The sequence below is a fragment of the Aeromicrobium sp. PE09-221 genome (genome assembly GCF_002174305.1).
Classification (GTDB): domain Bacteria; phylum Actinomycetota; class Actinomycetes; order Propionibacteriales; family Nocardioidaceae; genus Aeromicrobium.
The window spans coordinates 1-57,671 of the sequence record NZ_MIJB01000007.1; the positions used below are offsets into that span (position 1 = coordinate 1).

Annotated in this window: 46 protein-coding genes (1 of these 46 running past the window's edge); 36 read left to right on the forward strand and 10 right to left on the reverse strand. The window is 68.2% G+C overall.

The window, feature by feature from the left end; translation table 11 throughout:
- Positions 1–184: 184 nt before the first annotated feature.
- Entirely contained in the window at positions 185–1,327 is a 1,143-nt protein-coding gene (locus BHE97_RS03740; RefSeq protein WP_087622688.1) for an acyltransferase family protein, read from the reverse strand.
- Positions 1,328–1,344: 17 nt separating this feature from the next.
- Here BHE97_RS03740 and BHE97_RS03745 point away from each other — a divergent pair, with 17 nt between their 5' ends.
- Positions 1,345–1,830: an NUDIX domain-containing protein gene (locus BHE97_RS03745; protein ID WP_170931242.1), complete on the forward strand. Its 486-nt coding sequence runs from the start codon at positions 1,345–1,347 to the stop codon at positions 1,828–1,830.
- Between the two features lie 161 nt (positions 1,831–1,991).
- Here the strand turns inward: BHE97_RS03745 and BHE97_RS03750 are convergent, their stop codons facing one another.
- Positions 1,992–3,143, reverse strand: a complete 1,152-nt coding sequence (locus BHE97_RS03750; RefSeq protein WP_140399951.1) for a hypothetical protein — start codon at positions 3,141–3,143, stop codon at positions 1,992–1,994.
- 147 nt (positions 3,144–3,290) lie between these two features.
- Here BHE97_RS03750 and BHE97_RS03755 point away from each other — a divergent pair, with 147 nt between their 5' ends.
- The 7 genes from BHE97_RS03755 (at position 3,291) to tuf (ending at position 12,794) form a co-directional block, all read left to right on the forward strand.
- Positions 3,291–4,580 carry a hydroxyacid-oxoacid transhydrogenase gene (locus tag BHE97_RS03755; protein WP_087622690.1) on the forward strand — a complete coding sequence of 430 codons (1,290 nt, stop codon included), beginning with the start codon at positions 3,291–3,293 and terminating at the stop codon, positions 4,578–4,580.
- Positions 4,581–4,614: 34 nt separating this feature from the next.
- On the forward strand, positions 4,615–5,313 hold the full coding sequence (locus BHE97_RS03760) for a GntR family transcriptional regulator (protein WP_170931243.1): 699 nt from the start codon (positions 4,615–4,617) through the stop codon (positions 5,311–5,313).
- Between the two features lie 10 nt (positions 5,314–5,323).
- Positions 5,324–8,152, forward strand: coding sequence for an FAD-binding and (Fe-S)-binding domain-containing protein (locus BHE97_RS03765; protein WP_343286112.1), 2,829 nt, complete (start codon positions 5,324–5,326; stop codon positions 8,150–8,152).
- Positions 8,153–8,480: 328 nt separating this feature from the next.
- Positions 8,481–8,855, forward strand: a complete 375-nt coding sequence (rpsL, locus tag BHE97_RS03770) for a 30S ribosomal protein S12 (protein WP_087622693.1) — start codon at positions 8,481–8,483, stop codon at positions 8,853–8,855.
- The gene (gene rpsG / locus BHE97_RS03775; protein ID WP_087622694.1) at positions 8,855–9,325 is read left to right on the forward strand and encodes a 30S ribosomal protein S7; all 471 of its coding nucleotides are present in this window, start codon (positions 8,855–8,857) and stop codon (positions 9,323–9,325) included. The genes rpsL and rpsG overlap by 1 nt, the downstream gene beginning before the upstream one ends.
- Before the next feature lie 71 nt (positions 9,326–9,396).
- Complete coding sequence (gene fusA, locus BHE97_RS03780) at positions 9,397–11,508, forward strand: elongation factor G (RefSeq protein ID WP_087622695.1); 2,112 nt, start codon at positions 9,397–9,399, stop codon at positions 11,506–11,508.
- Positions 11,509–11,600: 92 nt separating this feature from the next.
- Positions 11,601–12,794, forward strand: a complete 1,194-nt coding sequence (gene tuf / locus BHE97_RS03785) for an elongation factor Tu (RefSeq protein ID WP_087622696.1) — start codon at positions 11,601–11,603, stop codon at positions 12,792–12,794.
- A gap of 216 nt (positions 12,795–13,010) precedes the next feature.
- Here the strand turns inward: tuf and BHE97_RS03790 are convergent, their stop codons facing one another.
- Positions 13,011–13,454, reverse strand: a complete 444-nt coding sequence (locus BHE97_RS03790; protein WP_087622697.1) for a metallopeptidase family protein — start codon at positions 13,452–13,454, stop codon at positions 13,011–13,013.
- Between the two features lie 48 nt (positions 13,455–13,502).
- Between BHE97_RS03790 and BHE97_RS03795 the strand changes: the two genes are divergently transcribed.
- The 6 genes from BHE97_RS03795 to ettA all read left to right on the forward strand — a co-directional run bounded on the left by BHE97_RS03795 (position 13,503) and on the right by ettA (position 20,479).
- Positions 13,503–13,844: a DUF3499 domain-containing protein gene (locus BHE97_RS03795; RefSeq protein WP_087622698.1), complete on the forward strand. Its 342-nt coding sequence runs from the start codon at positions 13,503–13,505 to the stop codon at positions 13,842–13,844.
- Positions 13,845–13,864: 20 nt separating this feature from the next.
- Complete coding sequence (locus BHE97_RS03800; RefSeq protein WP_236757514.1) at positions 13,865–15,199, forward strand: phosphomannomutase/phosphoglucomutase; 1,335 nt, start codon at positions 13,865–13,867, stop codon at positions 15,197–15,199.
- Positions 15,200–15,257: 58 nt separating this feature from the next.
- The gene (locus tag BHE97_RS03805; RefSeq protein ID WP_087622699.1) at positions 15,258–15,452 is read left to right on the forward strand and encodes a Trm112 family protein; all 195 of its coding nucleotides are present in this window, start codon (positions 15,258–15,260) and stop codon (positions 15,450–15,452) included.
- 58 nt (positions 15,453–15,510) lie between these two features.
- Entirely contained in the window at positions 15,511–17,175 is a 1,665-nt protein-coding gene (locus tag BHE97_RS03810) for a dynamin family protein (RefSeq protein ID WP_087622700.1), read from the forward strand.
- Positions 17,172–18,722: a GTPase gene (locus BHE97_RS03815; protein WP_087622701.1), complete on the forward strand. Its 1,551-nt coding sequence runs from the start codon at positions 17,172–17,174 to the stop codon at positions 18,720–18,722. The genes BHE97_RS03810 and BHE97_RS03815 overlap by 4 nt, the downstream gene beginning before the upstream one ends.
- A 74-nt stretch (positions 18,723–18,796) precedes the next feature.
- Positions 18,797–20,479, forward strand: a complete 1,683-nt coding sequence (gene ettA / locus BHE97_RS03820) for an energy-dependent translational throttle protein EttA (protein ID WP_087622702.1) — start codon at positions 18,797–18,799, stop codon at positions 20,477–20,479.
- A 254-nt stretch (positions 20,480–20,733) separates the two neighbouring features.
- On the opposite strand, the gene BHE97_RS03825 is transcribed toward ettA, so the two are convergent.
- A complete protein-coding gene (locus BHE97_RS03825; RefSeq protein WP_087622703.1) occupies positions 20,734–21,237 on the reverse strand; it encodes a MarR family transcriptional regulator in 504 nt (167 codons plus the stop codon).
- A gap of 186 nt (positions 21,238–21,423) precedes the next feature.
- Here BHE97_RS03825 and BHE97_RS03830 point away from each other — a divergent pair, with 186 nt between their 5' ends.
- Positions 21,424–21,969, forward strand: a complete 546-nt coding sequence (locus BHE97_RS03830) for a YceI family protein (protein WP_087622704.1) — start codon at positions 21,424–21,426, stop codon at positions 21,967–21,969.
- Between the two features lie 41 nt (positions 21,970–22,010).
- Here the strand turns inward: BHE97_RS03830 and BHE97_RS03835 are convergent, their stop codons facing one another.
- The gene (locus tag BHE97_RS03835; RefSeq protein ID WP_170931244.1) at positions 22,011–22,544 is read right to left on the reverse strand and encodes a thioesterase family protein; all 534 of its coding nucleotides are present in this window, start codon (positions 22,542–22,544) and stop codon (positions 22,011–22,013) included.
- 75 nt (positions 22,545–22,619) lie between these two features.
- A complete protein-coding gene (locus BHE97_RS03840; protein ID WP_170931245.1) occupies positions 22,620–23,285 on the reverse strand; it encodes a TetR/AcrR family transcriptional regulator in 666 nt (221 codons plus the stop codon).
- 122 nt (positions 23,286–23,407) lie between these two features.
- On the opposite strand from BHE97_RS03840, the gene BHE97_RS03845 reads away from it, so the two are divergent.
- The 9 genes from BHE97_RS03845 to BHE97_RS03885 all read left to right on the forward strand — a co-directional run bounded on the left by BHE97_RS03845 (position 23,408) and on the right by BHE97_RS03885 (position 33,740).
- A complete protein-coding gene (locus tag BHE97_RS03845) occupies positions 23,408–23,650 on the forward strand; it encodes a biotin/lipoyl-binding carrier protein (protein ID WP_236757509.1) in 243 nt (80 codons plus the stop codon).
- 149 nt (positions 23,651–23,799) lie between these two features.
- Positions 23,800–25,341, forward strand: coding sequence for a carboxyl transferase domain-containing protein (locus BHE97_RS03850; protein ID WP_236757510.1), 1,542 nt, complete (start codon positions 23,800–23,802; stop codon positions 25,339–25,341).
- Entirely contained in the window at positions 25,341–27,011 is a 1,671-nt protein-coding gene (locus BHE97_RS03855; protein ID WP_087622708.1) for an AMP-binding protein, read from the forward strand. The genes BHE97_RS03850 and BHE97_RS03855 overlap by 1 nt, the downstream gene beginning before the upstream one ends.
- Positions 27,008–28,522 (forward strand): ABC transporter substrate-binding protein, encoded by a 1,515-nt coding sequence (locus BHE97_RS03860; RefSeq protein WP_087622709.1) that lies wholly within the window; start codon positions 27,008–27,010, stop codon positions 28,520–28,522. Before BHE97_RS03855 ends, BHE97_RS03860 begins: the two co-directional genes overlap by 4 nt.
- Positions 28,523–28,545: 23 nt before the next feature.
- Positions 28,546–29,526 carry an ABC transporter ATP-binding protein gene (locus tag BHE97_RS03865; RefSeq protein WP_140399953.1) on the forward strand — a complete coding sequence of 327 codons (981 nt, stop codon included), beginning with the start codon at positions 28,546–28,548 and terminating at the stop codon, positions 29,524–29,526.
- Positions 29,523–30,518 carry an ABC transporter ATP-binding protein gene (locus tag BHE97_RS03870; protein WP_087622711.1) on the forward strand — a complete coding sequence of 332 codons (996 nt, stop codon included), beginning with the start codon at positions 29,523–29,525 and terminating at the stop codon, positions 30,516–30,518. Before BHE97_RS03865 ends, BHE97_RS03870 begins: the two co-directional genes overlap by 4 nt.
- Positions 30,515–31,459 carry an ABC transporter permease gene (locus tag BHE97_RS03875; protein WP_087622712.1) on the forward strand — a complete coding sequence of 315 codons (945 nt, stop codon included), beginning with the start codon at positions 30,515–30,517 and terminating at the stop codon, positions 31,457–31,459. Before BHE97_RS03870 ends, BHE97_RS03875 begins: the two co-directional genes overlap by 4 nt.
- Positions 31,459–32,313: an ABC transporter permease gene (locus BHE97_RS03880; RefSeq protein WP_087622713.1), complete on the forward strand. Its 855-nt coding sequence runs from the start codon at positions 31,459–31,461 to the stop codon at positions 32,311–32,313. Before BHE97_RS03875 ends, BHE97_RS03880 begins: the two co-directional genes overlap by 1 nt.
- Positions 32,314–32,414: 101 nt before the next feature.
- Positions 32,415–33,740: a biotin carboxylase N-terminal domain-containing protein gene (locus tag BHE97_RS03885; RefSeq protein WP_087622714.1), complete on the forward strand. Its 1,326-nt coding sequence runs from the start codon at positions 32,415–32,417 to the stop codon at positions 33,738–33,740.
- 142 nt (positions 33,741–33,882) lie between these two features.
- Here BHE97_RS03885 and BHE97_RS03890 read toward each other — a convergent pair whose 3' ends face one another.
- Positions 33,883–34,485: a TetR/AcrR family transcriptional regulator gene (locus BHE97_RS03890; RefSeq protein WP_170931246.1), complete on the reverse strand. Its 603-nt coding sequence runs from the start codon at positions 34,483–34,485 to the stop codon at positions 33,883–33,885.
- A 68-nt stretch (positions 34,486–34,553) separates the two neighbouring features.
- Here BHE97_RS03890 and BHE97_RS03895 point away from each other — a divergent pair, with 68 nt between their 5' ends.
- The 6 genes from BHE97_RS03895 to BHE97_RS03920 all read left to right on the forward strand — a co-directional run bounded on the left by BHE97_RS03895 (position 34,554) and on the right by BHE97_RS03920 (position 48,293).
- Positions 34,554–35,699, forward strand: coding sequence for an acyl-CoA dehydrogenase family protein (locus tag BHE97_RS03895; RefSeq protein WP_087622716.1), 1,146 nt, complete (start codon positions 34,554–34,556; stop codon positions 35,697–35,699).
- A 30-nt stretch (positions 35,700–35,729) separates the two neighbouring features.
- Positions 35,730–36,947, forward strand: coding sequence for an acetyl-CoA C-acetyltransferase (locus BHE97_RS03900; RefSeq protein ID WP_087622717.1), 1,218 nt, complete (start codon positions 35,730–35,732; stop codon positions 36,945–36,947).
- The gene (locus tag BHE97_RS03905; protein ID WP_087622718.1) at positions 36,947–37,699 is read left to right on the forward strand and encodes an SDR family oxidoreductase; all 753 of its coding nucleotides are present in this window, start codon (positions 36,947–36,949) and stop codon (positions 37,697–37,699) included. The genes BHE97_RS03900 and BHE97_RS03905 overlap by 1 nt, the downstream gene beginning before the upstream one ends.
- A 377-nt stretch (positions 37,700–38,076) precedes the next feature.
- On the forward strand, positions 38,077–47,127 hold the full coding sequence (locus BHE97_RS03910; protein WP_087622719.1) for a type I polyketide synthase: 9,051 nt from the start codon (positions 38,077–38,079) through the stop codon (positions 47,125–47,127).
- 6 nt (positions 47,128–47,133) lie between these two features.
- Positions 47,134–47,556, forward strand: coding sequence for a holo-ACP synthase (locus tag BHE97_RS03915; RefSeq protein ID WP_087622720.1), 423 nt, complete (start codon positions 47,134–47,136; stop codon positions 47,554–47,556).
- Positions 47,557–47,810: 254 nt separating this feature from the next.
- Positions 47,811–48,293, forward strand: coding sequence for a hypothetical protein (locus tag BHE97_RS03920; protein WP_140399954.1), 483 nt, complete (start codon positions 47,811–47,813; stop codon positions 48,291–48,293).
- A gap of 247 nt (positions 48,294–48,540) precedes the next feature.
- Here BHE97_RS03920 and BHE97_RS03925 read toward each other — a convergent pair whose 3' ends face one another.
- The 3 genes from BHE97_RS03925 to fabG all read right to left on the reverse strand — a co-directional run bounded on the left by BHE97_RS03925 (position 48,541) and on the right by fabG (position 51,048).
- Positions 48,541–49,161 carry a TetR/AcrR family transcriptional regulator gene (locus tag BHE97_RS03925; RefSeq protein WP_201791303.1) on the reverse strand — a complete coding sequence of 207 codons (621 nt, stop codon included), beginning with the start codon at positions 49,159–49,161 and terminating at the stop codon, positions 48,541–48,543.
- Positions 49,162–49,268: 107 nt separating this feature from the next.
- Entirely contained in the window at positions 49,269–50,291 is a 1,023-nt protein-coding gene (locus tag BHE97_RS03930; RefSeq protein WP_087622722.1) for a phosphotransferase family protein, read from the reverse strand.
- Between the two features lies 1 nt (position 50,292).
- The gene (gene fabG / locus BHE97_RS03935) at positions 50,293–51,048 is read right to left on the reverse strand and encodes a 3-oxoacyl-ACP reductase FabG (protein WP_087622723.1); all 756 of its coding nucleotides are present in this window, start codon (positions 51,046–51,048) and stop codon (positions 50,293–50,295) included.
- A 272-nt stretch (positions 51,049–51,320) separates the two neighbouring features.
- Here fabG and BHE97_RS03940 point away from each other — a divergent pair, with 272 nt between their 5' ends.
- From BHE97_RS03940 to BHE97_RS03965, 6 genes are all read left to right on the forward strand, one after another.
- Entirely contained in the window at positions 51,321–52,805 is a 1,485-nt protein-coding gene (locus tag BHE97_RS03940) for an acyl-CoA carboxylase subunit beta (protein WP_087622724.1), read from the forward strand.
- Complete coding sequence (locus BHE97_RS03945) at positions 52,802–53,032, forward strand: biotin/lipoyl-binding carrier protein (RefSeq protein ID WP_087622725.1); 231 nt, start codon at positions 52,802–52,804, stop codon at positions 53,030–53,032. Before BHE97_RS03940 ends, BHE97_RS03945 begins: the two co-directional genes overlap by 4 nt.
- 24 nt (positions 53,033–53,056) lie before the next feature.
- Positions 53,057–53,764 carry a hotdog domain-containing protein gene (locus BHE97_RS03950; RefSeq protein WP_087622726.1) on the forward strand — a complete coding sequence of 236 codons (708 nt, stop codon included), beginning with the start codon at positions 53,057–53,059 and terminating at the stop codon, positions 53,762–53,764.
- Positions 53,765–54,029: 265 nt separating this feature from the next.
- Positions 54,030–54,704, forward strand: a complete 675-nt coding sequence (locus BHE97_RS03955; protein WP_087622727.1) for a GntR family transcriptional regulator — start codon at positions 54,030–54,032, stop codon at positions 54,702–54,704.
- A 317-nt stretch (positions 54,705–55,021) separates the two neighbouring features.
- A complete protein-coding gene (locus tag BHE97_RS03960) occupies positions 55,022–56,701 on the forward strand; it encodes an ABC transporter substrate-binding protein (RefSeq protein WP_087622728.1) in 1,680 nt (559 codons plus the stop codon).
- A gap of 51 nt (positions 56,702–56,752) precedes the next feature.
- Positions 56,753–57,671, forward strand: the 5' portion of a protein-coding gene (locus tag BHE97_RS03965; RefSeq protein ID WP_087622729.1) for an ABC transporter permease. It continues 20 nt past the right edge of the window; the window shows 919 of its 939 coding nt (coding positions 1–919); its start codon is at positions 56,753–56,755; the stop codon falls past the right edge of the window.

The window sequence follows — 57,671 nt, forward strand, 5'->3', positions numbered from 1 at the left end:
ACACTCGACAGGCCCCCGTCAGCATCGCTGGCGGGGGCCTGTCGCATCGTCGGTCCGGTTCACTCACTGGGGTGTGCGGTGATCCACGCAGATCTCGGGGCCGGTGGCGACGCAGGATGTGCTTCCGTGGTTGCCATAGCAACCACGGAAGCACATCCTGCGTCGATCGTGGAGCGAGCCCGGCTCAGCGGATGACGCGCATGAGCGGGGGCTGCGGGGGCTCGTCCCGGGGATCGCGCGGTCGTTTCCACACCGGCACGTCGGACTGCGGATGGTGCACGTCCTGGGACGGATCGCGGAACATCCAGGTGAGCTTCGGCTCGAAGATTGGCCGGAACAGGGAGCCCACCGGCTTGGTCATCAACACGATGGCGAGGACCGCGCCGACCGCGACGCAACCGAGCACCGCGACCGCCCCATAGGGCTCGATGGTGGCCCACAGGCCGAACTGGCGGTCCAGCCAGATGATGACGAAGCCGTGCAGCAAGTACGCATAGAGCGTGCGCGAGCCGAGATCGGTCGTCCAGGACTTCGCCCGTGGGACCAGTGCCAGTGCCGACAGCGCCAGCACGAGCCCGACGGCGATCAGCAGGCCGCGGAGCAGCGCCCCCTCGAGCATCGAGACGCCGAGCTCGTCGTACCGCACACGGTAGAGCAGCCAGCGGCTCAAGACCGTCAAGTGGCTGGCGAAGGACAGGCAGAAGACCAGCGAGCTCACCAGAAGCACCACACCGATCACGCGGTACTTCAGCGTGGTCAACCGCAGGAAGAGCTCGCGGTTGAAGTGCAGGCCGATGACATAGAAGGGCAGGAAGCCCAGCACCTTGTGCAGGGCGAGGGTATTGGGGATCTCGATCATCCCCGCCGCGAGCGAGATGATGATCGAGGTCGTGATCGGGTACTTCAGGGCCCGCCAGATCGGCGTCGTGAGCCGCCAGACGAAGAGCGCGGCCAGGAACCACCCCACCCACTGCGGCGACAGGATCATCAGCCGCTCGGGGTCGCGATCGTAGTGCCAGGTCATCAGCTGCAGTGCCGTCTCGACGATCAGATAGGGCACGATCAGCGTCGAGACGATCCGGCGCACCTGGCGGAAGTCACCCACATAGTGGCGCGCCGTGTAGCCGGAGATGAGCACGAAGAAGGGCATGTGGAAGAGATAGATCCACGTGTAGAGCCCTCGCGCGGAGTCCATGACGACGAGATCGGTGAGGAAGTGTCCGATGACGACGAGCAGCATGACCCAGAACCGCGCGTTGTCCAGATAGGCGATCCGTTCGCGGGGCCCGGAACGCTCGGCATGCGGGAGAGGACTCAGTGGGGACATCGTGGTTGACTCTAGCGGTGACTTCCGAAGACGGCTCCACGACCGGAACGGGCGTCGGAGACGCGCACCGCACGCAGCGGCTCGGCGCCTATGCGGTGGTCCTGCGCGACCCCGGCGAGCTGTTGCTCACCCAGATCTCGGCCCGCGGCTATCCGGCGACGGCGTGGGCCCTCCCCGGCGGGGGAGTCGACCACGGGGAGCCGCCGGACGATGCCGTACGACGCGAGCTCTACGAGGAGACGGCTCAGCAGGCGCGCACGGTCCGTCTCGTCGATATCCACTCGCTGCACATCGTCGACCATGGCCGTGACGACCGCTACGAGGACTACCACGGTGTTCATGTGCTGTACGCCGTCGAGATCGAGCCCGGTGTCGAGCCGCGGGTCATGGAGATCGACGGCACGACCGAGGCGGCCCGCTGGGTGCCGATCGACGACATCGCCGGGCTGTGGACCCTGCCGGTCGTCGACTACGTCCTGGAGCGCCTCGACGACTACCGCTGACCTCGGGTGATCGCGCTGCCGGGGACCGATGACGATGCATCGAGGTCGTCGGGGCGACTCCAACGCATCGTCATCGGTCCGCTCCGCGACGAAAGTCGATGCGTTACGGTCGCGATAGCAACCTCAATGCATCGTCATCGGTCCGCTCCGCGAGCGTGACCTCACTGCGCCGGGGGCTCGGCGAAGAGGAAGACGTAGTTGCCGCGGGCGGAGACCACGTGCACGGCTCGCGCCGTGGTGCCATCGGGGGCCTGCGCCGTGTAGACGGCGATGACCTCGTTGAGATCGGCCACGACATCGCGTGCGGGCTCCTCGACACCGGTCGTATCGGTGATGAAGCCCTGGGCCACCGCGGCACCCTCGGTGGAACGCAGCGAGAAGGTCAATGCGAAGGCCGGGTCGCTGCCGGTCAGCAGGACGGTGTCGTCCTCGGGCGCAGACCACTCGCCGATGAGAGGACCGTCGCCTGGGGCGTCCACATCCATCTTGGGCCAGATCAGTCCCGACTCCTCGGGAGTGTCGATCGAGGGGAGATCGCCGAGTTGCTCGGACTCGGTGTTCTCCTGGCCCTCGCGAGGATCCCCGACGTAGGAGACCTCGAGCACCATCACCGGACGCTCCCGGGAGAACGCGTTTCCTGTGCGGGTCTGCACATCGCCGGGGTCGATATCGAGTTGCACGCGGACCTCGCGGTCGCCCGGCGTCGTGCCGGTGACGTCGACGGCACAGTGATCGATGCGATCGTGCTGAACGGTGCAGTACTCGCTGAGGTCGTCGGTGACGATCTCCTCATCGGGCAGCAGCGCGGCGATCTGCGCGAGCATCGCACGGGTCACGGTAGTCGGGTCCTCATCGATGCGCATCACCGAGATCACGCTGTCGGGTCGCGGCGGATCCTCCAAATCGGCGAAGGTATCGCGCTCGGGACGGACATCGGTGGGAGTCGGGGTCGGAGTGGGGCTGGCCTCCTGCTCGGGAGCCTCCTCGTCCTGAGGATCGGTCTCGTCCTCGGCTGCCTCCTCCGCCGCCTTCTCGGCCAGCACGGCTTCCAGATCAGGGCGGTAGGTGTTGATCAGATCCTCACTGCGGACCCGGGCCAGCGGACCGAGCTGCACCGCGCCGCGCGGCACGACCATGCCGTAGACGATCGGGCTCTCGGGTCCGGACTCGTGACTCTCGACGCGGTCCTCGTTCGCATCGTCCTTCGAGGACGCGGAGGCCGTCGGGTTCGGGGAGGGGGACCCCGGATCGCAGGCGGTCACCGCCACCAGTGCAGCGAAAACGCCTGCGGCGACGGTCAGCCTGCGGTACATATCCACCTCGCGCTCGTGCTTGTTCGACTCCGCACAAGCCTAGGGGGTGTCGCATAACCGTCGACGCGCGCCGGGCGAGGTGCGCATCGCGACCTCCTGCCGCGGACGTATCCTGCAGGCACACCGGCAGTCGTCGAAGGAGCACCTGTGTCGAGCTTCGCCCCCGATCATCCCGAGTCCGTCTTCACCTACGGAGCGCCTCAGCTGAAGTTCGGGCGGGGGGCGCGACACGAGATCGCCCATGACCTCGCCCAGCTCGGGGCGCGTCGAGCGCTCGTGGTGACCGATCCGCATGTCGCCGCGACCGGTACGCCGGCCGAGCTGGTGAGCAGCATCGAGCAGTCCGGTGGCGAGGCCGTCCTCTATGACCGTTCGCGGATCGAGCCCACGGACGGGAGCCTCATCGACGCGGTGGAGTTCGCCCGCGCCGCGGCGCCCTTCGATGCCGTGATCGCCTTCGGCGGGGGCAGCAGCATCGACACGGCCAAGGCCGTCAACCTCCTGCTGACCAATGACGGCGAGCTGATGGACTACGTCAACGCCCCGGTCGGCGGTGGTCGTGCCCCGGAGCATCCGCTGCTCCCGCTCATCGCGGTCCCGACCACCACGGGCACCGGCAGCGAGAGCACCACCATCTGCGTCCTCGATGTCGTCAGCCAGCACGTCAAGAGCGGCATCTCGCATGCTCGGCTGCGTCCGGCCTTCGCGGTCGTCGACCCCGAGCTGACGATGACCCAGCCGTCCGGCGTCACCGCCGCCGCGGGACTCGACATCCTCTGCCACGCCCTCGAGAGCTACACGGCCCGTCCGTACACCTCCTATGAGCGCAAGCAAGCCCATGAGCGCGTGCCCTACTGCGGCGCCAATCCGATCGCCGATCTGTGGGCCGAGAAGTCGCTGACGCTGATGGCCGACTCCTTCCGCGCCGCGGTGCGCCATGGGGACGACGAGCGCGCACGTGAGCAGATGGCGCTCGCAGCGACCTTCGCCGGACTGGGGTTCGGCAATGCCGGGGTGCACATCCCGCATGCCAATGCCTATCCGATCGCCGGGCAGGTGCCCGAGGGATTCCGACCCCGGGGTTACGAGGCCGATCACGCGATGGTGCCGCACGGCATGGCTGTCTCGCTCACCGCACCGGCGGCGTTCGCCTTCACCTTCGATGCCGACCCGGCCCGGCACCTGCGAGCAGCTCATCTCCTCGACCCCGGCGTCCGCACCGATGACCCCGCCGAACTCCTGCCCACGGTGCTGCGCTCGATCATGCGCGATGTCGGCATCCCCAACGGACTGTCCGAAATCGGCTTCGGGGCGGACGATGTCCCGGCGCTCGTCGAGGGCACTCTCAAGCAGCAGCGCCTGCTGGCCACCGCCCCCAAGTCCGTGACCGAGGATGCCGCCGCTGCGATCCTCTCCTCGTCACTCGAGCTCTGGTAGCCGCCGCGCCTCGGTCAGCGCCGGCGGTGGGAAGATGAGCAGCGTGCGGCAGACGACGACGGAGTGGGTCTTCGCGACGCTGCGTGCCTCGATCCTGTCCGGGGAGCTGGCCGCCGGGACCCGGCACTCGGTCTACCAGCTCGCCGGAGAGCTCGGCGTCTCCCGCACCCCGGTACGCGAGGCCGTGCTGCGGTTGACCGATGCCGGCCTCGTCACCGTGGAGCGGAACCGCGGAATCCGGATCCGCGGAGTGACCGCTGAGGACGTCCGCGATGTCTTCGAGCTGCGGTTGCTCATCGAGGTCCCTGCGGCGGCCTATGCGGCCGGTGCCGCCGCCGACGGCCTGCTCATCGAGGTGAAGGAGGCGTCTCTCCGCCTGCACGCGCTCGCGGACACCGGCGATACCGAGGCCTTCGGGGTAGCCGACCGGCACCTGCACGCGGTGATCGCGTCGGCGGTCGGTAATCGACACGTGGTCGCCGAGATCGAGCGCCTACGTGATCTGATCGCCGTCCGTGGCGCTTCCACGATCGGTCGCTCGCGTACCACGCGGGACATCGCCGGCGAGCACGATGCGATCGTGGAAGCGGTCTGCGAGGGGGAGCCGGTCGCGGCGGCGCGAGCGATGCGGGAGCACCTGGTGCGCACCGGCACGCTGCTCATGCGCCAGCTGTCCGATGGCGAGGTCGACGAGAGCTGGGCCGAACGGCTCCGGAGCCCGTCCAGCGAGTAGCATGCTACTCATGACGACTGGGCTCGCTCTCGATGTGGCCGCCGAGTTGCGGCGTGCAGGACTGAGGGATGTCGACGACTCCTCGCTCACCCGCGCGCTCTACAGCACGGACGCCTCGCTCTATCGGGTCGTGCCCAGCGTGGTGGTCAGACCTCACGGCACCGACGAGGTGATGGCGGTCGCCTCGGTCGCGGCTGCCACCGGCACGCCCATCACCGCACGTGGAGCGGGTACGTCCATCGCCGGCAATGCGGTGGGCACCGGCATCGTCCTCGACTTCAGCCGGCACATGAACCGGGTCCTGGCGGTCGATCCAGCCACCGGCACCGCAGAGGTGCAGCCGGGGGTCGTGCACGCGGTCCTCCAGAAGGCGGCGGCCCCCCATGGGCTGCGCTACGGCCCCGACCCCTCGACGCATACGCGCTGCACCGTCGGGGGGATGATCGCCAACAACGCCTGCGGCAATCGGGCCCTCGGCTACGGCCGGAGCGCGGACAACATCGCGGCGCTCGATCTGCTGACGATCGGCGGTGAGCGTTTCCAAGCGGGCCGGGACGTGCCGGTCGACTCTCCGACGCTCAGCCGGCTACGTGATCTGGTCGCCACCGATCTCGCGACGATCCGTACCGAGTTCGGCCGCTTCGGCCGTCAGGTCTCCGGCTACAGCCTCGAGCACCTCCTGCCAGAGCGGCAGTTCGACGCCGGTTCCTTCATGGCCGGCACGGAAGGGACGCTGACGCTCACGCTCGGTGCCACCGTCGACCTCGTGCGGACGCCGCGGCATCGGCATCTCGTGGTCCTGGCCTATCCCTCGATGGCGGAGGCCGCGGATGACACGCCGGCCGTGCTGCCCTTCTCGCCGACAGCTTGCGAGGGGCTGGGCGCTCGGATCGTCGAGGTGTTCCGCGCCGCCAAGGGACCCTCGTCGGTGCCGGAGCTGCCGGCCGGCGGTGGTTATCTCTATGTGGAGCTGTCCGGAGACGATCCGACCGAGCTGGCGGATCGGGGGGCGAAGGTCGTGCGCGCCGCCAGCGCTCTCGGACATCGGCACGTCACGTCCCCGGCCGAGCAGGGCGTGCTCTGGCGCATCCGCGAGGAGGGCGCGGGGCTCGCAGGACGCGCGCTGGACCGTCCGGCGCTCTCGGGCTGGGAGGACGCCGCGGTCCCGCCGGAGCATCTCGGCGCGTATCTGCGCGAGTTCGAGGCGTTGATGCGCGAGTACGACGTCCAGGGCGTGCCATTCGGGCATTTCGGCGACGGATGCGTCCACGTGCGCATCGACTTCGATCTCGATGCCGGCGGCGGGCACGCGGTCTTCCGTGACTTCCTCTTCGATGCGGCCCGCCTCGCCGCCTCGCACGGCGGCTCCTTCTCCGGGGAGCACGGCGATGGTCGGGCCCGATCCGAACTGCTCCCGCTCATGTACTCGCCCGAGGCGATGGCGTTGCTCGGCCAGGTCAAGCATCTCTTCGACCCGGACTCGTTGCTCAATCCCGGTGTCCTCGTCGACCCGCGGCCACTCGACGCCGATCTACGCGGCCAGCACCGGACGTGGGACCTCGGGATGCCCTCCGCGCGACCGGGCGGCCTGCGCCTCGTGCACGATGAGGGCAGCTTCGGTGCGGCGGTGCATCGCTGCACGGGCGTCGGCAAGTGCCTCGCCGCCAATCAGGCGAGCGGCGGTGTCATGTGCCCGTCCTTCCAGGCGACCCGCGACGAGAAGGACTCCACCCGTGGGCGTGCTCGGGTGCTCCAGGAGATGGTTGACGGTCGTCAGGTGACCGGTGGCTGGAGCAGCCCGGAGGTCCATGAGGCCCTCGACCTCTGCCTGTCCTGCAAGGGGTGCCTGAGCGACTGTCCTACTGGCATCGACATGGCCACCTACAAGGCCGAGGTGCTGCATCAGACGTATCGAGGTCGCCGCCGCCCCCGCAGCCACTATCTGCTCGGCCGGCTGCCGTTCTGGGCGAGGATCGGTGCTCCGTTCGCCCGTCTCACGAATCTTGCGCTGCGCGTGCCGGGGATCGTGCACCTCGCGCGCTGGCTGGCCGGGGTCGACCAGCGGCGGAGTCTGCCGCGGTTCGCGACCCGGACGCTCACCCGCGAGCTCGGTGATCGCACCGGCGGTCCCGGTGGCAAGCGGGTACTGCTGTGGGCCGACTCGTTCACCGAGTACTTCTCCACCGCCTCGGGCCGCGCCGCGGTCGACGTGCTGGAGCGGGCGGGCTACACGGTCGAGCTGCTCGAACGACCGCAGTGCTGCGGTCTCACCTGGATCAGCACGGGGCAGCTCGACACCGCCCGCGAGCTGGTGGGCCGCGCCGTGGAGCAGCTGCACGGCTACGTGGCGGGCGGCGTGCCGGTCGTGGGCCTGGAGCCGTCGTGTCTGGCGGTGTTGAGATCGGATGCCGTGGAGCTGCTGGACGATCCGCGGGCGGCCGAGGTGGCCGGGGGAGTGTTCACCCTCGCCGAGCTGCTCTCGCGCGATGAGGAGTGGGAGACGCCCGATCTCACCGGTCGCACCGTCGTGGTCCAGCCGCACTGCCACCACGCCTCGGTCCTCGGCTTCGATCCCGATCTCGCTCTGCTGGAACGCATGGGCGCGACGGTCACCCGGCTCGGGGGATGCTGCGGGCTGGCGGGCAATTTCGGTGTCGAGAAGGGGCACTACGAGGTGTCGGTCGCAGTGGCCGAGACCGAGCTGTTGCCGGCGCTGCGCGAGGCCCCGGCCGGGGCGATCGTGCTCGCCGACGGGTTCAGCTGCCGCACGCAGATCGACGACCTCACCGACGTCCGCACCATGCACCTGGCCGAGCTGCTGGCTGGAGAAGCGATGTGAGTCGAGCACGAGACGTGCGTGGCAGTGCCGAGGCCGGACCGCTGAGGTAGCTGGCCCACCGTCGTCGAATACGAGTCAACGGCGACCGGACCATATCGTCTGCTCACGGGAATGGCCCCCGCGCGCTGGGGTCATTGGGGTGACCACGTAGACTGGCATCCGGTGACGGGTACCGCGATTTTGACCCGTCTCATCGCCTCCGGTAGGCTATTGCGCTGTGCCTGATTCCTATCAGGCCGACGCGTGTGCCCGGCGATGAAGAAGTGTGTCACCAACGCCCGCGTCACCCTTTCAGGCAACAACATCGGTCAGCAGAAAGAAGCATGTAGTGCCCACGATCAACCAGTTGGTCCGCAAGGGTCGTGAGACCAAGGTGGCCAAGAACAGCACGCCAGCTCTCAAGGGTTCGCCCCAGCGGCGAGGCGTGTGCACCCGCGTGTACACCACCACGCCCAAGAAGCCCAACTCGGCGCTGCGCAAGGTTGCTCGTGTGCGTCTCTCCAGCGGAACCGAGGTCACTGCCTACATCCCCGGTGAGGGCCACAACCTCCAGGAGCACTCCATCGTGCTCGTGCGCGGTGGTCGTGTGAAGGACCTGCCGGGTGTTCGTTACAAGATCATCCGCGGCTCGCTCGACACCCAGGGCGTCAAGGGCCGCAAGCAGGCTCGCAGCCGCTACGGCGCGAAGAAGGAGAAGAGCTGATGCCTCGTAAGGGCCCCGCTCCCAAGCGTGCCATCGAGACCGATCCGGTCTACGGCAGCCAGCTGGTCACCCAGCTGATCAATAAGGTCCTCCTGGACGGCAAGAAGCAGGTCGCTCAGCGCATCGTCTACGGAGCGCTCGAGGGCACCCGCGAGAAGACCGGCACCGATCCGGTCATCACCCTCAAGCGCGCGCTCGACAACGTCAAGCCGAGCCTCGAGGTCAAGAGCCGTCGCGTCGGTGGCGCGACCTACCAGGTCCCCGTCGACGTCCGTCCGGCCCGTCAGACCACGCTCGCGCTGCGCTGGATCATCAAGTACTCCGGCGAGCGTCGCGAGAAGACGATGTCCGAGCGTCTGATGAACGAGCTCCTGGACGCCAGCAACGGCCTCGGCGCCAGTGTCAAGAAGCGCGAGGACACCCACAAGATGGCCGACGCCAACAAGGCCTTCGCCCACTACCGCTGGTAATCGCCATTCCGGTGCGGTTCCACCGCGCCGCACCGGCCACCTGCTCCGCAACCAAGGAAAGCACCCAACCCGTGGCAACAGATATCACCACTGATCTCAAGCGCGTCCGCAATATCGGCATCATGGCGCACATCGATGCCGGTAAGACGACCACGACCGAGCGCATCCTCTTCTACACCGGCATCACCTACAAGATCGGTGAGGTGCACGACGGTGGCGCCACCATGGACTGGATGGAGCAGGAGCAGGAGCGCGGCATCACCATCACGTCGGCCGCGACGACCTGCTGGTGGAAGAACAACCAGATCAACATCATCGACACCCCCGGGCACGTCGACTTCACCGTCGAGGTCGAGCGCTCGCTGCGCGTCCTCGACGGCGCGGTCGCGGTGTTCGACGGTGTCGCCGGTGTCGAGCCGCAGTCCGAGACCGTCTGGCGTCAGGCCGACAAGTACGGCGTTCCGCGCATGTGCTTCGTCAACAAGCTCGACCGCACCGGTGCCTCCTTCGATTTCTGCGTGAAGACCATCCGCGAGCGCCTCGGCGCGACGCCGCTGGTCCTGCAGCTGCCGATCGGCGCGGAGGCGGACTTCATCGGCGTCGTCGACCTCGTCGGCATGCGCGCCCTCACCTGGCGCGGCGAGACGACCATCGGCGAGGACTACGAGATCGAGGAGATCCCGGCCGATCTCGCCGATCGTGCCGCCGAGGCCCGTGAGGCGCTCCTGGAGACCCTCGCGGATGTCGACGACGAGATCGCCGAGCTGTACCTCGAGGGCGAGGACATCAGCGTCGATCAGCTGAAGGCCGCGATCCGTCGCGCCACGCTGTCGACCGCCCTCAACCCCGTGCTGTGCGGCACCGCCTTCAAGAACAAGGGCGTCCAGCCCCTGCTCGACGCGGTCGTCGACTTCCTGCCCTCGCCGATCGATGTCGGCGATGTCAAGGGTCACGACGCCAAGGACGAGTCGATCGAGGACTCGCGTCCCCCGTCGGAGGACGCCCCCTTCGCCGGCCTGGCCTTCAAGATCGCCACCGACCCGCACCTGGGCAAGCTGACCTTCGTGCGCGTCTACTCCGGTCGTCTCGAGTCGGGCACGCAGGTGCTCAATGTCACCAAGGGCCGCAAGGAGCGCATCGGCAAGATCTACCAGATGCACGCCAACAAGCGCGAGGAGATCGCGTCGGTCGGCGCCGGGCAGATCGTGGCCGTCATGGGCCTCAAGGACACCACCACCGGTGAGACGCTCGCCGACTCCGCGCACCCGATCGTGCTCGAGTCGATGACCTTCCCCGATCCCGTCATCCAGGTCGCCATCGAGCCCAAGACCAAGAGCGACCAGGAGAAGCTCGGCGTCGCGATCCAGAAGCTCGCGGAGGAGGACCCGACCTTCCAGGTCCACACCGACGAGGAGACCGGGCAGACCATCATCGCCGGCATGGGCGAGCTGCACCTCGACATCCTCGTGGACCGCATGAAGCGCGAGTTCCGCGTCGAGGCGAATGTCGGCAAGCCGCAGGTCGCGTACCGCGAGACCATCAAGAAGACCATCACCGGTCACAGCTACACGCACAAGAAGCAGACCGGTGGCTCGGGTCAGTTCGCCAAGGTCGTCATCGGCGTCGCGCCCAATGGGCCCGATGCGGGCGGCGAGGGCGGCTACGAGTTCGTCAACGAGGTCACCGGCGGCCGCGTGCCGAAGGAGTACATCCCCTCGGTCGACCAGGGCGCCCAGGGCGCCATGGAGTTCGGTGTGCTCGCCGGCTACCCGATGGTGGACGTCAAGGTCACCCTCGAAGACGGCGCCTACCACGATGTCGACTCCAGCGAGCTCGCGTTCAAGCTGGCCGGCAATATGGCCTTCAAGGAGGCCGCCCGCAAGGCTGACCCGGTCCTCCTCGAGCCCATGTTCGCGGTCGAGGTCACCACGCCCGAGGACTACATGGGCGATGTGATCGGCGATATCAACTCTCGTCGTGGACAGGTTCAGTCCATGGAAGAGGGATACGGCGGAGCCAAGCTGGTCAAGGCCCTGGTTCCGTTGTCCGAGATGTTCGGCTACGTCGGCGACCTGCGGTCCAAGACCTCGGGCCGCGCCTCGTACTCGATGCAGTTTGACTCTTATGCCGAGGTTCCGAAGGCCGTGGCGGAGGAGATCATCAAGAAGGCCCGCGGCGAGTAACAGCGGACCATCCATTAAGGTGGCCTGAGGTACTCGTCCGCGGGTGACCACACGGCGTTCAATAGCAATAATCAATCCAGGAGGAGCCCCAAGTGGCTAAGGCGAAGTTCGAGCGGACCAAGCCGCACATGAACATCGGCACCATCGGTCACATCGACCACGGCAAGACCACCTTGACCGCGGCGATCACCAAGGTGCTGCACGACAAGTACCCGGAGCTGAACGAGGCATCCGCGTTCGACATGATCGACAAGGCGCCCGAAGAGCGTCAGCGCGGCATCACGATCTCGATCGCGCACGTGGAGTACCAGACGGAGAGCCGTCACTACGCGCACGTCGACTGCCCCGGTCACGCCGACTACGTCAAGAACATGATCACCGGTGCGGCGCAGATGGACGGTGCGATCCTCGTGGTCGCGGCCACCGACGGCCCGATGCCCCAGACCCGCGAGCACGTCCTCCTGGCCCGCCAGGTCGGCGTCCCCGCCATGGTCGTCGCGCTCAACAAGTGCGACATGGTCGACGACGAGGAGATCCTCGAGCTCGTCGAGATGGAGGTCCGCGAGCTGCTCAGCGAGCAGGACTTCGACGGTGACAATGTGCCGGTCGTGCGCGTGGCCGCTCACCCTGCGCTGCAGGGTGACGAGAAGTGGGCCGAGTCTGTCCTCGAGCTCATGAACGCGGTCGACGAGTACATCCCGACCCCCGAGCGTGAGACGGACAAGCCCTTCCTCATGCCCGTCGAGGACGTCTTCACCATCACCGGTCGCGGCACGGTCATCACGGGCCGTATCGAGCGCGGTGTGGTCAAGGTCAACGACACGGTCGACATCGTCGGCATCCGTGAGGACAAGCAGACCACGACCGTCACCGGCATCGAGATGTTCCGCAAGCTCCTCGATGAGGGCCAGGCGGGCGAGAACGTCGGTCTGCTCCTTCGCGGCACCAAGCGCGAGGATGTCGAGCGTGGCATGGTCGTGATCGCTCCGGGCACCACGACTCCGCACACGGAGTTCGAGGGCCAGGTGTACATCCTGTCCAAGGACGAGGGTGGCCGTCACACGCCGTTCTTCAACAATTACCGGCCGCAGTTCTACTTCCGGACCACGGATGTCACGGGTGTCGTCACGCTGCCCGAGGGCACCGAGATGGTCATGCCGGGTGACAACACCGAGATGACGGTGCAGCTCATCCAGCCGATCGCCATGGAGGACGGCCTGCGCTTCGCCATCCGCGAGGGCGGCCGCACCGTCGGCGCCGGTCGTGTCACCAAGATCCTGAAGTGATCTCGGCACGCTGATCTGCTGAACGAAGCCCCCGGGTCGATGGGCCCGGGGGTTTCGTCATGTCCAGCTCCGGGCGGTGCGTGAGCGTCGAGTAGGCGTCCATCTGAAGGACGGGGTTTGCGTGGAGGGGCCGGCAGCCCGCTGGGTGGTCAACTGTCGGCGGCTCGCAGGGTGCGCGGGGGCTTGAGCGAGTCGGGGGGCTCGGGCGGCGGACGGTCAGCTGGGCGGGTCGAGATCATCGGGGGAGATGTCCCACGCATCGGCGAGTCGGTGCAGCAGCACCTCGACCACGTGGAGCGTCAGCTCCTCGGGTGTGCGGGCGCGGGTGGTGATCGGCAGCCGGTAGATGACGATCCGATGGCCTGCACCACGCGGGTTGATGGTGCTCGTCGGGACGGCATCGGTCCAGTCGCTGGGAAGCAGCGGGGCCTCCTCGACGACGACCTCGACCGGAGGCGCGGCTGGAGGCTCTTGGTGCTGCAGACTGGCGAGGACATCGGTCACGATGAGGTCGAAGGACTGTCGGGGCGTGCGATCGGCAGGCACGCCACGCGGGGAGAGAGGTCCCGCCAACGACAGCGGCCCCCGCGGGCCGCGGCCTCGACGGTCGCGCGGACGACCAGGACGAGGACCGTGGACGGGACGGCTGGAGCCGGGCATGCGGTGAGCCTATCGCCCGCTGTCTGAGCCGCCGGATATCCTCGGGACGTGGGACCGAGACGATGCACGCGCACAGGCTGCGCACAGGCCGCCGTCGCGACGCTCACCTACGACTACGGCGACTCGGTCGTCATCCTCGGCCCGCTGGCTACCTACGCGGAGCCGCACTCCTATGACCTGTGCGCCGAGCATGCGAGCCGTCTCTCCGCCCCCCAAGGCTGGCAGGTGGTGCGACTGGCGTCGGCCAGCGCCGAGCCGCCCGAGCCCTCGGTCGACGATCTCGTCGCCCTCGCTGAGGCCGTGCGAGAGGTGGGCTCCCGTCCGGTCGCCCAGGAGCCGGCCGAGTCATCCCGACCATCCCTGCGTCTCGTGAGGCCCGACCACCCGTGATCGATCCCGTACTGTCCCCCATCGTGAAGGCCTACGATGTGCGCGGACTGGCACCCGAACAGCTCTCCGAGTCCGTCGCGCGCGCCCTCGGCAGCGCCTTCGCCGACGAGGTCGGTATCAGTGACGGCCGCGGCGCGGCTGTGATTGCCCACGACATGCGCTCCTCCTCCCCGGGGCTGGCGCAGGCCGTGGGCGACGGGATCCGCTCCCGCGGGGGAGACGTCGTCGACATCGGCCTGGCCTCCACCGATGAGCTCTACGCGGCCTCCGGGCGGCTCGACCTCGCCGGCGTGATGGTGACGGCCAGCCACAACCCGGCCGAGTACAACGGCCTGAAACTGTGTCGGGCGGGGGCCCGCCCAATCGGCTTCGACACCGGGCTGCGCGCGATCGCCGAGCTCGCGAGCGAGCGCATGGACGGTGAGCCCGCTGAGCTGCTCGGAGCGCGCACCGAACGCGATTTCCTTACCGAGTACGTCGCGCTGCTGCACCGGCTCGTGCCGGTCGGGGACCGGCCCCTGGCCGTGGTGGCCGATGCCGGCAACGGCATGGCCGGTCACACCGTGCCCGCGGTCTTCGCCGGGCTTCCCGCGATCCAGCTGAGCCCCTTGTACTTCGAACTCGACGGCAGCTTCCCGAATCACGATGCCAACCCGCTGGATCCCTCCACGCTCGTCGACCTGCAGGCCGCCGTGCGCGAGCAGGGCGCCGATCTCGGGCTCGCCTTCGACGGCGATGCCGACCGGTGCTTCGTGATCGACGAATGCGGCGAGCCCGTCTCGCCCTCGGCGATCACGGCGCTCATCGCCGCGCGGCATCTCGTCGATCACCCGGGGGCCACGATCCTGCACAATGTGATCTGCTCGCGGGCCGTGCCGGAGATCGTGCGCGAGTCCGGGGGCACCCCCGTCCGCACTCCTGTCGGTCATTCGCTGATCAAGGCGGAGATGGCGCGCACAGGTGCGGTCTTCGGTGGGGAGCACTCGGGACACTTCTACTTCCGTGACTTCTACCTGGCAGATTCGGGCATGGTGGCAGCGCTCCACGTGCTGGCGGCGCTCGCCGAGACCGACCAGCCGTTGTCGGCGCTGATGGCGTCCTATGAGCGGTACACGGCGTCAGGGGAGATCAACAGCACCGTGGCGGACCAGGAGGCCGTGCTGGCGATGCTGCGCGAGCGCTACGACGGTTATGCCCTCGATGAGCTCGACGGCCTCACGGTGACCGCTGACACCTGGTGGTTCAACGTCCGAGCCTCCAATACCGAGCCGCTGCTGCGTCTCAATGTCGAGGCCGATGACGCGCCCACGATGGAGCGTGTACGCGACGAGGTGCTCGGGCTGATCCGTTCCTGACCACGAGGGGGTGGTGCGCCTCCCCGAGCCCGGGAGGCTACGCCCTAGGCTTGGACCCATGAACCTCGACCCCGCGCTCCTGGAGATCCTCGTGTGTCCCCAGTGTCGTTCCACGCTCTTCGTGGACGCCGACGCGGATGAGCTGGTGTGCAATGCGTGTGCACTGGCCTACCCGGTCCGAGACGACATCGCGATCATGCTGGTCGACGAGGCGCGTTCGCTGCCCGATTCCGCCGCGAATGCGCCCGGCTGAGCGCGGTGTCGCATAGTCTTGACACGATGACACCACGTCCAGGCGCTAGGAGTTGAGGGTGGCCAGCGAACCCGGCATCGACGAGCTGCTGACTGCCACCGAGGACCTTCTCGGCGCCGTGCGCACCGTCCCGCTGCGATTGTCGACACCCCGTGTCGACCACGCAAGGAAACTGCGCCGCGAGATCGCCGATCAGCTCTCGGATTTCGTGATCCCGCGGCTCGAGCGCCTCGACGCCCCGATGCTGGTCGTCGTCGGGGGCTCGACAGGTGCGGGCAAGTCCACGTTGGTGAACTCGATCGTCGGACGTCACGTCAGCGACTCGGGCGTGCTGCGGCCCACCACCCGCACACCGGTGCTCGTGCACCATCCCGATGATGCGGACTGGTTCGGTTCCGACCGGGTGCTCCCCGATCTCAAGCGCACCGACGAGCACGTGCAGGAGGTCTACGCGCTGCGGCAGATCAGCAGCCCGACGGTTCCGGCCGGTATCGCGCTGCTCGACGCCCCCGATATCGACTCGGTGGATACCGGCAACCGAGAGCTCGCGGAGCAGCTGTTGGCCGCCGCCGATCTGTGGTTATTCGTCACGTCGGCGGCTCGCTATGCCGATCAGGTGCCGTGGGACTACCTGCGCCGTGCCGCGGAGCGCAGCGCCTCGGTCGCGGTCGTCCTGGACCGGGCACCGGCCGAGGGAGTCGACGATGTCCGTCGCCATCTCGCACGCATGATGACCGCTCGTGGCCTCTCGGACTCGCCGCTGTTCACCGTCCGCGAGTCCCGTGTCGACGGCCGGGGGATGCTCCCCTTCGACGAGGTGGGCCAGATCGTGCTGTGGCTCCAGGATCTGGCCGCCGATCTGGTGGGACGACGCACGATCATCGCCGCCACCTTGCACGGGGCCATCCGCCACGATGTCTTCACCGCTCGCGATCTCGCCGACGAGCTCGACGAACAGATCGAGGCCGCCGATGCGTTGACCGCCGATATCGAGTCGGTCTACCGGCGTGCCTGCGGTGAGGCCGTCTCGTCGGCGACCGATGGCACGGTGCTGCGCGGTGAGGTGCTCGCCCGCTGGCAGGAGATGGCGGTCCGCGGCGAGTCGGCTGGGAATGTCGAGGCCGTCGATTCCGTGTTGGGCAGTGGCCTCGCATTCCTGCTCGTCGAGCGTGCTGAGCGTGCCGCGGAGGAGGCCGTGCGGGCGTGGGCCTCGCATCGCGCCGGCAGGGCACTCCTGGACGAGCATCAGGACCTGGGCCGTGCGGGCGCGGGCTTCGCGAGCGAGGCCGAACGGCTGAGCCGCGAGTGGCAGCAGCATGTGCGCGATCTCCTCGTCGAATGCGCTACCGAGGCGACGTCGGGGGTCATGACCTCCGCGCGCGGTGTCAGCACCGAGGGTGTGGCGCTGATGGTCGCGGTCTTCGCCGGATTCGGCGCGGTGGCCGGAGCCGAGCCGAGCATCGGGACCGCCTTCGCCGCGCAGCGGGCTCTGCAGGAGCACGTCGGCGAGGACACCGCGCGTAAGCTGGCCGACCGAGCCGCCGCGGATCTCGCCGCGCGGGTCGAGACATTGTTCGACGCGGAAGCCGAACGCTTCACACGGCTCGTGCCCGAGCCACGCTCCGTGCGATCGGCACAGCGTGACCTGCGCCGGCTGGCCAACCGGACCGATGCCGTCCGGCTGGCCGCTGATATCCGCCGAGGCACCGAGGAGGGCCTGTGAGAACGCCGTTGAAGGACCGGCTCGCGGCCCTGGAGACCGCCGTCGCGGCCGCTGAGGGACGACTGCGCGATGACCAGCTCGAGACGGCTCGAGATGCGTTGTCGCGGGCATCGGTGCGCCTCCGCAACTCCGCCGAGTACACGATCGTCGCGTTGGGCGGGGCGACCGGCTCGGGAAAGTCGTCGCTGTTCAACGCGCTCAGCGGCATCGATCTGGCCGGAGTCGGCGTCAAGCGTCCCACCACCTCGTGGACCCTCGCGTGCACCTGGGGCCCGAATGACGCCTCAGAGCTCCTCGACTGGATCGGTGTGCCGCCACGTCATCAGCTCACTCGCCAGGGTCCGCTCGGCGATGACACGGACTCGGTCTTCGACGGTCTGGTCCTGCTGGACATGCCCGATCACGACTCGGTCGTAGACGCGCATCAGCTGGAAGTCGACCGGGTGGTGGAGTTCGCCGACCTGTTCGTGTGGGTGCTGGATCCGCAGAAGTACGCCGATGCGGCGATCCACGAGCGCTACCTGCATCCGCTCTCGCGCCACCGGGAGACCACGGTCGTGGTGATGAACCAGATCGACCGGTTGAGCGAGGCCGATCGCGAGATCGCCCTGACCGATCTGCGGCGGCTCCTCGACCGCGAGGGGCTCACCGGGGTGCCGGTTATCGCGACCTCCGCCCGTTCGGGCCTCGGACTCGACCAGCTGCGGACCGAGATCGCGCGGCGCACGGCGGCCAAGGATGCCGCCTCCACACGCCTCGCGGCCGAGGCTCGCGCCGCAGCTGAGAGCCTGGAGAGGGCCGGGGGCGCGGCATCGCCGCGGGGCCTGCAGAGTGGTGACCGCGAACGCCTCGTCGACGCCCTGCACGGGAGCACCGGCGCCCATCAGCTCGCCGAGGCTGCGGGTGCGGCGCATCTGCGAGAGGGGACCGCCGCGACACAGTGGCCGCCGCTGAGACTCCTATCGCGGGGATCGCGGACCTCCTCGGAGGACGCCGATGAGAACGAGCTGCGTCCCGCTCCGGTCGAGGAGGCCCGTGCGGAGCTCGCCATCCGCGAGGCCGCGGAGTCGGCCATGCAGGGTGCCGCGGAGCCGTGGCGGGTGTCCATGGTCCGGGCGGCATCGGGCAGCGGCGGTACGGTCAACCGCATCGATGCCGCCGTCCGCGCGGTCGACCTGCGTCCGTCCCTGACGTCCGGCTGGTGGCGGATCGTCGCCGTGGCGCAGTGGGTGCTGCTGGCCGCCTTGGTCCTCGGGCTCGGCTGGCTCCTGCTGGGTGCCGTCGGTGTGGTGGGCGCGGGGCCACGGCTGATCGGGCTGCCGCCCGGCGTGTGGATCGCCGTGCTCGGGGCCGTCGGGGGCTTGGTGGTGACATTGGTGGCCCGCTCCTCGGTGCGAGCCTCTGCGCGGCGCCGTGAGCGGGAGGTGGAGCAGCGCCTGCGCGATGTCGTGGTCCAGGTGGTCGATGAGGAGCTCGTCGGTCGGATGGAGTCCGAACTCGCCGCCTATGAGCGCTTCCGCACCGGTCTACGGGACGCGATCGGCTGACCCGCCCCACACTTCACGGGTTGGTGACGGGCCGGGGGACGTGATCGCGGGGGGCTCGCTAGGCTGGAACGACCATGGCTGAGTACATCCTGACACTGCGCAATGTCCGCAAGGCCCACGGCGACAAGGTCGTCCTCGACAATGTCACCCTCTCGTTCCTCCACGGGGCGAAGATCGGCGTCGTCGGCCCCAATGGCATGGGCAAGTCCACCCTGCTCAAGCTCATGACCGGACTCGAGCAGCCCAATAACGGCGATCTCGTCCGCGACCCGGATGCGACCGTCGGCATGCTCCAGCAGGAGCCTCCGCTGACCGAGGGCAAGACGGTCCTGGAGAATGTCGAGGAGGCCGTCGGCGAGATCAAGGGGAAGCTCGACCGGTACAACCAGATCAGCGAGGAGCTCGCCGATCCGGATGCCGACTACGACACCCTCCTCGCCGAGATGGGTGATCTGCAGACCGATCTCGACGCGAGTAACGCGTGGGAGTTGGACTCGCGTCTCGACCAGGCGATGGATGCCTTGCGCTGCCCGCCGCCCGATACCCTGGTCGACCACCTCTCCGGTGGTGAGCGCCGTCGAGTGGCCCTGTGCAAGCTGCTGCTCCAGCAGCCCGACCTGCTGCTCCTCGACGAGCCCACGAACCACCTGGATGCCGAGTCGGTCCAGTGGCTCGAGGGTCACCTGAAGAACTACCCGGGCGCCGTCCTGGCCGTGACCCACGACCGGTACTTCCTCGACAATGTCGCCCAGTGGATCGCCGAGGTCGACCGCGGTCAGATCCACGGCTACGAGGGCAACTACTCCACCTATCTGGAGACCAAGAAGGAACGTCTCAAGATCGAGGGCCAGAAGGACGCCAAGCGCGCCAAGATGCTCGAGAAGGAACTCGAGTGGGTGCGGTCCAATGCCAAGGGGCGTCAGGCCAAGAGCAAGGCGCGTCTCGCTCGCTACGAGGAGCTCGCCGCGGAGGCCGAGAAGGCACGCAAGATCGACACCACGGATATCAACATCCCCCCGGGACCGCGTCTCGGCGATGTGGTCCTGGAAGCCGAGGGGCTCACCAAGGGCTTCGAGGGCCGCACGCTCTGGGATGGCATCTCCTTCTCGCTGCCGCGCGCCGGCATCGTCGGCATCGTCGGTCCCAATGGCGTCGGCAAGACCACGCTGTTCCGGATGATCACGGGCTCGGAAGAGCCCGATGGCGGCTCGCTCACCGTCGGGCAGACGGTCAAGATCAGCTATGCCGATCAGACCCGCGCCAATATCGACCCGAACAAGAATGTGTGGGAGGTCGTCTCGGAGGGCCTGGACTTCATCAAGGTCGCCAACTTCGAGATGAACAGCCGTGCGTATGTGGCATCCTTCGGCTTCAAGGGATCGGATCAGCAGAAGAAGGCCGGGGTGCTCTCGGGCGGCGAGCGCAATCGCCTGAACCTCGCCCTGACACTGAAGCAGGGCGGCAACATGCTGCTGCTCGATGAGCCCACCAATGACCTGGATGTCGAGACCCTGTCGGCTCTGGAAGATGCGCTGCTCGACTTCCCCGGCTGTGCCGTGGTCACCTCCCACGATCGCTGGTTCCTGGACCGCGTGGCGACCCACATCCTCGCGTGGGAGGGCACTGACGAGGAGCCGGGCAATTGGTTCTGGTTCGAGGGCAACTTCGCCTCCTATGAGGCCAACAAGATCGAGCGGCTCGGTGCCGAGGCCGCCCGCCCCCACCGCGTCACGCACCGCCGTTTGACCCGCGACTGAGAGCTGTGGTGACCCCAGCGGCGCTTGCGCCGTTTGACCCGCGACTGAGAGCTCGGGCGATCAATGGGCGGTGGGTTACGCACCTCTCGGCCGTGCTGAGGGGTGCGCAAGTCACCGCTCAGGCGCGGAGGGGAGGGGTGCGGGATCACTCACCTGCCGAACCCGTGTTCGCGACCGTGCTCGATCGGCTGTATGGCGGCGAGCGCGACGATCGCACCCTCGCGCTGCTGACCTGAACGGGCGTCTGGGCGAGATCAGAAGGTGCGGCCGCCGAGCTGGGCGCTGATGCGCTCCATGATGCGGCCGAGTGCGGCGAACTCATCGGGGGTGGAGTTGTCGAGCAGGTAGGTGTGGACGCCCCGGACATGGGTGTGCGCGGCATTGGCGAGCACGGCGAATCCGTGGTCGGTCAAGGTGGCCGTGACGCCGCGGCCGTCGGTGCTGCACTGATCTCGTCCGACGATGCCGGCCTTTTCCAGACGAGCGATCGTGTGGGTGATGCGGCTGCGCGAGTGGGCGACGAGGGCCGCGAGCTCGGCCATCCGGATGGAGCGTGCGGGAGCCTCCGAGAGCCGCACGAGGATCTCGTATTCGGACATCGAGAGACCATGTTCCCGGCGCAGATCGCGGTCGAGCTGATCCATGAGCACGGTCGAGCCGCCCAGGAAGGAACGCCACACCTCCTGCTGCTCGCGGGACAGCCACGGGGTGTCGTTGACCTCGGTCAGTTCGAGGTCGACGCTGGGAGACTCGCTCATGCCGCTCTCGCCTGGGGGAAGAGCACGATAGGCCGACGGCGGCATTCGTCGGTGCTGATGGTTCGCTCGCTGCGCTCGCTCATGTGATTCAGTTTACGGGAAACAACACTTGATTGAAAGTTCAACTAATGGGTATCGTGTCACCCATAGCCAGCTCGGCGTCCAGATTTCTTTCAAGGAGACAGCATGACCACCACCGTGACCCCCGGTACCTGGAAGCTCGACCCCGCCCACACCGAGATCGGTTTCCAGGTGCGGCACATCATGAGCAAGGTCCGGGGCAAGTTCGAGACCTTCGAGGGCACCCTCGTCACCGAGGCCGACCCGACGGCATCGCGCGTCGAGGTCTCGGTCGATCTCAGCTCGATCAACACCGGTGCCGCCGACCGTGATGCGCACCTGCGCTCCGCCGACTTTTTCGAGGTCGAGAGCTACCCGTCGATGACCTTCGTCAGCACGGGCGTGCAGCAGAAGAGCGATGACGAGTTCATCGTCACCGGCGACCTGAGCATCAAGGGCGTGACCAAGCCGCTCGAGCTCGAGGTCGAGTTCCTCGGTGAGGGTGGCGACCCGTGGGGCGGCACGCGCGTGGGCGTCGAGGCCAAGGGCGAGATCAGCCGCAAGGAGTTCGGCATCGACTTCAACATCCCGCTCGAGGGCGACAAGGTGATGATCGGCGACAAGATCACGCTGCAGATCGTCGCCGAAGCGGTCCTCCAGTCCGGCGAGTGACCTGAGGCCTCCCAATCGCGACGTAGCGAGCCCCCGCAGGGTCACCCTGCGGGGGCTCGACGCATTCCGGACAATCGGCGGCGCGCGGCCAGCGGCTCGCTGAGCGGCAGCTCCCAGGGGATCCGGCGGTGGGCATCGAGCAACTCGTCGAGGCGGCGGGCGAGGTCCTGGGGCATCGGGGTGATACGCCGGGTGGTCAGGTCGACGAAGGCCTCGATGAACTCGCTCGTGCTGGCGACCTTGCCGGTCGTCCGGTCCGCGAGGATCGTCATGCCGTGGATGATCTTGTCCGATCGGTCGAGGACCCGCCAGTGCACCGAGACGTCGTGGCCGATCAGAATCTCCGAGGAGAAGCGGATGTGCTGGGTGAGGCTGAAGGTGCCCTCGCCTCGTCCGGCGCGCGCCTCATCCAACCCCAGTTCCCCGGTGAAGGCGGCCTCGGCGCCCTCCATGTGCAGCGTGTAGTGGTGCTTGACATTGACGTGACCGTTGAGGTCCTCGAACTCGGGTGGCACGATCCGGCGGCGGATGATGCCGAGCTCGTCGAGCTGCCCAATGGTGGGGGTGTCGGTCACGGCGGCTCCTCGAAGGCGTGATGATGTGATGTCGGTCTCACGACACCGAGGGTATCGCAGGTATTGACGTCAGCGTCAAGGGGTGGTGGCGCCGACCAGGGACATCGCCAGGTCGGCATAACGGAAACCCAGCGCCAATGGGGTGTGCGGCGACTCGTGACGGTACCAGCGGGCGATGTCGATGCAGTTCGACAGCAGCAGGATCTTCATCCACTCGATATCGGCGATCCGGAAGACGCCCTCGTCTACGCCGGCCTGCAGGATGCGGCGCATGTGCTCCTCGACGCCGCGGCGTAGCCTCCAGACGTCGGCGAAGCGGCGATCGTGGTGGAGTCGCATCTCGTACTCGATCGTGCGCGAGAACGTGTTCATCTCGGCATTGAAGGTGGCGAAGGAGGCGACCCCAATCCGCAGCTTGCTGGCGGGGTCGGACACCAGGTCGGCGGGCTCGTTGAAGGCCCCGGTGGACGTCTTGTGACCCTCGAGGGCGATGTGGTGGAAGAGCTCGACCTTCGACGAGAAGTGGATGTACACCGCCGCCGGGCTCATCTCGGCTCGCGCGGCGATCGCCCGCGTGGAGGCTCCGTGGTAGCCCAGTTCGGCGAAGGCGAGCGTGGCTCCGATCAGGATCTTGCGGGAAGGTCCGCTGGCCCGCTCGGCCCAGTAGCGTTCGATCACCTCGACCGCCTGCGGCTCGAGCTCGAGGGCCGCCGGGGCGGTCGGCGTCGCGTCGCTGCTCATGGCCGTCATTCTCGCCGATCACCGGCTCCTTGCCCGTCGTGACCCGGTGTGATGCGCTCACCCGGCCCGGCACGCGGACCTTTGGGAGATCGCTGAGACTAAGCGTATGCTTAGTTTTCTCAGTGATCAATGAACGAAAGGGCAGCGAAAAGATGACTGACGTGCGAGCGGAGATGTCCGCCTCGGTGTTCCGGATCGATGCCTCGGCGGGCGATGAGGTCGCGGCGGGTGATGCCCTGATCGTCCTCGAGTCCATGAAGATGGAGATCCCGGTCCTGGCCGGGAGTGCGGGCGTTGTCAAAGAAATACTGGTAAAGCAGGGAGAAATCGTCGAAGAGGGGGCGTTGCTGGCGCGACTTGGCTAAGCGGGGGTGGAGGTGGTGCCGGCGGTCCAATGGGTCGTCGGCATCACTCTGTACGGGGGCTTGCGCTCTGTGATGCGCATCACCTAGCATGACTTCTCGCCGGCCTAAGCGATCGCTTAGGACGCATCGCAGCGAGAGGACGTGCCGCAGTGTCATCGATCTGGTCAGCGGAGATCGCCGAGCTCGAGCGTCGCCGTGCCATGGCCGACGAACTCGGGGGGCCCGAGAAGGTCCGCCGCCAGCACGCGGCCGGTCGCAGCACCGTGACCGAGCGGGTGACCGCCCTGCTCGACGAGGGCAGTTTCGAGCAGATCGGCTCCCTCGCCGGCTTCCCGGACGAGACGGGAGAGCGCATCGTCCCCACCAACTTCGTCTTCGGCCTCGGCACCGTCTCGGGTCGGCGTGTGGTCGTCGGCGCCGATGACTTCACCGTGCGAGGGGGAGCGGCCGATGCCTCGATCATGGCCAAGCAGGTCGACTCCGAGCGCTTGGCCGCTGCGTACCGGCTGCCGCTGATCCGTCTCGTCGAGGGGACCGGTGGGGGCGGAAGCGTACGGATGCTGGAGCGGTCCGGCTATACCTATGTCCCGGCCAACCCGGGCTGGGACACCGTCGTGGACAATCTCTCGCTGGTGCCCGTGATCGCCGCATGTATGGGACCTGTGGCCGGACTCGGGGCAGCGCGCGTCGTCATGAGCCACTTCAGCGTGCTCATCGAAGGCACCTCCCAGCTCTTCGTCGCGGGGCCTCCGGTCGTGCGGCATGCGACGGGTGAGGATCTGGACAAGGAACAACTCGGCGGTGCCGAGGTGCACCGCCGCAGCGGTGCGGTCGATCAGATCGTGCCGGACGAGCCGTCGGCGCTCGCCGCGATCCGCGGGTTCCTCTCCTACCTCCCGTCGAGTGTCTACGAGCTCCCGCCCGTCATCGAGGGGCGGCCCGCGGCCGGGGACGCGGAGTCCCTGGCCGATGCCGTACCCCGCAATCGGCGTCAGCCGTATCGCCTCCGCCCGATCCTCGATGCGGTGTTCGACGAGGGCTCGGTGTTCGACTACACCTGCTACTCGGGTTCGGTCTACACGGGGCTGGCGCGGCTCGACGGGTGTCCAGTCGGCGTGGTGGCGACGGACCCCTACAAAGGCGCCACGATGACGCCGAACGGTGCCGACGCGCTCACCCGGCTCGTTGACCTCTGTGAGACCTTCCATCTGCCGATCGTCAGTCTTACGGACCAGGCCGGCATGATGATCGGCTTGCAGGCCGAGAGGACCGCCTCGATCCGCCGGGGGGCGCGAGCCGTCGCGGCCGTCTATCAGGCCCGCGTGCCCATGGCGGAGATCATCGTGCGCCGGGTCTTCGGCGTCGGCGGCGCCGGCCAGGTCAACCGCCATCGCTACAACCGCCAGTGGGCCTGGCCTTCGGGGGACTGGGGTTCGCTCCCGGTCGAGGGCGGCATCGAGGCTGCGTATCGCGCCGACCTCGAGTCCTCGGACGACCCCGAGGCCATGTTGGCGGAGATCCGCGAACGACTCGAGGCCCTGCGCTCTCCCTTCCGGACGGCCGAGCGCTACGGCGTACACGACGTGGTCGACCCGCGCCGCAGCCGCGAACTGCTAACCCGCTGGGTGCACGACGCCTACCGCATCCTTCCCGAGCTCCTTGGTCCCCCCTCTTTCGGAACGAGGCCCTGATGACACGTACTCCAGCAGAGCTCGAGGAGATCCTCGAGTTCGACTTCCCGACGGCTGTGGCGGCGCTGGACCACCATGTGGCAGCCACGCCGGACCGGCTCGCGGTGCACTACGGCGAGACCGGTGAGAACCTGCGCTACGGCGAGTTCGGCGCGCTCACCGACCGTATCGCCGGCCGGCTCAGCGCGGCGGGGATCGGCCCGGGTGATCGCGTGAGCGTGCTCACCGTCCGGCCCCTCGTCTCGACCCTCACGATGTACGGACTCTGGAAGGCGAGAGCCGTCTACGCCCCGGTCAACTTCCAGTACACGGGGGACCTGCTCGCCTATCAGCTGGAGGACACAGGAGCAGCGCTGCTCATCGTCGACGCCGAGTTGCTCGACCGGGTCCGGGCCGTGGAGTCCCTGCTTGCACACCCGCCACGCGTGCTCGTGGTGGAATCTGGGCTGGGCGGCGAGTTCGGCGAGCTCCTCGGACCGGCCGAGCGCCCGCAGGCCGAGGTCGCCTACGACGATCCGGCCAATATCATCTACACCTCCGGCACGACCGGCCCCTCCAAGGGAGTCGTGCAGTCTCATCGCTGGATCAACGGGTACACGTGGATCGGCCGCGCGATGCTGACCCCCGAGGACGTCGTCTACAACGACCTGCCGATGTATCACGTGGGCGGAGCCCACTTCAATGTCGTGCGTGCACTGTGGACCGGTGCCTCGGTCAGCCTCTGGGACCGGTTCAGCCCCTCGGACTTCTGGCGGAGGATCCGCTCGACCGGATGCACGACCGCCGTGCTGCTCGATGTCATGACTCCCTGGCTCCTGAATGCCGAGCCGAGCGGTGAGGATCGGCTCAATCCCCTCAACAAGGTCCACATGCAGCCACTGCCGGCGAACCACCACGATTTCGCGGAGCGATTCGGCATCGACTTCGTGACCTCGGGCTTCGGGCAGTCGGAGACCGGCGCGGCCCTGATGACCCTGACCGAGCAGACTCGCGAGGGAGAGGGAACCCCCGTAGAGCTCTATCGAGGACGGAGCCATGCCGAACTGCGGGAGGCCTTCGCCCGGTACGGGCTACCGGTCCTGAACGGGGCGGAGCGCGTGCCCAAGGCGATCATGGGCAAGCCGGCCCCCTTCATGGAGATCGTCGTGCTCGACGACCGCGACCGCGTATGCCCCGACGGTGTCGTCGGCCAGCTCGCGATGAGACCGCGGCTCCCGGCGCTCATCCACCACGAGTACCTGAAGAAACCCGAGGCGACGGTCAAGGCGTGGCGCAATCTGTGGTTCCACACCGGGGACGCGGCATTCCGGCAGGAGGACGGCATCTTCATCTACGTCGATCGTCTCGGGGACCGGATCCGGGTACGCGGGGAGAACATCTCCAGTTTCCACATCGAGGAGATCGTCGCCAAGCACCCCTCGGTCCAGCTCGCGGCGGTCATCGCCGTGCCGAGCGAGGAGGGCGACGAGGACGACGTGATCGCCTTCGTCGAGCCGGCCGATCCCGATGCCTTCGACAGCGAGGTCCTCGTCGCATATTGCCACGAGGCCATGCCCAAGTTCATGCGCCCGCGCGCCTTCGTGCCCGTGACGCAGATCCCTCGTACTCCCACCAACAAGATCGAGAAATACAAGTTGCGTCAGCAGTGGACGGAAGGACAGCAATCATGATGAGACGATCTCGCTGGGGAGCGTTCGTGGCTGCGACGCTGCTCGCCACGCTCACCGCCTGCGGTGGCGGTGGCGGCTCCTCGGACCAGGACAAGGACCTGAAGGTCGCGGCGGCTGCCGATGCCTCGTCGCTCGACCCCATCCGCGGCAACGCCGGAACCGACCACGTGCTGCTCTATCCGATCTACGACACCCTGGTGTCCTTCGACTCCGGCCTGGAGGCCGAACCGGGTCTGGCGGAGTCGTGGGAGCAGGTCTCGCCGACCGAGCTGAGTCTGACGCTGCGTGAGGGCGTCGCCTTCCACGATGGCGAGCCGCTGGACGCCGAGGCCGTCAAGTACAACCTCGATCGGGCGATGGGGGAGGGCTCCAATATCCAGGCGGATCTCGCCGCGGTGCGCGAGGTCCGCGTCGACGACGAGCAGACCGTCACCCTGCTGCTGGACCACCCCGATGCCTCGCTCCTGCTGGTGCTGGCCGACCGGGCCGGCATGATGGTCTCGCCGAAGGCCGCCGAGGAGGCGGGCGGAGACTTGAGCACTCACCCGGTCGGCGCTGGTGGATGGTCCTTCGTGGAGTGGCGTCGCGGGGACTCGCTCAAGGTCGAGCGCTTCGACGACTACTGGGACACCGATGTCGACCGGGTCGCGGGGATCACGTTCAACATCATCCCGGATCCGAAGACGCGGGTGACCTCGCTGCGATCGGGACAGCAGGATGTCTCGATGGAGATCGCCCCCTCGGATGCGGACTCGCTGGAGAGCGCGAGCGGTGTGAGCCTGGATCAGTCCCCGCGCGTCAACCTGCACCAGGTCTATCTGAACCGCGCCTCCGAGGAGCTGGGCGATCCGCAGGTCCGCCGGGCGCTGTCCTTGGCGGTCGACCGCGAGGTCGTGCTCAAGAGCGGCTACTTCGATCGTGGCAGCGTCGCCCACGGAGCGCTTCCCGACGGCTACTGGGCGGCGCCTCCGGAGTCGGTGGTCTACGAGCACGATCCGCAGGAGGCCGAGCGACTGCTGGCCGAGGCTGGGATCTCGGGGCTGTCTTTCGACATGATCGTCAACGCCGACTCCCAGACGACTCGCGTGGCCGAGATCCTCAAGGAGCAGTGGGCCGAGATCGGCGTCACCGTCAACATCATCCCGCGCGAGATCGTGCAGGCGACGAACGATTACTTCAACGATCGCAAGGCCCCGGCCCTGCTGTCGCAGTGGACCGGTCGACCTGACCCGGCGATGACCTATCGCCTGATGTTCTCCGCCGAGGGGTACTTCAACACCTCCGACGAGGCCGTCCCCGGCATCGACGAGGCGCTCGCCCAGGCGGACCAGTCGGTGGAGCCGTCCGAGCGCAAACCGGGCTTCGACGCCGCCGCTGAGGCCGTCTACGCGGACACCCCGTTCTTCCCGCTGGCCTTCCAGGACTCGCTGATCGGCCTGCGCGATGACGTCCGGGGATTCGAGTCCAATCTGCTCGGCAAGCCGAAGTTCCTCGGCGTGTCCTTCGGCTGACCGAGGTGAGGGAGGTGGTGACGATGCCGGTGCTCAACGTCCAGGGACTCGAGGTGTTCTTCGGTCACGGCGAGGAGCGCGTGCAGGCTCTGCACGATGTCAGCTTCACGATCGACCGCGGCGAGATCGTCGGGCTCGTCGGGGAGAGCGGCAGCGGCAAGACCGTCACCTCCCTCGCGCTGATGGGTCTGCTCGATCCGCGGTCCTCGCGAATCGAAGGGCAGGCCGAACTCGGCGGCACGCGGCTCTGGGACGACGCCAACCGGCGTCGGCCCCAGGTCGAGGTGCCCATGGCTATGGTCTTCCAGGAGCCCATGACGGCTCTGGACCCGGTCTTCTCGATCGGCTATCAGCTGATCGAGACCTTGCGTCTGCGCCAGGGGCTGTCGAAGGCGCGAGCGCGAGCAGCGGCTCTGGAACTCCTGGACGCGGTCGGCATCTCGGACCCCCGGGCGCGGCTGCGGGCGTATCCGCATGAGCTGTCCGGAGGGATGCGCCAGCGCGTGATGATCGCCATCGCCCTGGCGTGCGCGCCGGAGCTGCTGATCGCCGACGAACCCACCACGGCGGTCGACGTGACCATCCAGGCGCAGTTGCTCGAGCTGATCAGAGACATCGCAGCCGACCGGGGAATGTCGGTGCTGTTCGTGACCCACGATCTCGGTGTCGTCGCCGAGACCTGCGATCGGATGATCACGATGTACGCCGGCCGCATCGTCGAACGGGGACCGGTGGGTGAGGTCCTGGCCGCCCCCGCGCACCCCTACACCGGGGGGTTGCTGGCCGCACTGCCCTCCCCGGAGCACCGGGACCGCAGGCTCGCGACGATCCCCGGCCGCGTGCCACCGCCGGGGGAGCGCATCACCGGTTGTGTCTTCGCACCGCGCTGCCAGCACCGAGCCGACATCTGCGCTGAGCCGATCGAGCTCGGTCCCTTCGACGACACCCGAGAGGTCCGCTGTGCGCGAGCCCACGAGATCCACGCGACAGGAGCCGATAGATGACCAGCCCATCGCTGTTCTCCCTCGAATCGGTATCGGTCCGCTTCCCTGTCGGCCGCCGACGTCATGTGACGGCTGTCGACCGGGTCAGCCTCGACCTCATCGAAGGGGAGACCCTCGGCCTCATCGGTGAAAGCGGATCGGGCAAGTCCACGGTGGCCCGCGCAGCGGTCGGTCTGGCGCCCGTCAGCGCAGGGACGGTCCGATGGCGGGGTCGGGACGTCGCCTCGTTCAGCGGCAAGGAGCGCCGGCGCTTCACGGAGTCCGTGCAGATGGTGTTCCAGGACCCGCACAGCGCCCTCGACCCGCGGCGCACGATCTTGCAGAGCGTGCGCGAGCCCCTGGACGTCATGGGCAGGGGCGAGAAGCGCGAGCGGGAGCAGGTCGCCGTCAATGCGCTTGAGGATGTCGGTCTCTCGGCTCAGTTCCTCACCCGGTATCCCCATCAGCTCAGCGGCGGACAGAAGCAGCGCGTCAACATCGCCCGAGCGCTGGTGACCGATCCGAAGGTGCTGATCTGCGACGAGTCCGTTGCCGCTCTGGACGTGGCGCTGCAGGCGGAGATCCTCAATCTCCTGCAGGACCTCAAGGCCGAGTACGAGCTCACCGTGCTGTTCATCAGCCACGATCTCAGCGTCGTCAGCCATGTCGCGGACCGGATCTGCGTCATGTACCTCGGGCGGATCGTGGAGCAGGCCTCCACGCCCTCGCTCGTCGGGCAGAGCCTGCATCCTTACAGCGAGGCGCTGCTGTCGGCGCAGCCGCTCGTGCACCAGTCATCATCGCACCGTCGCATCGTGCTCTCGGGGGACATCCCCAGTCCACTCTCGCCGCCACCAGGCTGCCGGTTCAGCACCCGGTGCCCGCACGTGACCGAGGAGTGCCGCACCACCGTGCCCGAGCTGGTCGAGATCAGTCAGGGTCACGACTCGGCGTGCCTGCGCACCGCCGATCTCTACGGCGTTGAGCGGCCGGCAGACCGGGAGGCGTCATGAGGATCCTGCGCGTCGTCGGCACGAGTGTGCTCTCGGCGATCCCGACCCTGATCCTGGCGACCCTCATCGTCTTCCTGCTCCAAAGGCTGATCCCAGGCGACCCGGCGGTCGCGATCGCCGGAGACTACGCGACACCGGAGAATCTGGCTCGGATCCGTGAGGATCTCGGGCTGGACGGCTCGCTGGTCACCCAGTACCTCACCTGGATCTCCGGGGCGCTCACAGGCGACCTCGGCACCTCTTATCAGACGGGCGAGTCGATCTCGGCCCTGATCATGCAGAGGCTGCCGCTCACGCTGATCCTCATGGTCTTCGCGCTGATCGTCGCGATCGCGATCGGCCTGCCTCTCGGCGTGATGTCCGCGCAGAAGGTGGACACGAGCTTCGACCGCTTCCTCACCACCTCGGCGACCTTCGGGATCGCGATCCCGAACTTCTGGCTCGGGATGATGCTCATTATCGTCTTCGCCCTCAACCTCGGCTGGTTCCCGGGGCCTGGCGGTGCGAGTCTCTCCGAGGATCCGGTAGAGGCGCTGCGGGGGCTGGTGCTCCCGGCCATCGCCCTCGGACTCGTCGGCGGCGCGGAGATCTGCCGGCAGGTCCGCAGCGCGATGGTGGAGAGCCTCAGCACCGACTACGTGCGGACCCACCGGGCGAAGGGCCTGCCGACCGTCAGCATCGTCTGGAAGCACGCGCTGAAGAACTCCAGCCTGCCCTTCGCCACCATCCTCGGCATCCAGGTCTCTCGACTCATCGGCAGCGCCGTCGTGGTCGAGGCCGTCTTCGGCCTGTCGGGGATCGGCTCGCTCGCCGTCGAAGCGACCAATCAACGTGACTACGGCGTGATCCAGGCGGTGGTGTTCGTCGCCGCCATGATCATCCTGTTGACGAATCTCATCGTCGACGTGTCCTACCGGCTTCTCGACCCGAGGATCTCCTGATGTCCGTCATCGCCTCACGTGTCCAGGGCACCACGGCCCGTCGTCGTGCCGGTCGATTCTCGGTGTGGGCCAGCTACGCCATCCTGGGTGTGGTAGCCATCGTGGTGGTCTTCGCCGGCGTACTGTCACCGTCCTCGCCCACGGCGCAGAATCTCGACGACATCCTGCTGCCGATGAGTGGCGCGCACCCGCTCGGCACCGACGATCTCGGTCGCGATGTGCTCAGCCGGATGCTCCACGGCACCCGAGTCTCGGTCCTCGCCGCGATGCTGGCCGTCGCGATAGCGGTGGTCATCGGTCTGCCGATCGGCATCGCGGCCGGGTGGGGCAATCGCTGGCTGGATGCGGGCATCATGCGGGTCGTCGATGCGGTCATGTCCTTCCCCGCCATCGTGCTCGCCATCGGCATCACGGCCACGATGGGGCCGAACATCACGAATGCGATGATCGCGGTCGGTGTCGTCCTCGCGCCGGCGATCATCAGGCTGGCGCGGGCGCAGACGATGACTATCCGTTCGGAGACCTATATCGAGGCGGCGCGGTCCTTCGGCGCGTCGGGTCTGCGGCGGATGGTCCTGCCGCACGTGCTGCCGAACATCATCCAGCCGATCCTGGTGCAGGTCGCGGTGCTCATGGGCTTCGCGCTGATCGCGGAGGCCAGCCTGAGCTTCCTGCAGCTCGGTGTACAACCGCCGAATGCCTCGTGGGGTGCGGTGCTCGCCCGTTCCTACACCTTCCTCGATCAGGCCCCGATGCAGATCTTCATCCCCGGCCTGGCCATCGCGGCCACCGTCTTCGCCTTCAACATCATCGGCGATGAGATCCAGCGGCTGCTCGACCCGAAACGGAAGTGACCCATGGGCGTGCGCAGAATCGAGACTTGCTCCCAGTCTGTCGATCACAGGGGCTCTCGATTGACGAATGGAGAGCACATCTCCGTCCAGGTGGTGGCGGAATGAGCGTGCTGTTCATCGCCAACCGCGGTGAGATCGCCGCCCGCATCCAACGCACAGCTCGGTCACTTGGGTGGAAGTGCGCCGTCGCTCGCCCGGAGGTCGATGCCGGGCTGCCCTATGTCAGGGAGGCCGACATCAGCGTGCCGCTGGACTCGCCGCGGGCCTTCGGTGATGTGGAGACGATGGTCGCCGCGGCCGTGGCAGCGGGGGCGCAGCTGGTGCATCCCGGGTACGGCTTCCTCTCGGAGAATCCCGACTTCGCGCGGGCGGTGACCCAAGCGGGCATGACCTTCGTCGGTCCTTCGGCCGAGGTCATCGAGTCGATGGGCGACAAGGCCAATGCGCGCCGGATCGCGCAGGAATCCGGTGTGCCGGTGACCACGGGCTCGTCGGGGCCCGTGGAGACTCTGGAGGAGGCCGGCGAGATCGCCGAGGTCATCGGCTTCCCGTTGATGGTCAAGGCGGTGGCCGGTGGAGGGGGTATCGCGATGGCGGTGGTGACCGAGGCGGCCGGCTTGGCGGCGGCGGTCGAACAGGTCTCCGGTCGCGGTGTCTCCGTCTTCGGTGACGGGCGCATGATCGTCGAGCGCTATGTCCAGCGGTCTCGTCACATCGAGGCGCAGATCATGGGGTTGCCGGACGGCCGGGTCATCGCGGTCGGTGAGCGTGATTGCTCGGTCCAGCGGCGCCACCAGAAGGTCGTCGAGGAGAGCCCTTCGCCCGCCCTCACCCTGGAGGTGCGCGAGCAGATCGCTCGCCGGGCCGTGGCGCTCGGCGAGGCCGTGGGATACCGCAACGCCGGCACCGTGGAGTTCATCTACGACCTTGATCGACAGGAGTTCTACTTCCTGGAGATGAATACACGCCTGCAGGTCGAGCACCCGGTGACCGAGGCGGTCCACGGGGTCGACCTGGTGGCATGGCAGCTCGCGGTCGCCCGAGGAGACAGCGAGATCCCGGAGGGATTCTCCGCGGCCCCGAGCGGACACGCGATCGAGTTGCGGATCTACGCCGAGGACCCTGAGCGTTTCCTGCCCAGGCCCGGGGCGATCACCCGCTGGCAGATGCCCGATGGGGACGGGATCCGAGTCGATGCGGGCTATCGCGAGGGCACGACCGTAACCCCGTTCTTCGATCCGCTGATGGCCAAGGTGATCGGCTGGGGGTCCACGCGTGAGGAGGCGCTGGAGCGGACGCGGACGGCCTTGGCGCGTACGGCCGTCGAGGGGCCGGGCGTGAACCTGCCGTATCTGGCCCGGGTGCTGGACAGCGAGGCCTTCGCGACGGGGAGCTATGCCACCGGGCTGGTCGTCGACGAGTCGTGAGGATGCCACACCCCCCCCGACCCGTTGGCGGGGGCCGCGCACCTCTCGACCCGGCCGAGACGTGCGTAGGTCACCGTCACCGCCACCACCCCCGCGTCGACGGATCGCGCGACCGCGGGCCGCGCATGCGCCCGCTACTGGGTCAGCGGCGAGCGACCATCCGGACGGCGAGTCTCGCATGGAGCTCGGCCATCTGGTCGGGTGTGGTGGCGCCGTCGGGGGAGTACCAGCGCACGAGGTCGATGCTGATCGACAGCAGTGCCAGCGCGGTGCCTTTGAGATCCTCGGCGTCGACGACGCCGGCGGTCACTCCCTCGGCCAGGGCATTCTGCATCTCGCGTTCGATGCCGCGACGGTAGTCCGCGATCTCCCGCCGGTGCTCGGGGATCAGCGCGTGGAACTCGTACTGCACGATGCGTCCGACCCGGCTGTTGACGGCGTGCCAGCGACTGAATTCGCTCACCATGTGGCCGATCCGCTCGATCGGATCGGTGCGCGCGGCGGCCGCCTCGCGGATCCGCGCGAGCGCGGCGCGGTGGCCGCGATGGCTCACCTCGAAGAGGAGCTCTTCCTTGGTGGCGTGGTGGACGTACACTGCGGCCGGGCTCATGCCGGCGCGCGAGGCGATGTCGCGGGTGGTGGTGGCAGCGAAGCCCTTCTGGGCGAAGGCCTCGACGGCGGCCTCGATCAGCCGCTCGCGCGTCGCGGCCGAGCGGGAGCGCGACGAGGGGGCTTCAGCGGTCATGGTGGACATCATCTCCCAGGGATGGCATGCTAAGCAAGCGCTTAGTAACCCCATTGCGAAAGAGCCCCATGAAGCGAACCATCTACACCGACGACCACGAGGCGTTCCGCGAGTCGTGCGCCGCCTTCCTCGCCAAGAAGGTGCAGCCGCACGTCGAGGAGCACCTGGCCGGCAAAGGCCTCCCTCGTGACTTCTGGACCGCCGCCGGAGCCGAGGGCTTCCTCGGCCTGGAGATCCCCGAGGAATTCGGCGGCGCCGATGCCCGGGACTACCGGTTCAATGCCGTGTGGGCCGAGGAGCTCAGCAAGCTCAACGCCTCGATCTCGTCCTGTGTCGGCATCCACGCCGATATCACCGTGCCCTACATCGTCGACCTCGGCACCGAGGAGCAGAAGCAGCGCTGGCTCCCCGGCTGCGCCACCGGTGAGATCGTCACCGCGATCGGCATGACCGAGCCCTCAGGCGGCTCGGACCTGGCCGGGCTCAAGACGACCGCCGTCCGCGACGGCGACGAGTGGGTCATCAACGGCTCCAAGACCTTCATCACCAACGGCTACTCGGCCGACCTCATCGTGACCGCTGTGCGCACCGACCCCAGCAAGGGTGCCCGCGGTATCACGCTGTTCGGCATCGAGGCCGGTGACGCGGGCTTCAGCCGCGGCCGCAAGCTCGACAAGGTCGGCCAGGAGGAATCCGACACGGCCGAACTGTTCTTCGAGGACCTGCGCCTCGGTGATGATCGCGTCATCGGCGAGCTCGGAGCCGGCTTCATCTCGATGATGAAGAAGCTGCCCCAGGAACGTCTGGGCGCCGCGGTCTCCAATATCGCCCATGCCAAGCAGATCCTCGCCGAGACCATCCAGTACTGCCACGATCGCAAGGCCTTCGGGCAGTCGATCGGCTCGCTGCAGCACAACAAGTTCCTGCTCGCTGAGCTCGTCACCAAGATCGAGGTCGCCGAGGCGTACACCGATCAGGCCGTGCTCGCGCACAGCCAGGGTCAGCTCACCGCGATCGACGCCGCCAAGGCGAAGTGGTGGAGCGCCGATGTGCAGAACGATGTACTCGACCACTGCGTGCAGCTGCACGGCGGGTACGGCTTCATGAACGAATATCGCGTCGCCCGCGCCTGGCGCGACGCCCGAGTGACCAAGATCTGGGCCGGTTCCAACGAGATCATGAAGGAACTCATCGGCCGCGACCTCGGTTTCTGAGAACTCCGTCTCCACAGAAAGGGACAACTGATGCCCGAAGCAGTCATCGTTTCCACTGCGCGTTCGCCGATCGGGCGCGCCGGTAAGGGTTCGCTCAAGGACATGCGACCCGATGACCTGACCGTCCAGATGGTCGAGGCCGCGCTCGCGAAGGTGCCCGAACTCGATCGTCGCGACATCGTCGACCTCATCTGCGGTATCGGCCAGCCCGCGGGCGAGGCCGGTCACAACATCGCCCGCGCGGTCTCGGTGCTGGCCGGCATGGATCACCTGCCCGGCACCTCAGTCAACCGCTACTGCTCGTCCTCGCTGCAGAGCACGCGGATGGCCTTCCATGCGATCAAGGCCGGTGAGGGCGATGTCTTCATCTCGGCCGGTGTCGAGACCGTGAGCCGGTTCGGCAATGGGTTCGCCGACGTGCCGGGTACCGAGAACCCGCTCTTCGACGAGGCTCGCGCTCGTACCGCCGCACGCGCCGAGGGCGGCGCCGACACGTGGACCGATCCGCGCCAGAACGGCGACCTCCCGGACCTCTACATCGCCATGGGGCAGACCGCCGAGAACGTGGCCCAGCATCTGGGGATGAGCCGCGAGGAGCAGGACGAGTTCGGTGTCCGCAGCCAGAATCTGGCCGAGGAGGGCATCGCGAGCGGTTTCTGGGCCAAGGACATCACGCCTGTGACCCTGCCCGACGGCACCGTGGTCTCCGCCGATGACGGCCCGCGCGCGGGCGTCACGATGGAGGCCGTCAGCAAGCTCAAGCCCGTCTTCCGTCCCGACGGCACCGTCACCGCCGGCAACGCCTGCCCGCTCAACGACGGCGCCGCGGCTCTCGTGATCATGAGCGACACCAAGGCCAAGGAGCTCGGTCTGACACCGCTCGCGCGGATCGTCTCGACCGCCGTGACCGGTCTTTCACCCGAGATCATGGGCCTCGGTCCGGTCGAGGCGATCCCGGCGGCGCTGCGCCACGCGGACATGTCCCTGGAAGACATCGACCTGTTCGAGATCAACGAGGCCTTCGCGGTTCAGGCCTGGGGCTCGGCCAAGCAGCTCGGCATCCCGCTCGAGAAGCTCAACATCAACGGCGGTGCGATCGCCGTGGGTCACCCCTTCGGTATGACCGGTGCCCGCATCACGTCGACGCTGATCAACTCCCTGCAGTGGCATGACAAGCAGTTCGGCGTGGAGTCGATGTGCGTCGGCGGCGGGATGGGCATGGCCATGGTGTTGGAGAGGCTCAGCTGATGTCGGGACGCTTCGACGGCAAGGTCGCGATCGTCACCGGCGCCAGCCGGGGCATCGGTCTCGGTGTCGCCGAGCGGCTCGTCGCCGAGGGCGCCAAGGTGCTCATCACGGCGCGCAAGGAGGACGCCCTCAAGGAAGCCGTCGCGCACCTGGGTGAGGACAAGGCGACCTTCGTGGCGGGCGCCGCCGATGTCGCCGAGCATCAGGACGAGGCCATCGCCACAGCGATCGACCGCTTCGGCGGGCTCGACCTGCTGGTCAACAACACCGGCATCAACCCGGTGTACGGCCGGACCATCGAGATCGACCTCGCGGCGGCGCACAAGATCCTGGCGGTGAACGTCCTGGCAGCGACGGAGTGGGCCCAGAAGGCCTATGCCGCGTCGCTCGGCGAGAGCGGCGGGGCGATCGTCAACATCGCCTCGGTCGCCGGCCTGAAGCCCTCCCCGATGATCGGCATGTACGGGGTCTCCAAGGCCGCGGTCATCCGGTTGACGCAGGAGCTTGCGGTCGAGCTGGCCCCGAAGGTCCGGGTCAACGCGGTCTCTCCAGCGGTGGTCAAGACCCGGTTCGCCGGTGCTCTGTACGAGGGTCGCGAGGAGGAGGTCTCCGCCGCCTATCCGATGAAGCGCCTCGGCATCCCCGAGGACATCGCGGCCGCGGTCGCCTTCCTGCTGTCGGACGATGCGGGCTGGATCACCGGTCAGAACATCACCCTCGACGGTGGGCTCACCCTCACCGGCGGGGTCTGATCCTTCACCCGAGCGGTGGGCGGTGGGTTGCGCACCTCTCGTCCCGTGGGGCGGTGGTTTGCGCACCTCTCGACGGCTCTGAGACGTGCGTAGGCCACCGCCCACCGCGAGAGGGTGCTAGTGCCCTGCGCCGAAAAAGTTCATCACCGCTTTCCGCCTTCTGAGCGGCGCTCCGCTGCGTTGACGTCGCTCGAAAGGCGTCCGAGCCTGCCAGCGCTCCGCCGCCTTGCGGAGCATCCCCTCAAGCGACGCCTCTCGGCAACAAGCTTCCGACGCAGGACACTAGCTCCCCCCAGGGTTCGATGTGAGAAAGAACATGAGGAGAACCTCGCATAAAAGATGAGGAGTTCCTCATGTTTTATCGTACGATGGCTCCTATGACGACGCTCGACCCCACGCCTGCGCTCACGTCCGCCCGCCCCGATGCCGTCAGCGGCATCCGGCTCGTGGACCAGCTCCGCTCGACGACCCCCTACGCCCTCGCTTTCGCCGGACAGGGTGGCGAGTGGCTGCCGCCGCTGGCCGAGCTGGTGCGCGATTTCGCGCTCGAGTCCGATCTGGCCGCCGTGACGAGCGAGGTCGACCGGATCCTCGAGCCCCTCGTCGGTGAACTCGCGCGCACGGGCATCGCCTTCACGCCACTCGCCTGGGTGGACGCACTCGCCGTCGGAGAATCGGCCGAGGACGATGAGGCGGCCGCCGTACCCTCCCCCGAGGCCCTCCAGGAGCCCGCCGCCTCCGTGCCGGGCATCGCCCTGACCCAGGTGGCCGCCCTCGCCGCCCTGCGCCGCCAGGGACTGGATCCCGCTGACCACCGACCGGTCGCCGTCATCGGCCACTCGCAGGGTCAGCTCGTCACCGATCTGCTCGACGGCCTCGACGTCACCACCGCGCTCGCCGTGGCCCGCCTCGTCGGCGCGGCCACCCAGATCGTCGGTCGTCGCCGTGGCCTGCTCGGATCGACGATGCTGAGCGTGAGCAATGTCGACCCCGCTCGTATCGAGGAGATCGTCGCCGATCTGGGCAGCCGAGTCGAGTGCCGTATCCGCAACGGCCGCCGTGCGGTCGTCCTCTGCGGACCGCAGGCCGAGCTCGATCGTGCGGTCTCGCGACTCGAGTCCGTCGCCGCCCAGGAGAAGTCCGAGCGCGATCGCAAGATCACCGGCGGAACCCCCTTCGCGCCGGTCATCGAGGCCTTGCCGGCGCGCGTCGCCTTCCACCACACCGATCTCGTCGAGGTGGCCGACCTGGTCGCCGAGTGGGCCGGTCGGGTCGGCCTCGACGCCACCCTCGCCCGTGACCTCGCACAGCGCTCGGTCATCGATCCGGTCGACTGGGTCACCTCGCTCGAGCAGGCTCTCGACGCCGGTGCCCAGTGGATCCTCGACCTCGGCCCGGGCGACCTCGCCGCACGCCTCAGCGCCGCCGAGACACGCCCCCGCGGCGCGGGCATCGTCTCGACCACCACACGTCGTGGGCACCGCGAGCTGACGGCCGTGGGGGCCGTCCCCGCGCGCCCGACTCCCTGGTCGGCCTTCGCCCCCCGGCTCGTCACCCTGCGCGACGGACGCACCGTCGCCGAGACGGCCTTCACCCGGCTCACGGGCAAGTCACCGGTCCTGCTCGCGGGCATGACGCCGACCACCGTCGATGCCGCGATCGTCGCTGCCGCCGCGAATGCCGGCTTCTGGGCCGAGCTCGCCGGAGGCGGCCAGGTCACCGAGGAGATCTTCGCCGACCGCGTCGCCGAGCTCGACGAGCTGCTGACCCCCGGCAGCACGTACCAGTTCAACTCGCTCTTCCTCGATCCCTATCTGTGGAAGCTGCAGCTCGGGCAGAAGCGCCTCGTGCAGCGCGCCCGCGCCAACGGCGCCCCGATCGATGCTGTCATCGTCACCGCCGGCATCCCCGAGCTCGACGAGGCCGTCGAGCTGGTCGAGGATCTGCGCTCGGCCGGCATCGCGCACGTCGTCTTCAAGCCCGGCACCGTCGCGCAGATCCGCCAGGTCCTCGCGATCGCCCGCGAGCTCGCCCCGCTGCCGGTCATCGTGCAGATTGAGGGCGGCTGCGCCGGTGGTCACCACTCCTGGGAGGACCTCGACGATCTCGTCCTGGCCACTTACGCCGATCTGCGGGCGCAGTCCAATGTGGTCGTGTGCGTCGGCGGCGGCATCGGCACCCCCGAGGCCGCCTCGACCTATCTGACCGGTGAGTGGTCGCGCCGTCACGGCTTCCCCGCGATGCCGCTCGACGGTGTCCTCGTCGGCACCGCCGCGATGGCCACGCTCGAGGCGACGACCTCGCCGGAGGTCAAGCAGCTGCTCGTCGACACCCGCGGCACCGGTGCCTGGGTCGGCGCGGGCACCGCGACCGGCGGCATGGCCTCCGGCCGCAGCCAGCTCGGTGCCGACATCCACGAGATCGACAACACCGCCTCGCGCACGGGCCGCCTCCTCGACGAGGTCGCCGGCGATGCCGAGGCCGTCTCCGCGCGCCGCGATGAGATCATCGCGGCGATCGATCGCACTGCCAAGCCGTACTTCGGCGATGTCCGCGACATGAGCTACGCCCAGTGGCTGCGTCGCTTCGTCGAGCTCTCGGGCACCTCGGCCGATGGTGAGGCCGCATGGCTCGATGTCACGCTACGCGACCGCTTCCACGCGATGATTCAGCGCGCCGAGGCCCGTCTCGCCGACGAGGATCGCGGTCCGATCCCGACGCGCTTCCCCGCGGCCACCGATGTCGAGGACGGTTTCGCCGCCGTCGCGACGCTGCTGGATGCGTATCCCGCGGCCGAGGACATCGTGCTCCACCCCGCGGACGAGGCCTTCTTCGTCGAGCAGTGCAAGCGTCCCGGCAAGCCGGTCAACTTCGTGCCCGTCATCGATGCCGACGTGCGGCGCTGGTGGCGTTCGGACTCGCTATGGCAGGCGCACGACGCCCGGTACAGCGCCGACGAGGTCTGCATCATCCCAGGCACGCGTTCGGTCGCCGGCATCACCCGTGTCGACGAGCCCGTCGCCGATCTGCTCCGGCGTTTCGAGGACGAGGTCATCGACGCCCTGCTCGCGGCCGGCTCCGCACCCGAGCGGGTCGCGGGTCGTCGTCGCATCGAGGTTGACGGCATCGCCGAGTCGCTCGCGCTGGTGCTCGCCTCGCCGGATGTCGTCTGGGCGGGCCGCACCGTCGGCAACCCCGTGCACCGGCTCGGCACCGGCTGGGTCGTCACCGGGCCCGATACCGCCGAGCACCCCGAGACGGGGGCCGAGCTCGGTGCCTCGTCCGCCCTCGTCGAGTTGCGAGTGCCGCTGCCCGGCGGCGAGCGTCTGACCCTCCCGATCCGTGTCGGGGACGGCGTCTGCTGGGGCAGCAGCCCCGTCGTGACCCAGGCCGATGCGGCACAGGCGATGCGGGCTCTGGCCGCTCGTGCGGCCGGTGGTTCGGTCCCGGAGGCGAATGACGGCGTCGCGCGCCTCACCGCGGCCTGGACCCCCGACCTGCGCGCCGATCACGCGGCCGTCTCGGGCGCACCGGTCGAGCCCAGCGCTCATCCGGCACCCGATGTCCTGGTCGGTCTCGTCTGGCCCGCCGTGTTCGCCGTCATCGGCGACGCCACCGATGACGAGGGGACCCCGGTCGTCGAGGGCATGCTCGACCTGGTCCACCTGGACCACGCGATCGCGATCGGCGAGATCCCGAGCGAGCACGCCGAGCTCACCATCACCGCGACCCTGCGTGGCGTGGTCGACTCCTCCTACGGACGTGTGGTGACGGTCGACGTCGACATCGTGACCGACTCCGGTGAGGTCGCGGCGCTCACCGAGCGTTTCGCCATCCGCGGCCGGGCAGGGCAGGGCGACCTGGCCGACCCGGCGCGTGCCGGAGGCGTTCTGGGCGACGATGTCCGCGACACCCCGCGTCGTAAGCGTGCGGCCGCCTCCGTGTCCGCCCCCACGGACCTGCGGGCCTTCGCCGCCGTCACCGGCGACCACAACCCGATCCACACCAGCGTCGCCGCGGCCCGGTTGGCCGGCCTGGGCGCGCCGATCGTGCACGGCATGTGGACCTCCGCCGCTGCCCAGCAGCAGGTGGTGGCGCAGACCGGTCGCCGGCTCGAGGGCTGGACCACCCGGTTCATGGCGCCGGTCCGTCCCGGTGCCGAGGTCGACATCCGCGCCGATCGCGTGGGTCTGGACGCGGGCGCCGAGGTCCTCGATGTGACGGTCCGCGCCGACGGTGAGGTCGTGATGGCCGCCAGCGCCCGGCTGGCGGCACCGCGTACGGCGTACGCCTTCCCCGGCCAGGGCATCCAGAGCCAGGGCATGGGCATGGCCGGATACCAGCGCTCCAAGGCAGCCCGCGAGATCTGGGACCGTGCCGACGCGCACACCCGCGCTGCCCTCGGCTTCTCGATCCTCACAGTCGTCCGTGACAACCCGACCGAGCTGACCGCACACGGTGTCACGCATCGGCACCCCGATGGTGTGCTGTACCTGACCCAGTTCACGCAGGTCGCGATGGCCGTGCTGGGCGCGGCCCAGATGGCCGAGCTCCGCGAGTCAGGCGCCTTCGTCGAGGGCGCGATCCTGGCCGGCCACTCGGTGGGCGAGTACAACGCCCTCGCGGCCGTGTCGGGTGTCATCCCGCTCGAGGCCGTCGTCGAGGTCGTGTTCCAGCGCGGATCGGTCATGCACACGCTCGTGCCGCGCGATGCGCAGGGACGCAGCGATTACCGACTCGCGGCCATCCGTCCCTCCCAGATCGGCCTGGCCGATGACGAGGTCACGGACTATGTGGAACGAATCTCCGAGCAGACCGGCGAGTTCCTGCAGATCGTCAACTACAACCTGCGTGGCTCGCAGTACGCCATCGCGGGCACGGTGGCCGGGCTCGAGGAGCTCGAGCGCGACATCGCCCGCCGCCGCGAGGAGTTCGGTGGCAAGGCGGCCTTCATCCTGGTGCCGGGCATCGATGTGCCCTTCCACTCGCGGGTTCTGCATGGCGGCGTCCCGGACTTCCGGGACCGGCTCGACGAGCTGCTGCCCGCCGACATCGATCCGGCCATCCTCGCCGGCCGCTACATCCCGAACCTGGTTCCCCGCCCGTTCAGTCTCGATCGCGACTTCGTCGTCGAGATCGCCGAGCTGGTCGATTCCGCGCCGCTGCGCGAGGTGCTCGCCAACTTCGACGAGTGGACCGCGCGGCCCGGTGCGCTGTGCCGACGTGTGCTGATCGAGCTGCTCGCCTGGCAGTTCGCCAGCCCCGTGCGCTGGATCGAGACGCAGGACCTCATGTTCACACCGGTCGAGCGCGGTGGGCTCGGTGTCGAGCGCTTCGTCGAGATCGGCGTCGGCTCGGCTCCGACCGTCGCCAACCTGGCCTCGTCGACCCTGAAGCTCCCGGACAGTGAGTACGGGACCGTCGAGGTGTCCAATATCGAGCGTGATGCGTCCGTCGTCTTCGCGACCGACGAAGACCAGCCCGAGGTCGAGGACGACGCCCTGGAGGCGATGCCGACAGCGGAGGCAGCACCCGCGGAGGCGACCCCGGCTCCGGCGGCCGCCCCGACAGCGCCGGCCGGCGGGCCGCGTCCCGATGACATCGCCTTCGATGCCGCCGAGGCCACCCGCACGCTGGTGGCCTGGTGGACCAAGCTGCGGTTGGACCAGATCGGTGCCGCCGACTCCATCGAGTCACTGTGCGACGGGGCCTCGAGCCGCCGCAACCAGCTGCTTGTCGATCTCGGTGCGGAGCTGTCGCTCGGCGCCATCGACGGTGCGGCCGATGCCGACCTGGTGACCCTGGGCCAGCAGGTCAAGGGCCTCGCTCGCGGTTACAGCGCCTTCGGTCCGGTGCTCACCGAGACCATCTCGGAGCATCTCAAGAAGGTCCTGGGCCCGGCGGGCAAGAAGCCGGCCGCGATCACCGATCGCGTCACCGGCACCTGGCAGCTCGGACCCGGCTGGGCCTCGCACGTGCTCGCCGAGCTCGCGATGGCCACCCGCGAGGGCACGAGCGTGCGCGGTGGGGAGTTCGGCTCCTTCGGTTCGCTGAACAGCGGCGCCGATGTCGACGCGGCGGTCGATGCCAGCGTCAAGGCCGTGGCCGCACGTTATGGCGTGAGCGTGGATCTCCCGGCGACGGGCGGCAGCGGTGGCGCCACGGTCGATGCCGAGGCACTCGCGGAGTTCACCGACCAGATCACCGGTCGCGACGGAGTGCTGGCCAAGTCCGCGCGCCTCGTGCTCGAAGAGCTCGGGCTCAGTGAGGTCCCGACGGAGGTCGAGACCGATGAGCAGGCTGTTCGCGTGCTCGAACGGGTCGAGGCCGAACTCGGATCGGACTGGGTCAAGGCCACGGCGCCGGCCTTCGATGAGAAGAAGGCCTTCGTGCTCGACGACCGGTGGGCCAGCGCCCGCGAGGATCTTGCGCGGATCGCCCACGGTGCCGATGTCACCGGCTCCTTCGTCGGTGCCGGCGAGACGGTGGCCCGGCAGGCGCGCTGGTGGGCCGCTCACGCCGGCAACGGGCTCGCTCCGCGTTTCGAGCGGATCGCGGCCGAGGCCGAGGACACCACGCCGGGCCGCTACGCCGGCGAGGTCGCTGTGGTGACCGGTGCCAGCCGCGGCTCGATCGCCGCGGGTGTCGTCGGTGGCCTGCTGGCCGAGGGGGCCACGGTCATCGCGACCACCTCGGGCATCGATGGACGCAAGCTCGGCTTCTTCAAGAGGCTCTACCGCGACCATGCCCGCCAGGGCGCGGCCCTGTGGGTCGTCCCGGCCAATATGGCGTCCTTCGCCGATATCGACGCGCTCGCTGCGTGGATCGGATCGGAGCAGACGCAGACCGCGGCCGGTGTCACCACGGTGTCCAAGCCGGCGCTGACCCCGACCTTGTTGTTCCCCTTCGCGGCCGGACGTGTCATGGGCGACACCACCGATGCCGGTCCGCGTGCCGAGCTGGAGATGCGTGTGCTGCTCTGGTCGGTCGAGCGTCTCGTGGGCGTGCTGTCCGAGCACGTGCAGGACCGTGACCTCACCCGGCGCCTGCATGTCGTCCTGCCGGGCTCACCGAATCGCGGCATGTTCGGCGGCGACGGCGCCTACGCCGAGGCCAAGGCCGCGCTGGACGCGCTCGTGGCCAAGTGGAGCTCGGAGCGCTCGTGGAGCGGCCGTACGACACTGGCCCACGCCATCATCGGCTGGGTCCGCGGCACAGGCCTCATGGGCGGCAACGACCCGATGGTCGAGGCCGTCGAGGCGCTCGGCGTCCGTACGTGGTCGACCGATGAGATGGCCGAGGCGCTGCTGACTCGCGGCGTCGACGAGGCTCGCGAGCGGGCCCTCCAGGCCCCGGTCGAGGTCGACCTGACCGCCGGGCTCGGTGATGTCGATCTCGATCTCGCCGCCATCGCGGAGAGCGCGAGCGGCCGCGCCGACGCGCAGGACAAGGACCGGGGGGCGGCCACCATCGCCGCGCTGCCCAGTTCACCGGCACAGCTCGATGTCGTAGAGACCCCCGCATGGGGGGAGGTGAGCACCTCGCTCGACGACATGATCGTCATCGTCGGCGCGGGCGAGCTCGGCCCCTACGGTTCGGCGCGCACGCGCTTCGAGGTCGAGGTCAGCGACCGGCTGTCCGCGGCCGGCGTGCTCGAGCTGGCCTGGACCACGGGCCTGCTGACCTGGGATGACGTCAACCGCGGCTGGTACGACGCCGAGAGCGGCGAGCCGGTGGCCGAGGAGGACATCGCCGACCGCTACGAGGAGGTGGTGCGCGAGCGGGTCGGCGTGCGCCGGTACGCCGACGACGGCTCGATGACCGACAACGCAGCGCCGCTGCTGACCTCGGTCTACCTCGAGGAGGATCTCTCCTTCACGGTGTCCGGTGAGGCTGAGGCGCGAGCGATGCGCGAGGCCGATCCCGAGCGCACCCTGATCTCCCAGGATGCCGACGGCGAGTGGACGGTCACCCGCAAGGCGGGCACCGAGATCCGCGTGCCGCGCACGATGAAGCTGACGCGCACCGTGGGTGGCCAGATCCCCACCGGCTTCGACCCGACGGTCTGGGGCATCCCGGCCGAGATGGTCGAGTCCGTGGACCGGGTCGCGCTCTGGAATATCGTGTGCACCGTCGACGCGTTCCTGTCGAACGGCTTCACGCCCGCCGAGCTGCTGCGTTGGGTACACCCGACGCTGGTGGCCAACACCCAGGGCACCGGCATGGGCGGCATGAGCTCGATGCACTCGCTGTACATCGACACGCTGCTGGGCGAGTCCAAGGCCAACGACATCCTGCAGGAAGCGCTGCCGAATGTCATCGCGGCGCACGTCGTGCAGTCGTACGTCGGCAGCTACGGCGCGATGATCCACCCGGTCGCCGCGTGCGCCACCACGGCCGTGTCGGTTGAGGAGGGCGCGGACAAGATCAAGCTCGGCAAGGCCGAGTTCGTAGTCGCGGGCGGCTTCGATGACCTGTCGGTCGAGGGCATCGTGGGCTTCGGCGACATGTCCGCGACGGCCGACTCCTCGGCCATGGCGGCCAAGGGACTGGAGGATCGCTACTTCAGCCGGGCCAATGACCGTCGCTACGGCGGATTCGTGGAGTCGCAGGGCGGCGGCACGATCCTGCTCGCGCGCGGCACGCTCGCGGCCGAGTTGGGACTGCCGGTCCTCGGTGTGCTGGCCTACGCCGCCTCGTTCGCCGACGGCGTGCACACCTCGATCCCGGCCCCGGGCCTCGGTGCCCTCGCCGCGGGCCGTGGTGGTCGTTCTTCGCAGCTCGCGAAGTCGCTCGCGGGCCTCGGTGTCGGTGCGGACGATATCGCGGTGCTCAGCAAGCACGACACCTCGACGGGCGTCAACGAGCGCAACGAGTCCGAGCTGCACGAGCGGCTCGCCGGAGCACTCGGGCGCAGCGACGGCAATCCGCTGTACGTGATGAGCCAGAAGGCGCTGACCGGCCATGCCAAGGGCGGTGCCGCGGCCTTCCAGCTGATCGGCCTGTGCCAGGTGCTCTCGGCGGGCATCGTGCCGCCGAACCGCAGCCTGGACTGTGTCATGGACGACCTCGCCGAGCACGAGCACCTGGTGTGGCTGCGCGAGCCGCTGGCGACCGGCCCGCTCAAGGCCGGCCTGCTGACGAGCCTGGGCTTCGGCCATGTGGCGGGTCTGCTGGCGGTCGTGCACGCGCAGGCCTTCGTCGAGGCGCTGCCCGCCGAGGAGCGTGCGGCGTACCTCGAGCGGGCAGAGCAGCGTCAGATCGAGGGACGGATGCGGCTCACCGAGGCCATGTACGGCGGATCGCCGCTCTACCGCCGTCCTGCCGGTCGCCGTCTCGGCGATGCGGGCGCGCGGGAGCGGGAGGCCGCCATGTTGATCGACCCGGAGGCGCGGCTCGGCGCCGACGGTGTCTACCAGTGCCGGTAATGCGCGATGGGGGTCGTCATCGGCACTGGGGTCGACCTCGTCCATGTTCCGGGGTTCGCTGAGCAAGTTCAGCGTCCCGGATCATGGGTCGACCGGGTGTTCACGCCCGGCGAGCGGCGCGATGCGCGGAGCTTCCTTGCCGATGCCTCCGCGTCTCGCGCCGCCGAGGTCGCGTCCTTGGCGGCGCGCTGGGCCGCCAAGGAGGCCTTCGTCAAGGCCTGGTCGGAGTCACTATGGGGGAGTGCCCCGGTGCTCGCCGAGGAGATCCACCATCTGATCGAGGTCGTCACCGATGCCTGGGGCCGGCCTCGACTGATCCTGCACGGTGAGGTGCGTCAGGCGGCCGGCGATGTCTCCGCTTTCGTCTCCCTTTCCCACGACGGCGACTACGCGATCGCCACCGTCACCCTCACCCGCCCCTCCTCCTAGCGCTCCCGGCTCGTCTGTCGCCAGCGGGGCGAAGCGCGACGGAGGATATGCCTCTGTGGTTGTCATGACGACCACAGAGGCACATCTTCCGTCGCCCGATCACGGAGGATGCGACTCGCGGGTTGCCGGGGCAGCCACAGAGGCACGTCCTCAGTTGGCGGACGGCGGGTGAGGGGAACCCATGACAGATGTCATCGGCAGAGGTGACGCCGTCCCACTGGGGGAGTGACGCGGACTTCGGAAGAGTGGAGCATATGAGCAGAGACATGATGTCGTCCTTGGCCTCCAGCTTCGACTCCCTGCCTTTCGTCCTGCAGATCCTGGTGGTCGCGGTGATCGGCGTGGTCCCCTTCCTGGAGAGTTATGTCGGTGCCTTCGTGGGCACGCTCGTCGGTCTGCCCGCTCCCGTCGCCCTCGTCGCGGCCGTGCTCGGCAATGTCCTGGCCGTCCTGATCGCGGTCGCGTTCGGAAGCCGGATCGCGCAGCGTCGTGAACGCCAGCGCCAGCAGCCCCGCACTCCTCGCCAGGAGAAGGTCATGGCCCGTGTCGACCGCTGGGGAGTGCCGATCGCCAGCCTCCTCGCGCCGATGGTGCTCGCGATCTCGCTGACGGCCTTCATCATGACCACCGTAGGCCTGGCCCGGCGGCAGGTCGTGGTGTGGCAGATCGCCGCGGTCGTGCTGTGGGGCGGGATCTTCACGGCCTTCGGCCTCGGCCTGCTCTCGGTGGCCGGCTGACATGCTCCGCTCGCCGGGACAGGACAGACTTCTGCGGATCGAAGCATGGTCGACGCGGTGGCGGGAGGCCGACCGCCGCCGCTCCGAGCACAGCCGGACCCGCCGTGGCACCGAACGCCCGCAGCGCCGGTCGTGATCGAGACGGGGACGGATGGCGATGCGTTACGGCTGCTATGACAACCCCAACGCATCATCATCGGTCCCCGCCCGGCGGCAAGCTGCACCCGGGGCGGTACCGGCGCGTTCGTCAGGTGTGGGGCTGCGAGGCGAGCAGGTAGGCGCTCAGCAGGCGCTTGAGCTCGATGACGGCCTCGGTGTGCTCCTGACCGTCGCGGACCGAGAAGTTGAGCATCGAGTAGGCGACGTAGACCAGCACCTCGGCCATGATCTGGCGGCGTTCGCGCGGTGTGCCCGGGGTGAGTGGGCCGAGCGCGTAGGCGACCTCGGAGGCCAGCTCACGCTCGGTGACGGCGGCGGTGGCGCGGGTGGCGGGGGTGGACTGCATCGCCATCCAGACAGCCCTCCGCGAGGGATCCTCCATCCAGAGCCTGGCCATGTGGTCGACGAGCCGATTGAGCAGCACCAGCCAGTCCAGGGTGGGAAGCGCCGCAGTCAGGCGCCCCAGCTCCTCGCGGACCGCAACGGCATTCTGGCGGTCGAGCTCGCAGACGATGACGTACTTGTTCTGGAAGAACTGGTAGAGGGTGCCGATGGGGAGCCCGGCGCGCTGGGCCACCTCTTCACAGGTGAAGGACTCGAAACCGACATCCAGCAGGAGTTCGCGCGACACCTGTAGCAGATGGTCGAACTTGAGCTGGCTGCGCTCCTGGGTGGGGCGCCTCCGGGGCTCGAGAATCTGCGCGGTCACGTCTCTAGGGTACAGAACCGGAGTCCGAAGTCGGTTCTGTGGTGCGACAGCATCGATCCAGCCGCCGGCGGAATCGTCCTCGTGACGATCCCCCGGCGGCCGGCCGATCACGTTGTGGCGTCGAGGCCGTGCTGTACGAGCGGGAAGATCGAGTCGCCGATGTGGTCGAAGCCCTCGCCGAGCGTCTGCCCGTGGATGTAGCGGTAGTAGATGCCCTCGAGGATGACCGCCAGCTTGAAGTAGGCCAATCCGAGGTGGAAGCCGAGCTCGCTCAGATCACGTCCCGAGGTCGTGGCGTACCGGTCGATGACCGCATCGACCGACAGATAGCCGGGGGCCTTGGGCGCGTCGGTGACCGAGGCGGGCGAAGCGCCGCTGTCGTGCAGCGCGAGATTCTGGTACGCCACCATCAGCGCCACATCGGTCAGCGGATCGCCGAGCGTGCTCATCTCCCAGTCCAGCACCGCCGTGATGTGATCGGTGTCGTCGACCAGTGCGTTGTCGAGCCGGTAGTCGCCGTGCACGATCGTGCCGTCACCGGACTGCGGGATGGACCGCTCCAGTCGGGCATACAGCTCGTCGATGCCGTCGATCTCCCGGCTCCGTGAGGCCTCGAGCTGCTTCTTCCAGCGCCGCACCTGGCGTTCGAGGTAGCCGTCGGGGCGGCCGAAGTCCTCGAGTCCCACCGCCGCGTAGTCGACCTCGTGCAGGGCTGCGAGGGTGTCGACGAGATGCTCGGAGATCGCGCGAGTGCGCTCCTCGCCCAATGCGCTCAGCTGATCGGCGCGCTGGTAGGGCGTGCCCGCGACGCTCTCCATCAGATAGAACGGCGCTCCGATGACGGAGTCGTCCTCGCACAGGCCGTAGGTGGCGGGCACCGGCACCGCGGTGTCGGCAAGGGCGCGCATGACCTTGTACTCGCGCGACATGTCGTGTGCGGTCGCCAGCACATGGCCGAGCGGTGGCCGGCGGGCGATGATCTCCCGGGCACCGTCACTGACGCGGTAGGTCAGGTTGGACTTGCCGCCGGTGATGAGCGTGGCCGTGAGCGGCCCGGAGGTGTCTAACACCCCGGGCCGTTCGGCGTCGATCCACCGGGCGAGCGCTCCTGTGTCGAGGCCCTCGGTCATGTCAGTCCTTCGGCCCGCCGGCGACGTAGATGACCTGGCCCGAGACGAAGCCCGCGCCCTCGCTGACGAGGAAGGACGCCGTGTGGGCGATGTCCTCGGGCTGGCCGACGCGCTGGACCGGGATCTGCTCGGCGCTGAACTTGATGAAGTCGTCGAAGGCGACGCCGATGCGCTCCGCCGTCGCGGCGGTCATATCGGTCTGGATGAAGCCCGGAGCGATCGCATTGGCGGTCACGCCGAACTTGCCGAGTTCGATGGCGAGGGTCTTGGTGAAGCCCTGGATGCCGGCCTTGGCGGCGGAATAGTTGGCCTGTCCGCGGTTGCCGAGGGCCGATGTGCTCGACAGGTTGACGATACGGCCGAAGCTCGCCTCGGTCATGTGCTTCTGCACGGCCTTGGTCATGTTGAACGCGCCGCGTAGATGGACGCCCATGACGGCATCCCAGTCGTCGACGGTCATTTTGAACAGCAGGTTGTCGCGGATGATGCCGGCATTGTTGATCAGCACCGTGGGGGCACCCAGCTCGGAGGTGACGCGCTCCACGGCGGACTCGACGCTGTCGGCATCGGCGACATTCGCGCCGACGGCGATGGCCTTGCCGCCCGCGGAGGTGATGGACTCGACGGTCTCGGCGCAGGCGGCCTCGTCCAGGTCGAGGACTGCCACCTGGAGGCCGTCGGCGGCGAGGCGCTGGGCGACGCCTCGTCCGATGCCGCGCGCGGCTCCGGTGACGATGGCGGTACGAGTCTCGGACACGATGATCCCTTTCCGTCGGAAGACGATGATGCGAGGTTTCGCAGGCAGAGCTGCCGCTGATCGGTGATCGAGTAGCCGCGAGGGACGAGTGGCGTATCTCGTCCCTCGGTCGCACTCGACCACCGGGAAAAGCGATTGCTAAGCGCTTGCTTAGTTGGCACTCTAGCACCTGCACCAGGTGTGGGACATCACATGTCGGGTTCGCCGGGAAGATGAGGAATCCCTCATGTTTGCCCTATAGTTGAGGAAACCCTCACGTTTTAGGAGTCGTTGTGACCGACATCGAGCAGGTGGCCGACCACCGCGCGACCCTCGCACGCCGCCGGACCGAGCGCTTCGCGCGCGTCGAGCCCCGCGGCAAGCGGGTGCACACCGCCCGCGAACGCGTCGAGCTGTTTTTCGACGACGGCACGTTCAACGAGACCACTCCGATGCGGTCGGCTCACGGGGGCGGCAGCGGTGTCGTCACCGGCTGGGGGCTTGTCGACGGCCGTCCCGTCGTGGTCGCCTCGCACGATGCCGCGGTCGCCTCCGGCGCGATCGGCGAGGTCATGGCCGAGACGATCATGGCCGCCCAGCGGTTGGCGATCGACCGCGGCTTCCCGATCGTCTACATCAACGACTCCGGCGGCGCCCGTGTGCCCGATGGCATCCTCGCGCTCCACGGCTGCGGTGGCATCTTCGCGCTCAATGTCGACGCGCAGCGCCGGATCCCGCAGATCTCGCTCATCCTCGGTCCCTGTGCCGGTGCCGCCGCGTACTCGCCGGCTCTCACCGACTGGACGATCATGGTCAAGGGTCAGGGGCACATGTTCCTGACCGGCCCCGACATCGTCAAGGCCGCCACGGGTGAGGACGCGACGGCCGACGAGATCGGTGGCTCGCGGCTGCACACCGAGACCAGCGGTGTCGCCCACCTCGAGGTCGCGTCCGAGATCGAGGCACTCGAGTCGGCGCGCCTGCTGCTGTCCTTCCTGCCCTCGCACGCCGGGGGCGCCCAGCAGGTCGGGGGCGCCGTGCCGGCCAACCCGCGCGCCGCCGAGGCGCTGCCCGAGCTCGTGCCGGCCAAGGCCTCGGTGGTCTTCGACATGAACCAGCTCGTCGACGGCGTGCTCGACAACGGCGCCCGCCTCGAGCTCATGCCCGGCCATGCCGGCAGCATCCTCACGCTGTTCGGTCGTCTCGACGGCCGCCCGGTCGGCGTGGTCGCCAACCAGCCGGCCTGTCGGGGCGGCATCCTCGACGCTAAGAGCTCGGTCAAGCTCGCTCGCTTCGTGGAGTTCTGCGGCCGCTTCGGTGTGCCGGTCCTCACCTTCGTCGACGTCCCGGGCTTCCTTCCGGGCACGGTCGAGGAAGGCCGTGGCATCATCACGCATGGCGCCAAGGTCCTCAAGGCGTACGTCGACGCCGACTCGCCCAAGCTCACCGTGGTGGTGCGCAAGGCCTACGGCGGTGCGTACATCGCGATGGGCGCCAAGTCGCTCGGGGCAGACATGACCTGGGCCTGGTCGAGTGCCGAGATCGCCGTCATGGGACCGGGCGGTGCCGTGGCTCTGCTGCATCGACGCGCGCTCGCTGCCGCCGACGATCCGATCGCACTGCGTGACGAGCTCGCTGCGGAGTATCGCGAGAACGTGGCGCGCCCCTATGTCGCTGCCGAGGCGGGCATCGTCGACGATGTGATCGTCCCGGAGGAGACACGTGACCGGATGACCCAGGCCCTGCGGATGCTCACGCACGGGGAGGGCGAGCGGTGACCGTCCCCGCACGCGCCGATATCGTCGGCAATGTCTGGAAGATCGTGGCGCGCGAGGGCGATCCGGTCGGGATCGGCGACACCGTCGCGATCCTGGAGACCATGAAGATGGAGATCCCCGTCGTCGCGCCCGCCGCGGGACATGTGAGCCGGATCCTGGTCACCGAGGGACAGATCGTCCAGGAAGGTGATCCGGTCGCCGAGATCGACGCCACGCTCAGCGCCTGACGGATCTCTGACAGGATCGGCGGCGTGAAGGAGTACCGCCATGAGATCCCGATGCGATGGGCCGACATCGACTCGCTGAACCACGTCAACAATGTCGTCTATCTCGAGTACGCAGCACAGGCCGAGCACGCGCTGATGGCGGACCGGGTCCTGGAGCGCCGCCAGCGCGGGTCCGTCGTCGTCGAGTTCAGCCGTCCGATCCAGTTGAGCCGGCGTCCGGTCGAGGTTGTCACGCAGGTCCGTGAGAACTCGCTCGTCCAGTGCATCGGGGTCCAGGGGAGTGGGCGGGTCTTCGCTACGGTCAGATCGTCCTTCGACATTCCTGGCGAGGTCGAGCCCGCCACGAGTGTCGCCGAGTTGCCATGCATGCTGCGACCCTCCGATCTCGATTGCGACGGGACTGTCTCGGCGCCCAGGATCTTCGAGCTCCTGCAGGAGACCCGCATCCCGTACATAGCCACGCTCATGCCTTCCGGGCCCGGGGGAGTCGTCCTCGCGACGGTCTCCGTCGACTTCCTCCGACCCATCAGGGGTGACGACGAGGTCGAGTCGAGGCTCTGGGTAGACCGTCTCGGTACATCCTCCTATGCGATCGGCGCGCAGTTGATCGTGAACCGCGCGGTGGCCGTCTCGTCGCTCGCCGTGCTCGTCGGCTTCGATCCCGCCACCCAGCGTTCTCGCCCGCTCTCGGAGGCGGAACGAGCGGGTATCGCCGCGGGCCTGCGGACCTAGTGTCTTGCGGCGAAGTTCATCACCGCTGGAGAGTGTGCAGCGGAGTGCTTGGGGGAGCCTCGCTCCGCCGCCTTGCGGAGCATCCACTCCGACGACGCCTCGCGGCAACGAACCTCCGACGCAGGACACGGGTTCGCGTCTGTCCCCTCCCGTGGAGATCGGACGCGGGGCTGTCAGATACCGTGTATCGTACTTTTGTGCGGCAGGTTTCCACCGCCACGGCGGCACCGGGTGCCGTGCAGCCATTCGTCAAAAGGAAGACCCGATGAGCGTGCTCGACAAGATCAGCGACCGACCACTCAGCCTGACTGATCGGGTCTACGCGGCGGTACGTGACGCGATCGTCGCGAACCGCTTCGCCGAGGGGCAGCGTCTCACCGAGGCGGGCCTCGCTCGTGAGCTCGGAGTCAGCAAGACCCCCGTCCGTGAAGCGCTTCTTCGACTGGAGTACGTGGGACTCATCCGCTCGGGCGGGCCGGGTGGCGGCCAGCAGGTGGTGACGGCGTCCAAGGATGCGATCATCTCTGCCTACGAGGTGCGGGCGGGCCTGGAGGTCCAGGTCGCCCGTGCCGCGGCCGAACGCGGTGACGCCATGCTCGTGGCTCAGGCCCGGCTGCACGCCGAGGAGGCGAAGGCGGCCGTCGAGGGTCACGACCGTTCGGGATTCAAGGCCGGCGATCAGAACTTCCACCTCACGCTCTCGCAGGCCACCCAGAATCATCTCCTCGCACGGTTCACTCGTGATGTCTATGACCTCACGAGCGCCCTGCGGCAGCGCGACGTGCCCGACGCGCCCTTCTCGCTGGAGTGTGCTGAGAACCATCTCGACGTGGTCGAGGCGGTCGAGCGTGGGGACGCCGATACCGCGGGTTCGCTGATGCGCCAGCACATCGACACCGTCCGAGACCGTGTGCTGAGGGCATTCGCCGACAGCATCTGACCGGCAGTAAAGAGCGCGAGGGGCGGTGGCCGCGGCCACCGCCCCTCGCGCTTTCTGCGCGGACCGGTGGCGTCACACGGTGGTAGCGCCGCCGTCATGTCACGGCGGGATCCTGGTAGCCCGCACCGGTCGAGCTAGGGCATCGGGCTCGAAGCGGGCACCCATGCAGCGTTGACAGATACGCGATGCTGTGTAGCATATACCGCATCCACTATGCCATCGCGATCGGTGGCTATGGCTGGAATCTCGGGCAGGACTGCGGGGAACGGCCCCGCGAGATGAACCGTCAGTTGGATTCACGAAGAGGATGAAGGCGTATGCGTCGAAGCATGAAGGCCGTCGGTATCGGAGTCACCTTGGCTCTGCTCGCCGGATGCGGGGGCACTGAGGGCGGAGGAGAGTCCGATGCCGAGCGGGTCGACGGCGGCGAGGTGTCTATCGCCCTGCCGACCACCGAGTCGTTCGACATGAACTCGCTCGACCCCAATGTCGGCGGCAACAGGATCTACGCCCACACGATCAGCATGACCATGTTCGACCAGCTCGTCTCGCAGGAACCAGAGAGCGGCGAGATCATGCCGTGGATCGCCGAATCGTGGGACGTGAGCGATGATGGCCTGGAATACACCTTCCAACTGCGCGACGATGTGACCTTCTGGGACGGCGAGCCGCTCACCGCCGAGGATGTCGCCTTCACCTTCGAGCGGGTCGTGGACCCTCAGTACATGCCCGAGAGCGCCTTCGCCGCCGCCAGCATGTCGGCCTTCGAGTCCGCCGAGGCGGTCGACGATCACACGGTGGTGGTCCGGCTCGAGCAACCGCAGGCCGCCTTCCTGGCCAATGTCGCCCGCAACTTCCTGTCGATCGTGCCGAAGCACTACGTCGAGGAGGTCGGGGACGAGGGATTCGCCGAGGAACCGATGGGGAGCGGACCGTTCACCTTCGTGGAGTGGCAGCGCGACGGGCATCTCACGGTCGAACGTAATCCCGACTACGCCTGGGGACCGCCCTTCACCGAGACGGCCGGTTCGGCACCCTCGGTCGAGCGGCTCACCTTCACGTACGTACCCGAGGACTCGACGCGGACCGCGGCCCTGCAGTCGGGCCAGGTGAACGCGATCATGGGCGTTCCGCCTCTCTCCCAGGAGAGCTTTGAAGGCAATGACCAGTTCGAGGTCGTCGAGATCCAGAAGAACGGCCAGCCGGGTGGGCTGACCTTCGACACCTCATCGCCCGGTCCGGCCGGCGAGGTCGAGGTCCGCCAGGCCATCTCCCTCGCGATCGACCGAGAGGCACTCAACTCGGCCGTCTATGACAGCAAGCACGAGCCTGCCTACTTCCTGCTGGAAGAGCGCATGGGCGATTGGGTCAATGAGGAGGCTCGCTTCCCGGACTTCGATCCGGATGCGGCTGCCGAGGTGCTCGACGAGGCCGGTTGGCAGGAGGGCCCGGGGGGAATCCGTTCCAAGGACGGCGTGGAGCTCAGCCTCGATGCGACGACCTCCACCCAGATGCAACGGACCATGACACTGATCCAGTCCCAACTCAAGGACATCGGGATCGAACTGAATGTCGACGTGGTGTCACCCGCCGAAGCGAGCGCCGTCATCCAGGGCGAGGACAACTACGACCTGGCCTGGGGTAACCCGATCGGCTGGACCAACGGCATGCCGGACCTGCTCTACTCGCTCTACCACTCGCGCTTCATCCCGCCGAACGGCACCAGCAATGAAACCCGCACGAGTATCCCCGAGGTGGACAGTCTGCTCGAATCGGCAGTCCAATCCCTCGACGACGAACAGCGGCGTGAGGACTTCGACCAGGTGCAGTCCATCGTGGGCGACTACGTCTCCTATCTCCCGCTCCTGTCATTCAATGCCAATATCGCCGTCGCCTCGGGGGTCCACGGGATCATGCCGGAGCGTCGTGGCACCTATGTCTACTTCCACGACGTCTGGGTGAGCGAGAACCTCCAGCAGAGCTGGCCGGGCAACTGAGCCGTCGGTTCCCCCCGGACACCCCCGCCCACCGCAAGCGATAGGGAATCCATGCCTCTCATGCGCTTCCTCGGTGCCCGCCTCGTGTCGGTCATCCCCGTGATGCTCGGCGTCTCGATGCTCACTTTCGGGCTGCTGTACTTGATGCCCGGCGACCCGGTGCTGCTGCTGGTCAGCGGTGTCGAGGGTGACGTGGCCTCGGAGCAGATCCAGCAGATCCGCGAGGAGTTCGGTCTCGACGATCCGTTGCCGATGCAGTACGTGAGCTTCGTCGGGGCCGCGTTGACCGGAGACCTGGGCCGCTCCATCCATCAAGGGCATGAGGTGACGGGCCTCATCCTGGAGGCCCTGCCGAACACCTTGGAGCTGACGGGCATGGCGCTGCTCATCGCGGCCCTAGTGGGGATCAGCACCGGCGTCATCGCCAGCCTCTTCCACGGACGCTGGCCGGACCGGGTGAGCATGTTCGGCTCGCTGCTCTGGCTGTCCATGCCGGAGTTCTGGATGGCGATCGTCGCGATCATGGTCTTCGCCAGTTGGCTCGGGTGGTTCCCGGTCTTCGGGGCGGGTGGAATCGAGTTCCTGATCCTTCCGGCGACGATCCTCGGACTGCGCTCGGCCGCGGCCATCGCGCGGCTGACGCGGTCGAGCATGCTCGAAGTGACGCATGCGCAGTACATCATGACGGCACGGGCCCGCGGTATCGGCGAGCCGAAGATCCTCTGGGTGCATGCGCTGCGCAATGCGATCATCCCGATCGTGACGCTGCTCGGTCTTCAGCTGGGCTATCTGCTGGGCAGCACGGTGGTCGTCGAGGTGGTCTTCTCGAGACCCGGGGTCGGATCCCTGTTGATCGACGCGGTGCTGGACAAGGACGTCCCCGTCATCCGCGGCACGGTGCTCTTCCTCGCCGTCATCTATGTCCTGGTCAATCTCATCGTCGATGCCACCTATGGACTGCTGGATCCGA

Coding starts and splice junctions, on each gene's coding strand:
- BHE97_RS03740 (WP_087622688.1), bottom strand. CDS start 1,327: ATGTCCCCACTGAGTCCTCTCCCGCATGCCGAGCGTTCCGGGCCCCGC.
- BHE97_RS03750 (WP_140399951.1), bottom strand. CDS start 3,143: ATGTACCGCAGGCTGACCGTCGCCGCAGGCGTTTTCGCTGCACTGGTG.
- BHE97_RS03760 (WP_170931243.1), top strand. CDS start 4,615: ATGAGCAGCGTGCGGCAGACGACGACGGAGTGGGTCTTCGCGACGCTG.
- BHE97_RS03765 (WP_343286112.1), top strand. CDS start 5,324: ATGACGACTGGGCTCGCTCTCGATGTGGCCGCCGAGTTGCGGCGTGCA.
- rpsG (WP_087622694.1), top strand. CDS start 8,855: ATGCCTCGTAAGGGCCCCGCTCCCAAGCGTGCCATCGAGACCGATCCG.
- BHE97_RS03790 (WP_087622697.1), bottom strand. CDS start 13,454: ATGCCCGGCTCCAGCCGTCCCGTCCACGGTCCTCGTCCTGGTCGTCCG.
- BHE97_RS03805 (WP_087622699.1), top strand. CDS start 15,258: ATGAACCTCGACCCCGCGCTCCTGGAGATCCTCGTGTGTCCCCAGTGT.
- ettA (WP_087622702.1), top strand. CDS start 18,797: ATGGCTGAGTACATCCTGACACTGCGCAATGTCCGCAAGGCCCACGGC.
- BHE97_RS03825 (WP_087622703.1), bottom strand. CDS start 21,237: ATGAGCGAGTCTCCCAGCGTCGACCTCGAACTGACCGAGGTCAACGAC.
- BHE97_RS03830 (WP_087622704.1), top strand. CDS start 21,424: ATGACCACCACCGTGACCCCCGGTACCTGGAAGCTCGACCCCGCCCAC.
- BHE97_RS03840 (WP_170931245.1), bottom strand. CDS start 23,285: ATGAGCAGCGACGCGACGCCGACCGCCCCGGCGGCCCTCGAGCTCGAG.
- BHE97_RS03855 (WP_087622708.1), top strand. CDS start 25,341: ATGACACGTACTCCAGCAGAGCTCGAGGAGATCCTCGAGTTCGACTTC.
- BHE97_RS03860 (WP_087622709.1), top strand. CDS start 27,008: ATGATGAGACGATCTCGCTGGGGAGCGTTCGTGGCTGCGACGCTGCTC.
- BHE97_RS03865 (WP_140399953.1), top strand. CDS start 28,546: ATGCCGGTGCTCAACGTCCAGGGACTCGAGGTGTTCTTCGGTCACGGC.
- BHE97_RS03870 (WP_087622711.1), top strand. CDS start 29,523: ATGACCAGCCCATCGCTGTTCTCCCTCGAATCGGTATCGGTCCGCTTC.
- BHE97_RS03875 (WP_087622712.1), top strand. CDS start 30,515: ATGAGGATCCTGCGCGTCGTCGGCACGAGTGTGCTCTCGGCGATCCCG.
- BHE97_RS03880 (WP_087622713.1), top strand. CDS start 31,459: ATGTCCGTCATCGCCTCACGTGTCCAGGGCACCACGGCCCGTCGTCGT.
- BHE97_RS03885 (WP_087622714.1), top strand. CDS start 32,415: ATGAGCGTGCTGTTCATCGCCAACCGCGGTGAGATCGCCGCCCGCATC.
- BHE97_RS03890 (WP_170931246.1), bottom strand. CDS start 34,485: ATGACCGCTGAAGCCCCCTCGTCGCGCTCCCGCTCGGCCGCGACGCGC.
- BHE97_RS03895 (WP_087622716.1), top strand. CDS start 34,554: ATGAAGCGAACCATCTACACCGACGACCACGAGGCGTTCCGCGAGTCG.
- BHE97_RS03900 (WP_087622717.1), top strand. CDS start 35,730: ATGCCCGAAGCAGTCATCGTTTCCACTGCGCGTTCGCCGATCGGGCGC.
- BHE97_RS03905 (WP_087622718.1), top strand. CDS start 36,947: ATGTCGGGACGCTTCGACGGCAAGGTCGCGATCGTCACCGGCGCCAGC.
- BHE97_RS03910 (WP_087622719.1), top strand. CDS start 38,077: ATGACGACGCTCGACCCCACGCCTGCGCTCACGTCCGCCCGCCCCGAT.
- BHE97_RS03915 (WP_087622720.1), top strand. CDS start 47,134: ATGGGGGTCGTCATCGGCACTGGGGTCGACCTCGTCCATGTTCCGGGG.
- BHE97_RS03920 (WP_140399954.1), top strand. CDS start 47,811: ATGAGCAGAGACATGATGTCGTCCTTGGCCTCCAGCTTCGACTCCCTG.
- BHE97_RS03930 (WP_087622722.1), bottom strand. CDS start 50,291: ATGACCGAGGGCCTCGACACAGGAGCGCTCGCCCGGTGGATCGACGCC.
- BHE97_RS03955 (WP_087622727.1), top strand. CDS start 54,030: ATGAGCGTGCTCGACAAGATCAGCGACCGACCACTCAGCCTGACTGAT.
- BHE97_RS03960 (WP_087622728.1), top strand. CDS start 55,022: ATGCGTCGAAGCATGAAGGCCGTCGGTATCGGAGTCACCTTGGCTCTG.